Source organism: Acidovorax sp. ACV01, assembly GCF_014851495.1.
GTDB lineage: Bacteria > Pseudomonadota > Gammaproteobacteria > Burkholderiales > Burkholderiaceae_C > Acidovorax > Acidovorax radicis.
Genome location: NZ_JACUZT010000014.1, coordinates 1 through 56960 on the forward strand (window position 1 = coordinate 1; position 56960 = coordinate 56960).

The window sequence follows — 56960 nt, forward strand, 5'->3', positions numbered from 1 at the left end:
CGTAGTAGTCGCAGCTGGCCCATTCGAAGGTGTGGCATTCGAGTTCGAAGCCAAAGCGTGCTGCGGCGGCCTGTACCGCGCGCAGGCCTTCGGGCATCACTTCCTTGCCTATGCCGTCTCCGGCGATCAGGGCAATCTGGTACTTTTTCTGCTGCTGGGTCACTGGGTAGGTCCTTCCGGGAGGGGTGGGCTGAAAAGGGTTTTCGGCCTCAATGGTGTGATTGTTTCAAACGCCAGCAAAAACTACAATCTGGCAACCGTGGCTTCATTCTTCACTAATTGTGCATAAACATCCCGCCGCTGAGGACCTGCGCGTTTTTACGGCGGTGGTGCGCAAGTCCAGCTTTGGGGGTGCCGCCACCGAGCTGGGCACATCCCCCGCCTACGTGAGCAAGCGCATCCGCCTGCTGGAGCTGGATCTGCAGGTCAAGCTGCTGCACCGCACCACGCGGCGGGTGGCGGTGACGGAGGAGGGTGAGCGTGTTTTCCATTGGGCACAGCGCATCCTCGACGACATGGAACAGCTGCTGCAGGAGGTGGCCGTCACGCGCAGTGAGCCGCGCGGGCTGCTGCGCGTGAGCAGCAGCTTTGGTTTTGGGCGGCAGATCGTGGCGCCTGCGGTGTCGCGCCTGGTGGAGCGGCATCCGGGCCTGCAGGTGCGGCTCGAAGTGTTCGACCGGCTGGTGGACGTGGCGGGCGAAGGGTTTGACCTGGACGTGCGTGTGGGCGACGAGATTGCCCCACACCTGATCGCACGCCGCCTGGCCGACAACCACCGTGTGTTGTGTGCGGCGCCCGCCTACCTGGCGCGCAAAGGCATGCCCCGTGTGGTGGCCGATCTGGCCGCACACGACTGCCTGGTGATCAAGGAGCGCGACCACCCGTTTGGCGTGTGGCGCCTGCGCAGCGGCGCGCAGGAAGAGTCGGTGAAAGTGCGTGGCCCGCTGTCGGCCAACAACGGCGAGATGGCCGTGCAGTGGGCGGTGGATGGGCGCGGCGTGGTGCTGCGCTCGCTGTGGGATGTGGGTGCGCACCTGCAGGCCGGGCGCCTGGTGCAGGTGCTGCCGCAGTGGCAGCAGGAGGCCAATGTGTGGGCCGTGTACCCCACACGGCTGGAGCGGTCGGCGAAGGTGCGCGTCTGCGTGGAGTTTCTGCAGGAGCACTTTAGCGCCGGGGGGATGGCTCCGGCGGCGGGAAGTGACGGCGCTAGTGAAAACGGTGCGGTTTGAAGTAAAAATAGCCGCCAGCGCTTATCTGGTAAGCGCAAGCAGCTATCAAAATGATATTGACCGCCACGCAGGCCGCCGTGTGGCGTTATCGAGGTTCTGGCCGTCGGTGGATCAGCCTGCCAGCGTGGCCTTCACCGCTGCCGACACCTGGCCCATGTCGGCCTTGCCCGCCAGGCGGGTCTTGACCACGCCCATGACCTTGCCCATGTCGCCAGGGCCAGCGGCGCCCAGTTCGGCCACGATGGCTTTCACGGCGGCCAGGGTTTCTTCGGCGGACATGCGCTCGGGCAGGTAGGCCTGCAGCACCACGAGTTCCGACTTCTCCTTGTCGGCCAGGTCCTGGCGCGCTGCCTGCTCGAAGGCCGCGATGGAGTCCTTGCGCTGCTTGATCAGCTTGTCCACGATGGCGACCACGGCCACATCGTCCAGGACCACGCGCTCATCCACTTCTTTTTGCTTGAGTGCAGCCAGCAGCAGGCGGATGGTACCCAGGCGCTCGCTGTCCTTGGCGCGCATGGCGGTCTTCATGTCTTCGGTGATCTGGTCCTTGAGGCTCATGAGGGCTTCCTTTTTATGGTCAGGCTGAGACAAAGGGTCTGCCAAAAGGCTTTCTGGCTAGGCGTCAACGCCGCAGGCAGTAGTGTTGCTACGACAAGGCGTTGCAACGACGCCAGAAAGCCTTTTGGCAGACCCGAAAAAACAAAAACCCGCGCTTGGCGTCCCTAGCGCGGGTTTTGGGACCCAAGCGAACAAGGCTTGGGGCCGAAGATCAGTACATCTTCTTGGGCAGTTGCATGCTGCGAACGCGCTTGTAGTGGCGCTTCACGGCGGCTGCCTTCTTGCGCTTGCGCTCGGCGGTGGGCTTTTCGTAGAACTCACGGGCGCGCAGGTCGGTCAGCAGGCCGAGCTTTTCAATGGTGCGCTTGAAGCGGCGCAGTGCAACGTCAAAGGGTTCGTTTTCTTTTACGCGGATCGTAGTCATTAGCTAATGGTTTTCCAAAATGTTGCTCGCAGAGGGGCTTGGGGAGATCGGGCCTCAAGTCCGTACAAAGCGGTTTCCCCGTCTGTAACTAGTATTTGGCCGACGGGGCATTGCCAGCAAAGCCGGAGATTATAGCCTTTGTGGCGTGAATGGGAAGCACCCCCGGTGCAGCTTCGCGGCTTCTCCTTCTCTCGCTGCGCGGGAGGAGGACGCCGCCGGCGGCCTGGCAAAGGCAGTTCCACGGTGGCACTGGCCAGGGGCTTGCCAGTCTTACCGGGTGTCGGCAGTCTCAATGACTGCGCATCCCTGCATCCGTGGCTGGGAAGTCAGTAAATGGCGTGGAAATTGCTTCACGTTGTAACAATCATTTTCCACCATCGGTGGGCTGCCCAGGTCATCCGCCCGGGCAGGCCTTCGCCGCAGACACCATGGCATTCATGCACCGCGTATCGGGTTGGCTGGGCCGCCTCAGTGTGGGCCGCAAGCTCATGCTCATCTATCTGCTGGACCTGTCGGCGGTGATCTATGTGTCCAGCATCCTGATCCACGAAAAGTACGTGGCCATCGATTTCACGCGCAAGGAAATCGTCGGCACCACGTATGCGGCGGTGCTGCGCGACGGGCTCATGGGGCAGTTTCTGGATGCGTCCCAGCAGCCGCCGCTGGCGGCCGAAGTGATTGCACGGCTGACGGAGGTGCGCAAGGCCCATGACGAGCAGTTGCGCACGCAGGAAGTGGGCGAACGCTTCAGCACCGTGCTGGAGCAGCTGGCCTCCCAGCCGCCGTCTGCAACGGATGCGCAGGTTCTGACCGGCATGCGCAGCCAGCTGCTGCGCGAGGGCCGTGAGTTGCTCACCACGGTGGGCAACCAGTCCAACCTGATCCTGGACCCGGACCTGGACAGCTACTACGGCATGTCGCTGGTGGTGCTGCGTTTTCCGGAGTTGCTCCAGGCGGTGCACGACACGGTGGTGTTTTTGAACGCGGCGCAGACCGGGCGCGGGCCGCAGTGGTCCTTTGATTTGCTCACGCTCGTGGGGCGGCTGGACGCGGTGATGCAGGGTATCGAGTCGGACTACAACCAGGCGTTCATCGCGGGCTCGCCCGAGATGCGGGCGGCCCTGGGGGGGCAGCGCGAAGCGCTGAAGGCCTCGCTGGAGGGGTTTCAGGCCTTGCTGCAGGGTGTGGCAGCCGGGGAGTCGCGCCTGACGCTGGCCCAGGTGGGCGCGCAGCAGGCGCAGGTGCTGGGCGCCCTGCGCGATGCCTGGGGCGTGGGCATCACCGACCTGGAGCGGCTGCTGAACCGCCGCGTGGACGGGCTTTATGCCCGCATGTGGCTGCACCTGGGCACCGCGCTGGTGCTGCTGGGCTGCATCCTTTCTCTGGTGACGTTGGTGGCCCGGCAGATCGCCAAGCCGCTGCAGCAGCTGGCGCGGGTGGCCGACCAGGTGCGCCAAAGCGGCGACCACACCCTGCGCGCGCACTGGTCGAGCCGCGACGAGATCGGCCGCCTGGTCACGGCTTTCAACGAGATGCTGTCTCAGCTCGACCGCGACCGCCTGCTGCAGCAGGAGCTGGCCGCCAGCGCCCGCGCCGCGGAGGCGCAGCGCGAGCTGGTGGAGGCGTTCCCGATCCCGATGGTCGTCACCTCGGTGCCCGAGCACGAGGTGCTGCATTCCAACGCCCCGGCGGCCCACTGGCTGGGTGGCCGCAAGACCGACCCCTGGGCCGTGGGGCTGGAGCCTGGCGTGCGGGCGCGCTTCTTCCAGCGCCTGGCGGACCAGGGCTCGGTGGATGAATTCGAGGTGCGCTGGAAGGGCAGCACCGAGCCTTCGTGGGCCGTGCTGTCGGCGCGGCGGCTGCAGTTCCAGGGGCGCGACGCGGTGCTCACGGCGTTCACGCCGATCAACGTGCTCAAGGTCATGGAGCAGCGGCTGGAGCTGTGGGCCAAGGTGTTCGAGGCTTCGTCCGAGGGCATCATCATCATGAACGCCGAGCAGCAGATCATCAGCGTGAACAAGGCCTTTTGCCGCAGCACGCACTACGACTTCTACGAGGTCATCGGCGAGGACCTGGGCTTCTTGCTGGAAGAGGCGGGCGGCGAGCCGCTGTCGGCGCAGATCAGCCGCACCATGCTCGACAAGGAGTCCTGGCAGGGCGAGGTGCGTTTTCGCCGCCGCTCGCGCGAGACCTACCCGGCCTGGCTCATGGTGTCTGCGGTGCGCGAGACCAAGGGTGGCGCGGTGGCCAACCACATCGGCATCGCCATCGACATCACCGACCGCAAGCGCAGCGAAGAGCGCATCCAGTTCCTGGCGCACCATGACGTGCTGACCGAGCTGCCCAACCGCTCGCTGTGTGTGCAGCGCCTGCAAATGGCGCTGGCGCAGGCGCCGATCACCGGTGAAAAGGTGGCCGTTCTGTTTATCGACCTGGACCGCTTCAAGGCCATCAACGACACGCTGGGCCACCACATCGGCGACGGCCTGCTGCGCTCGGTGGCCGGGCGCCTCACGCAGGCCGTGCGCAGCCGCGACACCGTCAGCCGCCTGGGCGGCGACGAGTTCGTGGTGGTCATGCGCGATGTGGCAGGGCGCGAGGACGTGCAGCAGCTGGTGGAGCGGCGGCTGATCCCGCTCATCCGCCAGAGCCACCCGGTGGAAGGGCACGAGCTGAACGTGTCGTGCAGCGTCGGCATCGCCGTCTACCCCGAGGACGGCAGCGACATCGACGAGCTCATGCGCCGCGCCGACGCAGCCATGTACGAGGCCAAGACCACGGGCCGCGACATGGCGCTGTTCTATTCGGCCGAGACCGACCAGCGCGCGCTGGCGCGCCAGACCCTGGAGCAGCAGCTGCGCCGCGCACTGGAGCGCCAGGAACTGAGCCTGCACTACCAGCCGCGCCTGGCCGCCAAGGGCGGCAGCCTGCTGGGCGTGGAGGCCCTGCTGCGCTGGAGCAGCCCCACCCTGGGCAACGTACCGCCCAGCGAATTCATCCCCATTGCCGAGGAGACCGGCATGATCCGCGCGATCGGCGGCTGGGTGCTGCAGCAGGCCTGTGAGCAATGGGCGCGCTGGCAGGCGCCGCTGGCGGGCCATCCAGCACGTGCGCTGGCCCATCCGCTGGCGAATGTCTCCATCTCGGTCAACCTCTCGGCCGCGCAGCTGGCCGACCCGGTGCTGGTGACGGACATCGAGGCGCTGCTGGCGCGCACCGGCATGCCGGCCCACCGGCTGGAGCTGGAAATCACCGAATCGCAGCTGATGGACAACGCCCACGCGGCCGAGCAGCAACTGGCCGCGCTCAAGTCGCTGGGTGTGCAGCTGTCCATCGACGACTTTGGCACCGGGTATTCGAGCCTGGCCTACCTCAAGCGTTTTGACATCGACCGGCTCAAGGTGGACAAGTCCTTCGTACACGACATGCTGAGCAACCCCGCCGACATGGCGATCACGCGCGCCATCATCGCCCTGGGCCACACGCTGGGCCTCAAGATCGTGGCCGAGGGCGTGGAAGACCTGGCCACGGCGCAGGTGCTGAGCGCGCTGGATTGCGAGGAACTGCAGGGCTACCACTTCAGCCGCCCGCTGCCGCCCGAGGCGCTGCACGCCTGGGCCCTGGAGCACGGCGTGCTCCAGCGTGCGTCGGGGCGTGGAGCGGGCTCTGGCACCACCCAGCCAGCGCCGCTGTGGGGCTGAAGCCTGTCTGGCGGGGGCGTTGTCAGTGGCCTGCGGCCTGCGGCAGCGCCTGTGCGCAGGCATGGGCGCTGGCCCAGGCCCACTGAAAGTTGTAGCCCCCCAGCCAGCCCGTCACATCGACCACTTCGCCAATGAAATACAGGCCTGGCTGCGTCTTGCACTCCATGGTCTGCTGCGACAGCACCCGCGTGTCCACACCGCCCAGCGTGACCTCGGCCTTCTTGTAGCCCTCGGTGCCGGTGGGCGTCAGCTCCCAGCGCGCCAGCTGTTCGGCCAGCCGCGCCAGGGCCTTGTCGCTGGCCTCGTTGATGGGGCGCTGCCAGTCGGGCTCGCGCTGGGCCCAGGCATCGGCCAGGCGGCTCGGGACCAGGGTGGCCAGCTCGTTGGCAATCAGCTTGCGCGAGCGGGCTTTGCCCTGCGCCAGCGCAGCCGGTAGATCGACGGTGGGCGCGAGGTCGATGGCCAGCGGCGTACCTTCCTGCCAGTAGCTGGAGATCTGCAGCACTGCGGGGCCCGAGAGGCCGCGGTGGGTGAACAGCAGATCCTCGTCGAAGACCATGCGGTTCTTCTTGGAGCCGGTGCTGATCTGCACCGGCACTGCCAGCCCGGCCAACTGCGCATACGGCGCCCAGAGAGCGCCATCAAAGGTCATCGGCACGAGGCCGGGGCGGCGCTCGATGAGTGGGATGTTGAACTGCTGCGCCAGGCGGTAGCCAAAGTCGGTCGCACCGATCTTGGGAATGGACAACCCACCCGTGGCGACGACCAGCGAGCGCGCCCGCACCGGGCCTCGGTCAGTATCAATTTGATAGCTGCAAGCGCCTGATGGATCAGCGCCAGGGGCTGAAAACGCTATGTTTTTGACCGCACAAGGCTGCCAATGCGTCACCTGGCCCGCCGCGCACTCGGCCAGCAGCATGGCAATGATGTCCTCGGCCGAGCGGTCGGCAAACAGCTGGCCCTTGTGTTTTTCGTGGAACGCAATGCCGTGTTTTTGTACCAGCGCAACGAAGTCGGCGGGTGTGTAGCGCGACAGCGCCGAGCGGCAGAACTGCGGGTTCTGCCCCACAAAATGTTTGTGGGGCGCGGCAGGGTCCAGGTCGCGGTTGGTGAAGTTGCAGCGCCCGCCGCCCGAGATGCGGATCTTCTCGGCCACCTTCTCGGCATGGTCGATCAGCAATACCTTCAGGCCCCGCTGGCCCGCCTGGGCGGCGCAGAACAGGCCGGCGGCACCGGCGCCGATGATGACGGCGTCAAAAACAGAGGGGGTGTGGGGCACAGTAATGAACAGGCAGCGGTGGCGGGGCCGCCATTGTCGCCGCAGCGTTCATCGGGGCGATCACGCCGTCATTGCCGGTACACCCCGCCGGAGCCCACCACCGCAATGTCCACAAAATTCGAGCCGTGGTGGTTCTGTGCGCTGAACTGGTAGCTGTAGCCGCCCAGGTCGAGGTTGCCCAGGCCTTCCATGGCCTGGACCAGGCTGGCCCGGGTGACGCCGGGCCCTGCCGCGCGCAGGCCTTCAATGAGCACGCGCGCATCCATGTAGCCGGTATAGCGGTCGTAGTCCACGGGCTTGTCGTGGCGCTTCATGGATGCCTGGAATTCGCGCGTGAGTGCAATCGTGGGCTTGCTCGGCGATGGGCCGGTGCGCGCTACGGCCAGGCCGCGCGCATCGTCGCCCAGCGCCTTGAGCACCGCCGTGCCCGCGCCCAGAGACAGGGTGTAGACCGGCACGCCCAGGTTCGCACGGTTGGCGCGTACATAGGCCACCACGGGCGGGCCCGCCGCCACCAGCAGCACGGCTTGTGGTTTCTGGGCGGCCAGGGCCTTGGCGGCTTCGTTGGCGTCTTCCCCGGTCGGGGCGAGGGCATGCGAGCCGGCCAGCGTCGCGCCCTCGGCGGCAAGGGTCTTTTCGACCAGTGGCAAAAGCAGCTTGCCAAAGTCATTGTTCTCGTAGGCCACGGCGATGCGTGCACTTTGCACGGCCACCAGGTTGCGCACAATTTTCACCAGCTCATCGGCGTAGCTGGCCCGGGTGGTGAACAGATAGGGGTGCTGCTGTGCCCGGATGGCGGGGCTGCCGGTGTACACCGAGATCAGCGGCAGCCTGGCTTGCGCCAGGTAGGGCAGCAGCGCCATCACCTGAGACGTGCCGGACACGCCAAACAGGGCCAGCACACCCTCTTTTTCGCTCAGCTGCTTGGCGTTCTCCAGCGTGCGGCGTGGATCGAACCCATCGTCCAGCGACACCAGCCGGACCTTGCGCCCGCCGATGCCGCCCTTGGCGTTGGCGTCTTCCACCGCGGCATCCTGTCCTTCATGGATGGGCGCGAGAAAAGGGGCCATGCCACCCGACAACGCGGTAGACCGGCCAATGAGAATGTCGCCCTTGCCTGGAGCGGGTTGTGCTCTGGCGGACAGGCTGGCGAGGGCCGCACCGCCTGCCAGCGCCAGCACGAGACTGCGGCGGCGCGCCAGGGAAAGCAGCTGGCTAGTGGGCAGGGCAACGTGGGTCTTCATCAAACAGCTCCTCCTGGTGTCGGCCACCGTGGCCACAAGGTGCGGCGATGGTAGGAGGGCGGTGGCTGCGCACCCACCGGGTTTTTACCGGGGCTGCGTCAAGTTAGGGACAGGCGCCTATCCCTATCCCTTGCGCAGGAGCGGAAACCTGGACGGCTGTCCAAAGCCATGGGGCACGCAGCCGCTTCGCACGCCGTGCTTCGTGGGCCAGGGCCCGGTGTGATCGCGGAGGCGGCGGGCAGGTTGTGCGCGGCGCGTTAGCATGTGGCATCCACCCGCCAAGGACTGCTCCATGAAACCGATCCACTGTGCCGCCTGCGCCCTGGCGCTGGGCTTTCTGGCCCCGGCGTGGGCCATCAACAAATGTACGGACGCCAATGGCAAGGTGTCGTTCCAGGACGAGCCCTGCGCGGGCCAGGGCGAGAAGATCGAGGTACGGCCTGCCATGCAGGGCGCCAGTCCCGTTCAGCCCGGCCCCTCCACCGCAAAGGAAGGCGCCTTCGGCGCAACCTGGCAGCGCAAGCACTATCTGCAGAACCAGGGCGTGCCCCAGGCGCGCGCGGCCGTCGAGCGCAACCAGCAGGAATGCGCTGCAATGGCACCGGATACCGCAGTGGCCCATGCGGGCCCGCTGCGGCGCAGCACCCTGGCGTCAGGCTCCCAGTTCGCGCAGGAGCGTGCGGCCGGGGCCGACAAGGACAAGGCCGCGTGTGAGGCGCGAACCAACGAGCTGCGCAACCAGCTGAAGTCGCTCGAAGCCGAACTCGGCAAGCTGTAATGCTTCGGGCGGGCCTACCTCAGCCCTTCCAGGTGAACGGAAACTTGAACTGCTTCACAAACCCGTTGGGCACATAGTCGCCCAGCACGCCGTAGTGTTCGGGCCAGAGCTTGGTGCTTTTCACGGCGGTGCCAAAGAGGTAGTCAAGGAAGGCAAAGTGCGCGGCGTAGTTCTTGTCCAGCGCCTCCTGGTCCTGGCTGTGGTGCCAGTGGTGGAAGTTGGGCGTGACCAGCACGTAGCGCAGCGGGCCCAGGCGCACGCTCACGTTGGCGTGGTTGAACACGGCCTGGAAGCCGACGATGACGATGTAGGCGTCGATCACTTCCTTGGAAAAACCCAGCACGTAGATGGGGGCCAGCACCAGCGTGCGCGTGATGATCAGCTCCAGGATGTGCTGGCGCGATCCCGCCATCCAGTCCATGCTCTTGACGCTGTGGTGCACGGCGTGCAGGCGCCACAACACCGGTACCTCGTGGTAGGCACGGTGGGTCCAGTACTGCACCAGGTCGGCCACCAGCACGATGAGGAACAGCGCCACCCAGAAGTTCAGGCCCTGCACCCAGCCGCGAATACCGTCGTTGGCCGCCCAGCCAAAAAACCGGTGCACGATGAGGTTGGTGGCCAGCAGCACGAAGCCCACCACCATGTGGTTCACGATGAAATGGTGGAAGTCCGTCTGCCACTCGGCGCGGAAGATGGGCTGGTCCTTGCGCAGCGCGAACAGCTTCTCGATGAAGATGAAGATCAGGGAGCTGCCCAGCAGGTCGAGGATGAACCAGTCCAGGCCGATGTACGGGGTGTTGTCGGGGAAGTTCGGGTCCACCTCGACTTTGTGGCCGCCCAGGAACGCCGCCAGCGCCACCATGGCAAAGGCAAACGTGGCCAGCCAGCGCGAGCGGTTGAAGAGGATGTTGACGAGGGAGATGCCCCCTGCGATGGCCATGGCGGTCAGCATGATGTAGCGGATCACCGTTACGTCGTAGCTCTTGCGCAGTTGTGGCGTGGTCAGGTATTCGGGGAAGTGGAAGGCCAGCACGCCCAGAAAACACAGGATGGCCAGCGTGAGCGCAATCACGCCGGACACGAGGCCCCGCCCGCGCCGCAGCGCGCCATGGCTTTCGGTGAATTCATTGAGTTTGTCGATTTCGAGCATGCTTTCCCCTCTGGCCTCCCGGCCTGCTTGGCTTTTTGATGGGCCGTGATCTGGCTTGTGTGGCGCGAGTGTAGCGGCCTGCGGCGTTGTGCCTGCAACACGGTGGAGCCCTAAAATCGTGGCATGAACATCCCTTCACACCAACTCAGCATGACGGTGCTGATGTCTCCCGACATGGCCAATTTCTCCGGCAATGTGCACGGCGGGGCCATTCTCAAGCTGCTGGACCAGGTGGCCTATTCGTGCGCAAGCCGCTATTCGGCCTGCTATGTGGTGACACTGAGCGTAGACCAGGTGATGTTCCTGCAGCCCATCCATGTGGGGGAGCTGGTGACCTTCCTGGCCAGCGTGAACTACACCGGTTCCTCGTCGATGGAGGTCGGCATCAAGGTGGTGGCCGAAGACATCCGCTCGCAGGTGGTGCGGCATGTGAACAGCTGCTTCTTCACGATGGTGGCCGTGGACGAGGCGCGCAAGCCGGTGCAGGTGCCGCCGCTGTCGCCTTCCACGCCCGACGAACGCCGCCGCTGGGATGCGGCACTGCTGCGCAAGTCCTTGCGCAAGGAGCTGGCGGAGCGTTTCAGGCAGGTGCGCGAGACCGCTGGCGGGTAGGCCGGGAACCCGGAACAAAAAAGGGCCCCTGCATGGCAGGAGCCCTTGTTCAATGGGGGAAAAAGTTGCTTAGCGCGCGGCGCAGAAACCGAATTCGGCCGCTGCCCCGGGGGCGAGGGTCTTGTTCCAGTCCACACCGGACGCGTTCAGGTTGCTGCCCGCCTGCGACCAGGTGGCATTCCACAGGTTGTTGACGGTGCCGCTCACGGGGATGGTGATGGCCCAGTTGCCCGCGGCATTGCCCTGGTTGGTGACCCGAACCCGCTGGCAATAGCCTGAGTTCCAGACGCTGTCCATCATCTCCTGCACCGAGAAACCGCCGGCAGGCGTTGGCGTGGTGGGCGTGGTTGGGGTCGTGGGAGTGGTTGGTGTTGTCGGGGTGGTGGGCGTCGTGCCATCGCCCCAGAGCCGCTGCAGCAGCTGGACCTTGTCGGTGCGCACGGTGGTCCAGTCGTCATCCAGAATGCCGCCGGTGTCGCCACTGTTGGGGTTCCACGACCAGTAGAAGCCGCTGCGCATGCCCTTGCCGACCATGTAGTCCACCAGCGCGTTCTGCCACAACACGTCGCGCGCATCGCCACGGCCAAACTTGCCGCCGAACTCGCCCAGCATCACGGCATAGCCCGCCTGCACGAACTGGCCGAAATGCTGGTCCCAGATCGCCGGCATGTTGCTCGGGAAGTTGGAGGCGTTGAAGTAGGGCTGTACATAGACATCGGGCCCATAGGTGTGCGGCGCCAGCAGCAGGCGGTTGGCCGGAATGTTCAGGGGCGTGCAGGCCAGGGGTTCCAGGTTGCCACCCCAGAAGTGCGCGTTGCCGCCCGAGCAGCTGGGGTTCTCGCCGATGCCTTCCACGGCGATCAGCCACTGAGGCGCCACTTGCAGCACGGCCGCTGCGGCGCGCTCGGCCGCGCGGTTCCAGTCCGTGGCGTTGTTGCCGGTGCCCCAGGTGGCCGCGCCGTGGGGTTCGTTCTTGATGTCCAGGCCGATCACGCCGGGTACGCCTGCGTAGCGCTGCGCCACAAAGGTCAGGTCGCTGATCCACTGCTGCTCGCTGTAGCCGGGGGTGTACCAGAGTTCACTGATGGTCTGGCAATCGGGGGTGTGGTGGTCCAGCAGCACATACATGCCACGGTTGCTCAGCTCGCTGACGACCTTGTCCATCACCTGGATGGCTGACAGGCCCTGCAGGTCGGTATTGCGGCTGTAGTCGATGCTGTCGGGCGGGGCCGAGCCGTGCAGGGTGGCGGGGCAAAACGGCAGGCGCACGGCATTGAAGCCCTGGGCCTGCATCTGCGTGATCATGTCGGTCCAGTTGCGTGCCCACAGGCCATGCACCACGTGGTTGTTGGTCTCAAAGCCAAACCAGTTCACGCCGCGCAGCTGGATGGCCTTGCCTGCACCGTCCAGCACCTTGCCTGCATTGATTTCGTAGCTCCAGGCCATGCTGGTGCTTGCCAGCAGGCAACCGGCCAACGCCAGGCTCTTGCACAGGGTGGTGATCTTCATGGCTTACGCGTCTCCCGAAAGTGTTGTGTGTCTGGCGTGAAAAAGGGGCGGGTCCGCTGCAGCCGGGCCACCGCCTGTCCGTGGTCGGAGTGTGGGCGCTCTGCCCATCCGCCACCGTTTCCAATGGCTGTCAATTGTAAGTGCCTGTTGCACCCTTTTCAGGCTGCGCCACGGCTGCGTCCGGCCAGCGACACCGCCTGCAGCGAAAGTCCGTCGATTTCGTTGGTGATGCCGGAAAGTACGTTCGCCACCACGGCGAATTCCCGCCCGTGCTGGCCTGCGCGGGCCGCCATGACCTGGGCATTGAAGCTGACCACCTTGGCCTCGCGGGCCACCGTCTGGATCGACGCCACAATGCCTGCCAGCTCCTTCATGAGGGTTTCGGACTTCGCCTTGCCCACCTGGTCGAACACCGTGGTGGCGGTATTGAGCGCCTCCAGCACACTGTCGGTGGTTTGTACGAGCTGGTCCAGCACTTCCTCGACGCGTGGGCTGCGGCGTTCCGTGAAGTCCAGCGCGGTGCCTACCTGTTGTGCAAAGGCGTCGATGGTGGCGCCCACGCCGCTGGGGCCTTGGTACACCTTGCGGATGCGGTCGGCATCGGCGGTATCAAGGTGGCGCGGCGTATCTACCAACGTGGCCTGGCTGGTGGTGAACAGTGCCAGCGTGCTGCGTGCTGCTTTCAGATGCAGGTCGCTGCCGCCCGCTGCCAGCACGGTCTGCAGCACCATGCGTTGGGACAGCATGCGCTGGCGCGCTGCGAGGTTGACCAGCGACATCTCGTTGTCGCGGGGTGCCGATGACGGGGCCACGGAGGGGGTGAAGGGCGCTGGAGCGGTGCCGGTGCGTGGGGAAAGGGAATAGGCTGCCATGGGGGTCCTTTCGCGCATTGCATTCAGATACATGTTTCAAGCAATACCCGGGCCAATGTGCTGGATGCGTGTTGCAAAAAAGGGAGTTTTCTGTGCTTGCCGCGCGTCTCTGTGGCGGCGCTAGGCGGGGCAGTACAAGTGCCTCGTCGCAAAGGGGCAAGCAAGGCCTGCTCCGGCCAACAAGCGTGGGAAGCGGGCCAGGGTGCACCGGCATGGCGCGCACCCCGTGCACCAGAGTTGCCGGTACGTCGGGAGGCCCTGCCTTGCGGGGTTCTACACGGCGCGCCGCGCCAGCGGGGCGTCAGCGGCGGCATCCTGCGATGTCAGGGCCACGCCGCGCACCACATCGCCCACCACGATCACCGACGGGCTGGCCAGCCCGTCGCGCGTGATGGTGGCGTGCAGCGCACCCAGGGTGGTGACCGCATGCCGCTGGTGTGGCAGGCTGGCGTGCTGGATGATGGCCACGGGTGTGCTGGCGGGCAGGCCGGTGAGCAGTTCCTGCTCGATGGTGGCAGCGCCACTCACGCCCATGTAGATCACCAGCGTGAGCTTGGCGTCGCGGGCCGTGGCGGCCAGCTGGCGCCAGTCGGTGCCCGCGTCGCCGGGCTTGGCGTGGCCGGTGACAAACACCACGCCGTGGGCATGCTCACGGTGGGTGAGCGGTGCGCCCAGCGAGGTCAGGCCCGCCAGGCCCGCCGTGATGCCGTTGACCACAGTGACGGGCACACCGGCGGCGCGCAGGTGCTCCACTTCTTCACCACCACGGCCAAAGATGAACGGATCGCCACCCTTGAGGCGTACTACGTTCTCGCCTTCGTTCACCGCCATCAGCATCAGCTTTTCAATGAAGGCCTGGGGGGTGCTCTTGCAGCCGCCACGCTTGCCCACGTAGATGATGCGGGCCGTGGGGGATGCGTGTGCCACGATGGCATCGCTCACCAGGTCATCCACCAGCAGCACGGTGGCCGCCTGGATGGCCTTGAGCGCCTTGATAGTCAGCAGCTCTGGGTCGCCCGGGCCTGCGCCGACCAGCGTGCAGCTGCCGCCGGTGCCCAGGTGGGGTGTGGAGGGGGGCAGGGTGGTGGTGGGCGTGGGGCGGCTCATGGGGATGTCTCCGAAACTGTTTGATCGGCAAGTCGCAAGATATGTTCCACCTGCCGTTTGATGGCCGGCGGGATCGGCAACTCGCCGGCCATCACGCGGCGCGTGTAGGCCGCCGTGGTGGCTACATCGATCTCTGCAGGCAGGCCGGGCACCTCGCTGGCCGTGCCAGGCTGCTGGGATTCCAGCACCTGGTGCACGCCGCGCACAAAACCGTCGTAGCGGGGCGTGCGGCGGGGGTCGGTGGCGACCTCGCCTTCCAGGCCGCGCGAGAGCAGTGCTGTCATGCCCAGCGTGCCGAACGTGGTTTGCAGCATCTCGAAGTATTCGGGATGGGTGTAGGCAGTGACCACGACCGAGGGCCCTGCGCACGGGCTCATCAGCTTGACCACGCTGTGCCCCGGGTTGCGCAGGCCTACCACCTCGCGCACCGACAGCAGGCGCGCCAGGCCCGCGTGCAGGTGTTGGGTGTGGATGTGGCGCACTGTGCCATTTGCTATCTTTTCAGGAGCTGTTAGCGCAGGTATATCCAGCGCTAGCAGCACATCCGATGCCAAAATGCGGCGCGCCTCGGTGCGCATGCCGTGCAGCAGCACGGGCAGGCCCTCACGTGCCAGCAGCAGGGCCAGCAGCGGCGTCAGCACCGGCAGCTTGCGCGCACCGTTGTAGCTGGGCAGCACGATGAGCGGGCGGTCGGTGGCGGGCAGCAGGGCCAGGCGCTGGTGCGTGGCATCGAGAAAGCCGCACATCTCCTCCGAGGTCTCGCCCTTGATGCGCATGGCCAGGCAAAAGGCGCCGATCTCCAGGTCGCTCACCTGACCATCCAGCACCTGGCCGAACAGATCCGTGGCCTGCTCACGCGTGAGCGGCTTGGCGCCGCGTGCGCCACGGCCGATCTCTTTGATGTACTGGCTAATGCCCATGGTCTTTTTTTGGCGGGATCGGTGAAACAGGGCTCCAGCGTCGTTATCTCGGCTTGCCGTACGCAAGTACTGTCTGCGCCGAGATGCCTAGCTGGAGCCCTGTTGCACCAATCCTGGTGTCTTGGGGGATATGCTCGCTATTTTCCTGCAACCTAGAGAACTTTTCGTTATATGGCGGCCTGCGCCAGGGGTTTGGACGCCAATGGACCGGTGGCGCGCACCATGCGCTTGAGTTCGGGCAGGCACGAGCCGCAGTTGGTGCCGCAGCGCAGCTTGCCCTGCAGCTGGGCCAGGCGGTCGTCGTCGGTGCCGTGGCAGCGCGCCAGCTCGGCGGTGATGGCGGTGTCCGTCACGTTGAAGCAGGTGCACACCGATTTGCCGCGCGACTGCACGGCCACGGGTGCCTTGGCGCCGGGCACCAGCAGCAGGCGGCCATAAGTTTGCGCGGGCAGCTCTTCCTGCAGCAGGGTCTTGAGCCAGCCCTCGGCGCTGGTGTCGCCTGCCAGCACGATGCCTTCGAGAGTGGTGGTGTCACCGTGGCGTGCCAGCCGTGCGGCGCGGCGCTGGCCGCGTTTTTTGTCGGCGTAGCGCAGCGTGTCGGTGGTGGCCAGTCCCATCAGGGCTTCGATGCGTTCCACCGTGGCGTCCGGCGGGGCTTCGTGCGCGGCGGCGCGCAGCAGCACACCCACGCGCTCGCGCCCGGGTTCGCCCAGCGGCGTATTGTTGCTGAAGGGCACACAACTGGCAAACGGAAACTGCGCCATCAGTGCGGACAGCGCTTCGCGCGTGGCCTGGGCGCTGCTGGAGGGCAGCCAGGCCATGGCCAGCAGCGTCCAGGGCAGCTCGGCCTTGAGGACCTTGATGGCCGCGTGCTTGAGCTCGGGCTGCTTGGACGTGGGGCAGTAGGCCGAGGTGGTGAGCGCGTTCACGCCTGCCAAGCGCTCGCCGGTGGACGAGCAGCCGCTCAAGAACTCGCTGCCCCAGTGCATGGCCATGAACGCCTGCGACAGGCCCACGGTGGTGTCGGCCTGCGCGGGCACCACGATGGTGCCGCGCTTGCTCGTCACGTAGACCAGGTCGCCGTTCTTCAGGCCGCGCCGCTCCATGTCCTGCGGGTGCAGCTGCACGCTGGGCTCGGCCACATGGCCAAACAGGCGGCCCAGGGTGCCGGTGCGCGTCATGCCGTGCCACTGGTCGCGCAGGCGGCCCGTGGTCAGGCTGAAGGGGTAGCGCGATTCGCGTTGTTCGGCCGTAGGCAACCAGGCGTGTGCTGCAAAACGTGCGCGGCCATCGGCGGTGGGGAAGATGCCGTCTTCGTACAGGCGGGCCTTGCCGGTGGTGGTGCCTTCAGGCAGCGGCCACTGCTGGGGGCCTGCAGATTCGAGCATGTCCCACGACAGACCGGTGATGTCCAGGTCGCGTCCGCGGGTGCTCTCGCGGTGCTCGTTCCATACGGTTTCGGCGCCCGCATCGGCGGCGTCCGTGGTGTAGGGGAACAGCGTGGGTTGGCCGGGCCGCAGGCGGGCCTCCAGCTGGTGCGCAAACTGCACCGCAATGGCCCAGTCGTGGCGCGCCTCGCCGGGGGCGGGCACTGCAGAGCGCACGCGCGAGATGCGGCGTTCGCTGTTGGTCACCGTGCCAGTCTTCTCGCCCCAGGTGGTGGCAGGTAGCAGCAGGTCGGCATAGGCACAGGTGGCGGCGGTGGCAAAGGCCTCCTGCACCACCACGAACTCGGCGCGCTGCAGTGCGCGGCGCACGGTGGCCTGGTCTGGCATGCTCTGCGCGGGGTTGGTGCAGGCAATCCACAGGGCCTTGATCTCGCCGTCGGCAGCGGCCTGGAACATCTCCACCGCTGTCTTTCCGGGCTTGCTGGGCACATCGGCCACGCCCCACAGCGCGGCCACTTCGGCGCGGTGCTGCGGGTTGGTCAGGTCGCGGTGGGCGGTCAGCAAATTGGCCAGGCCCCCCACTTCGCGGCCGCCCATGGCGTTGGGCTGGCCCGTCAGGCTGAACGGGCCTGCGCCGGGCTTGCCGATCTGCGCGGTGGCCAGGTGCAGGTTGATGAGCGCTGCGTTCTTGGCCGTGCCGCTGCTGCTCTGGTTGAGGCCCTGGCAGTACAGGCTCAACGTAGCCTTGGACGTGGCAAACCACTTGGCGGCGGTGGTCAGGTCGGCCACCGAAATGCCACACACCTGGGCCACACGGTCGGGCGTGGCTTCGCGCACCAGGGCCTTGAGTTCGTCAAAGCCCGTGGTGTGCGCGCCGATGTAGGCGGCGTCGATCCAGCCTTCCCACAGCATGATGTGCAGCATGCCGTTGAACAGCATCACGTCGCTGCCCGGCTGGATAGGCAGGAACAGGTCAGCCATGCCGGCCGTGTCGGTGCGGCGCGGGTCGGCCACGATGACCTTCATGCCGGGGTTGGCGGCGCGTGCGTCTTCGATGCGGCGGAACAAGATGGGGTGCGCCCAGGCTGCATTGCTGCCCACGATGAACAGGCACTGCGCGTGTTTCACGTCGTCGTAGCAGGCGGGGGGCGCGTCGGCGCCCAGCGTCTGCTTGTAGCCCGCCACGGCGCTGCTCATGCACAGGCGCGAGTTGGTGTCGATGTTGTTGGTGCCGATCAGGCCCTTGGCGAGCTTGTTGAAGACGTAGTAGTCCTCGGTCAGCAACTGGCCGCTCACGTAAAAGCCCACGGCGTCGGGGCCGTGCTGCTGGATGGTGTGGGCAAACTTCTCGGTGGCCAGGCCCAGGGCCGCGTCCCATGAGATGGCGCGTGGAGCATCGCTGCGTTGCAGACGTTGCTGCGGCTGCAGCAGCCGGGTCTGCAGCGTGATGGGGCTGCTGGCGGTGAGGTGCAGGGTCGAGCCCTTGGTGCACAGGCGGCCAAAGTTGGCGGGGTGGTTTGGGTCGCCCCGCACCCCAGTGATCTGGGGGCCGTCGCTTTCGATGATCACGCCGCAGCCTACGCCACAGTAGGGGCAGGTGGATTTGGTTTCTTGCATGGCGTGGATTCCAGATATTTTTGGACTCCAGCGCTTGTTGATAAAGCGCTGGCAGCTATTTATTTGATAGCGTTGGTGGTCGATGGGCCTTTGGACCTGCGGACAGAGGGCGCGGGGCGGGTGTTCAGGCCGCCAGGCCGCGCCGCACCGGCCCTGCCAGGGGCCGTGCCAGATCGAGCGCATGCGAATCCAGCTCCAGTGCATCCAGGTACACCGCGCCATCTTCCACCTTCACGGCGAACTTGGGCGTGCAGCCTTCGTCGGGCGCGGACGCCTGCCCGTCGCACAGGCCGATGGTCCAGTTGTGCAGCGGGCAGGCTACGTGGGTGCCAAACACGATGCCCTGCGACAGCGGGCCGCCCTTGTGCGGGCAGCGGTCCAGCAGCGCGAACACGCCCCCGGCGTCGTTGCGGAACACGGCCACATCCAGGCCCTGGGGGCGCGCCACGCGGCGCGAGCCCAGCTCGGGGATGTCCTCCACGCGGCAGATCAGCTTCCATTGCGGGGTGTGGGTCGTGGTCATCGCGGTTCCTTCGGTGTCTTGGGATGTTGTGGGGGAGCCTGCCAGGGTTTTCGTGGAGCGGCTCGTTATTTGTTGGGGCTTGTGGCAGCTTCTCAGGCCGCGAGCGCCGCGTACATGCCAGTCACGCGGTCCATGCTGGAGAGCAGGTTCTCGCTGGCCACGAACACCTCGGCCACTTGGCGGTTCACGTTGCCACCACCCTGCATGCGCTGCAGCGCGGCGTCAAAAAACACCCACTGCCCGTCGGCCAGCTGCAGTTCCTGGCGGATGCGGTTGGTGGCCTGGGGGGCGTTGCGCAGCAGCTCGGTGGCTGCGATGAATTCGCCGCGGGCCTTGGCGATCTCGGTGGTGGCGGTGGCCGCGTCCACGGGCAGCATGGCGGCCAGGTAGAACTTGGCCATGCGCTGGCTCAGCATGCGCTGGCGGCCCGCAACATTGACCAGCTGGCCCACGGGCTTGCCCAGGGCAGCTTCGTACTGCGTGGTGCCCTGATGGGCCAGGGCCAGCACCTTGGCATCGGCCTGCAGCATGGCACTGGCGTTGTCGGTGGACGAGGTTTCGGCCGCCAGCGTGACCTTGTGGGCGGCCCACGCGGTCTCCAGCTTCAGATAGGTCTCGCGGATGGCGGGCGAAGGCGCAAAGGCCTTGAGCTCTGCCAGCTGGCGCTCGAACAGTGCCATGGACTGGTCCAGTACCTGGCGCGCCGTGGGCGTGTCGGCCTTGTGGGACAGGGCCAGCCAGGCCTTGCCCACACGCTGGCTCAGCATGCGCTGGCGCCCGGCCTTGTTGATGGCGTCGTTGAGGTCGCTGATCTGGGCGTGGGCGTTGCCCAGCGGGGCCAGGGCGCTGCACGCGGCGGTGCAGCTGGCGGCGGTCAGGAGGGTTCTGCGGTGCATGGTGGGGTTCTTTAGGGGCTCGGACGATCAGGTGCCCATCAGGCGCCCAAGGGGGCAAACTGGCGCGTGTCCACGGCCGCCTTGTCAAATTCAAACCAGGGATCGGGCTCGCCGTCCAGCGCAAACTGCAGCTGCTCCCACAGCGCCTTGCGGCCTTCGTGGTCGTCGAGGATGCGCTTTTTCACGTAGTCCAGCCCCACGCGGTCCACGTAGTGCACGGTGCGCTCCAGGTACCAGCCTTCCTGGCGGTACAGCTCGCAGAAAGCGCCGGTGTACTCCAGCACTTCTTCCGACGTCTTGAGCTTGGTGAAGAAGTGCGCCACCTCGGTCTTGATGCCGCCGTTGCCGGCCACGTACATCTCCCAGCCCGAGTCCACGCCGATGATGCCCACGTCCTTGATGCCGGCCTCGGCGCAATTGCGCGGGCAGCCCGACACCGCGAACTTCACCTTGTGCGGCGCGTACATGCGCCACATGGCGCGCTCCAGGTCCTTGCCCATCTGCGTGCTGTCCTGGGTGCCCATGCGGCACCACTCGCTGCCCACGCAGGTCTTCACGGTGCGCAGGGCCTTGGCGTAGGCGTGGCCGCTGGGCATGCCGATGTCCTTCCACACGTTGACCAGGTCTTCCTTCTTCACGCCCAGCAAATCGATGCGCTGGCCGCCCGTGACCTTGACGGTAGGGATCTTGTATTTGTCTACCGCATCGGCAATGCGGCGCAGTTCGTCGGCTGTGGTCTCCCCGCCCCACATGCGCGGGATGACGCTGTAGGTGCCGTCTTTCTGGATGTTGGCATGGCTGCGTTCGTTGATGAAGCGGCTTTGCGGGTCGTCCTTGGCCTCTTTGGGCCAGGTGCTGATGAGGTAGTAGTTGACCGCAGGGCGGCAGCTGGCGCAGCCGTTGGGCGTCTTCCATTCCATGAACTTGAACACATCGGCGATGGTCACCAGCTTGCTGCTGCGGATCGCGTCGCGCACGGCCTGGTGGCCGTGGTCGGTGCAGCCGCACATGGCCTTGGTCTTGGGCGTGGCGCTGTAGTCGCCGCCCGCTGTGAACATGATGATCTGCTCCACCAGCCCGGTGCACGAGCCGCAGGAGGCGCTGGCCTTGGTGTGCTTGCGCACTTCATCCAGCGTGAACAGGCCTTTTTCCTTGATGGCCTTGCAGATGGCACCCTTGGTCACGCCGTTGCAGCCGCAGACCTCGTCGCTGTCTTGCATGGCGGCGGCCTTGCTCTGGCCCTGGTGGCCCGTGTCGCCCAAGTGCGATTCGCCGAACATGAGCTTGTCGCGCAGGTCGGTCACGCTGCGACCGTCGCGCAGCAGCTTGAAGTACCAGCTGCCGTCCACCGTGTCGCCATACAGGCAGGCGCCCACCAGCTTGTCGTCCTTGATGACGAGCTTCTTGTACACGCCGCCAAAGGGGTCGCTCATCACGATTTCCTCGGTGCCTTCACCGCCCTGGAAGTCGCCGGCCGAGAACAAGTCGATACCGGTGACCTTGAGCTTGGTGGAGGTCAGCGAGCCCTGGTAGCGGCCGATGCCGAACTCGGCCAGGTGGTTGGCCAGCACCTTGCCCTGCTCGAACAGCGGGGCCACCAGGCCATAGGCGATGCCCCGGTGCGCGGCGCATTCGCCCACGGCGTAGATGCGTGCGTCGGTAGTGGTCTGCAGCGTGTCGCTCACCACAATGCCGCGGTTCACGTGCAGGCGCATCTTTTCAGCCAGCGCTGTGTTGGGACGGATGCCCACGGCCATCACCACGAGGTCGGCGGGCACCTCGGTGCCATCCTTGAACTTGATGCCCGCCACGCGCCCGTCGGCGTTGCCCACGAGTTCCTGCGTTTGCGCACCGATCAAAAACTGCATGCCGCGCTGCTGCAGCGAGTCCTGCAGCATCTTGCCCGCCACATCGTCCAGCTGACGTTCCATGAGCCACGGCGCCACGTGCACCACGGTGACCTGCATGCCGCGTTTCATGAGGCCGTTGGCAGCCTCCAGGCCCAAGAGGCCGCCGCCGATGACCACGGCATGTTTGTAGGTAGCTGCGGCGTCGATCATCGCCTGGGTGTCGGCAATGTCGCGGTAGGCCAGCACACCCTTCAAGTCCTTGCCCGGCACGGGCAGGATGAAGGGGTTGGAGCCAGTGGCCATGATCAGGCGGTCGTATTCGGCGGTGATCACGTCGCCTGCGGCACTGGTCGCGCTGACCACGCGGCGCACACGGTCCACGTCGGTCACCGTAAAACCGGTGTGCAGCGTGATGTGGTTGTCGGCATACCAGGACCAATCGTTCAGAATGATCTCGTCGATGGTCTGCTCGCCGGCCAGCACGGGCGAGAGCAGGATGCGGTTGTAGTTGGGGTGCGGCTCGGCACCGAACACCGTGATGTCGTACAGATCGGGGGCAATCTTGAGCAGCTCTTCCAGCGTGCGCACACCGGCCATGCCGTTTCCTACCATCACCAGCTTGAGCTTTTTCATCGTGACTCCGTCGGTTCTATCGCCTGGGCGATTCGAAAAACAAAAAAGGCGTCCACACGATGCTGCTTCGACTTTCATTCGAAACCGCATGTGCGGACGCCTTCGTCCGTACAACCCATCAGTGCGCCATTGCACGGGTGAATTGCGTGACCTCGTGAGGTCGTTGCTGGGGTTAAGCAATGCTTGTGCCAGTCGGTTTGCACTGATGTGGGGCGGCTTTTGGGGGGTGAAGGGGGCTGTGTGCGGGTGGGCGGTGCAGGGCTGCCCCGGCGCCGCGCAGCGGCCGTGGGTGTGCGCCCTGGCCTGGCGCGGCGCGCACCACCTTGGGCACGGAACCTGCATGGAGCTGGTGCATGAGTTTTGAACTGGATTTCGGCCACGCCTCGCAGGCTGGGCGCAACGAGCTGAACGAGGACTTCGCCGCGCTGGTGCAGGGCCAGGGACGCGACCGCGAGCGCGGCGCGATTGCCGCCATTGCCGATGGCGTGAGCACCGGAGGCAATGGCCGCGAGGCTGCGCAGACCTCGGTGAACACGCTGGTGAACGACTACTTCGCCACGCCCGACACCTGGGACACCACGGTGGCGCTGGACCGCATCCTGTCCGCCCACAACGGCTGGCTTGCCTCCATGAACCGGCGGCGCCAGCCTGCGGTGGGGCTGACCACGCTGACCGCGCTGGTGCTGTGCGGCCAGTCGTACACGCTGGCCCACGTGGGCGACACGCGGGCCTACCTGGTGCGCGACGGCCGCCTGCAGCAACTGACCACCGACCACGTCATGTCGCAGCGCGACTTTGCCCACCAGCTCACCCGCGCCATGGGCCTGGATGACCATGTGGTGGTGGACTACAGCCAGGGCGAACTGCGCAGCGGCGACCTGTTTGTGCTGCTGTCGGACGGCGTGCACGGCAGCCTGCCCGAGCGCGAACTGCGCCAGCTGCTGCGCCAGGACGTGGCGGCCCAGGCGCTCTGTGACGAGCTGGCGCAGGCCGCGCTGCGCCGTGGCAGCAGCGACAACGTGACTGCGCTGGTGGTGCGGGTGCAGGGCGCGCTGGAGGCCACACTGCAGGACGAATCCCGCCGCGCGCAGGATCTGCCCGTGCTGCCCCTGCTCAAGGTGGGCGACACCGTGGATGGCCTCACGGTGACGGCCCTGGTGGCCGACAGTGGCATCCACCGCATCTACCAGGTGCGCGACGGGGCCACGCAGCGGCTGTATGCGCTCAAGACCCTGCTGCCCGCGCGTGCCCACGACGTGGAAGAGCGCGCCACGCTGGCGCACGAGGCCTGGGTGGCGCGGCGCATGCAGTCGGGCCAGGCCGCAGCCCATCTGGCGCGGCTCAACGACTGGCCATTGGGCGCCACTGGCACGGGCGATGGCGCGGGGGCCAGCGCGTTTTACCTGCTGTACGACTGGCATTCCGGCGACACGCTGGGGCAGCGCCTGCGCCACCGCCAGCACCTGGCCGTGGGGCAGGCCGTGACGGTGACCGTGCAGGCCGCGCGCGTGCTGGGCTGGCTGCACCGCCAGGGCGTGGTGCACCGCGACATCAAGCCCGACAACCTGCACCTGGGCGACGACGGTGTGCTACGCGTGCTGGACCTGGGTGTGGCCCTCTCCGGCCGCGAACCCGAGGCCACCCGCCGCCTGCACGCGGGCACCCCCAGCTACATGAACCCCGAGCAGTGGCCGGGCTACGAACGCAACGGAGACCCGTCCGGCCAGTTGCCCGATGCGGGCAGCGACCTGTTTGCGCTGGGTGTCACGCTGTACCAGCTGCTCAGCCAGGGGCGCCTGCCTTATGGCGAAGTGGTGCAGTACCAGCTGGGCCGCTACCACCGCGACCCCGTGGCCCCCAGCCGCCACAACCCGGGCGTTCCCATCTGGCTCGACCAGATCGCCTTGAAGGCCGTGGCCCGCAACCGCACGCAGCGCTTCGAAACGGCGGAGGAGCTGCTGCTGGCCCTGGAGCGTGGCGCTTCGCGCCCCTTGTCGGCCTCCGGCCCGCAGCCGCTGATGCAGCGCGACGCCACCGCCTTGTGGAAGATCGCGCTTGCGGTGAGCGTGCTGGTGAATCTGCTGCTGATCTACTGGTTGCTGTTCCTGCCCCGGTAAGGGCCGGTGGTGGTGATTTGCTACTGAAAATATAGCTGATAGCGCTTATGGGATAAGCGCTGGGTCCTGTTTTTGCTTGATTTCAGAGTGCCGAGGTGGTGCGCGGTCTCTGAAACCGGCGCGGCCCCCGCCGGGATGCCGGGCGGGGGCCGTTCGCGCGGTCCATGCCCCCACGCCAGAGGGGCAGGCAGGAAGCCGCAACGCCTCAGGAAGAAGTCCTGGCCCGTCCGCCGCGTTCGGCCCAGGTCCGCGTCCAGCGGATCTGCATCACGCGCAGCAGCAGCAGCATGGCCAGTGCACACACTGCGATGCCCACAAAGCCCCACAGGTACGTGCCGGTGTACTGGCGCGAAATGCCCATGCCGTTGGGGATAAGGCCACCGCCCAGCGCGCCGATCTCGCCGATCATCGAGCCCGCCACCGCCGTGGTCAGTGGCCAGCGCAACGGCACCAGCTGGAACAGTGCGCCGTTGCCAGCGCCCAGCGCTGCAAAACACACCAGGAACAGCAGCATGGTGATGGGCAGTGAGTTCTCTGCCAGGCCGCACAGCACCATGCTCACGGCCGTGATGGCGAGCACACCCGTCAGTGTGTTGACGCCGCCCCAGTGGTCCGACAGCCAGCCGCCAAACACGCGCAAGGCCGCGCCCAGAAAGGCCGCCATCATCGTGAGCTGGCCTGCCTGCACCTTGCTCACGCTGAACTGGTCGTAGAAATAGCTGGGCAAAAAGGCGGTGAGGCCGATGAAGCCGCCAAACGTCACGGCGTAGATCAGGCTGAAGGCCCAGCCGTCCTTTTCGAACAGGCAGGCAATGTGTTCACGAAAGCTGCTGTGGGCCGCAAGGTCTGGAGGCTCTTTGGCGTAGATGGCCATCACCAGCGCGGGGATGGCCACGCTCACGGCGGCAAAACCATACACGGCCTGCCAACCGAACTTTTGCGCCAGCGCGGGCGCCAGCAGGGCGGCCACCGCCGTACCCACGTTGCCGGCACCCACGATGCCCATGGCCAGGCCCTTGTAGCGCGGCGGAAACGAGCCCGAGCCCAGCGACAGCGCCACACCAAAGCTGGCTCCCGCCACGCCCAGCAGAATGCCCATGGCCAGCAGGTCGTTGTAGGTGTGCACGAACAGGAAACCGTAGCCCATGGCCAGGAAGATGCCCGCCATCTCGACCAGCGTGGCGTTCTTGCGGCCGATGTACTGCGCCAGGATGCCCAGCGGAAAACGCATGAGCGCACCCGCAAAGATGGGGATGGACAGCATCATGCCCATCTGCGTCGGCGTGAGCTGGAAGGCCTCGCGGATGAAAGGTGCCATCGCGCCGTTGATCACCCAGATTGCGCACGAGAAGCCGAAATAGAGGAACGACGACCACAGCGTGGGGGCGTGGCCTGACTTGAGAAATTCTCGAAATTGAAGCATGGCGATCTTGCGCAAAGAGGCTGCTGTGCTGTTGCCAGCACACCCGCAGCCGGGCAGAAAACAAAAAGACGCCAACACGGGCTCTGCGGGCTTGGTTGTTTGCCAGCCCCAGCACACCCCATGAAGACGCCAACGTCTTGTTCGCCCAATCCGCCGTTGCACCGGGCTGTCACGCAGCCTGCGTTGGCTGCGCAGGTGATCAAGCAATGGTTATGCCAGCGCCTGTGGGTATGGATTTTGGAAAGGAAACGGGCCCTTGCGCTTATCTGTTATCGATTATTTGCTATACAAATCATAGTAATTGGCGGACAAGCCCCTGGAATGGTGCGTGGCTGCGTGGAGGATGGGCATGGTATTGGTGCGGTGCACCATGTTGGTGATGTGTGGCGGGCGCGTCCGCCATGCGCATTCAGTGTTTCCCTATTGCCAATCCTGGGCCTAGCATGGCAACGGCTTTTTTAGTTGAATGGCCGCGTGCTCCGGGCGAGCGCAAGGCACCTCCACGAAAGGGTTCTCCATGCGCGTCAATCTTCCGGTCAGCACGCAGGAATATGCGTTTCCCAAAGGCCAGACCCTGGTGTCCACCACCGATCTCAAGGGCCGCATCCTGTACTGCAACCCGATGTTCATCGAGGTCAGCAGGTACGAAAAACAGGAGCTTCTGGGGCAACCCCACAACATGATCCGCCACCCCGACATGCCCGAAGAAGCGTTCCGGGACATGTGGGAAACCATTGCCAGCGGCAACCCCTGGTCGGCCCCCGTCAAGAACCGGCGCAAGGATGGAAGCTTTTATTGGGTGATGGCCAACGTCACGCCGCTCATGCAGGGAGACCAGCCCACGGGTTTCATGTCGGTGCGCACCGAAGCCACCCGCGAGCAGGTCCAGGCCGCTGAGCAGCTCTACCGCCAGATGCAGGCTGAAAAATAGGCCGGAACCCTGGTGCACACCCTGCGCGAAGGGCAGGTGATCACCCGCAGCCTGCCGGGCCGCATCGCCCGGGCGCTGCAACCGGGGCCCCTGGGCAAGATCATGCTGTGCACACTGCTGCTGGTGGTCGCGTCCTGGTGCGCAGCGCTGCTGGGCGGGCACACGATGACCCTGGCGGGCGGGGCTGCCTGGCTGGGTGTGGTGCTGCTGGCCCTGGGCATGGCCGTGTACCTGCACCGCGCCACCGTGGCGCCGCTGCTGCAGATGCTGCGCTGGGCCAACCGCATGGCGGCGGGTGACCTCACCCAGAAGATCGCGGCGTCCCGCAACGACACCGTGGGCCAGCTGCAAAAAGCGCTGGCCCAGCTCAACGTGAACCTGTTGTCCATCGTGCGGGACGCGCGCCAGGAGAGTGAGCACATGCAGGTCTCCACGCGCGAGATCGCGCAAGGCAACCAGGACCTCTCATCGCGCACGGAGGCGCAGGCCAGCAACCTGGAGCAGACCGCGGCGTCGATGGAGCAAATCACTGGCACCGTCAAGCAGACAGCTGAATCGGCGCGCCAGGCCACGGTGCTGGCCACCCAGGCCACCCAGGTGGCCGAGCGCAGCAGCGAGGCCGTGGACGGCGTGGCCAGCACCATGAAGCAGATCCAGGCCGCGTCCGGGCGCATCAGCGAGATCACGCAGCTCATCGACTCCATCGCGTTCCAGACCAACATCCTCGCGCTCAACGCTGCGGTGGAGGCCGCGCGCGCCGGCGAGCAGGGCCGGGGTTTTGCGGTGGTGGCGTCTGAAGTGCGCAGCCTGTCGCACCGCACGTTGTCGGCCGCCAAGGAAATCCGCCAGCTCATCGACGACTCGGCCGCCAAGGTGAGCGAAGGGCACCAAAAGACCGACGCGGCCCAAAAGACCATGACCGAGTCACTGGAGCTGGTGCGCCGCGTGAACACGCTGATCGGCGAGATCCACAGTGCGTCCGACGAACAGCTCAGCGGTATCTCGCAGGTCAACGCCGCCGTGGCGCAACTGGACACCATCACCCAGCAGAACGCCGCGCTGGTGGAGGAAAACGCAGCGTCTGCGATGGAGCTGAACGGCCAAGCCCAGACGATGACCGAGACCGTGAAGGTGTTCCGCGTCGATGCCTCGGCGCCTGCGCAGGTGCGGGATGCGGTGGCGCTGCGCAAGGAGATGAAGGCAGTGTCGTCGGAGCGGGCGCTGGCAGCGGTGTAGTGTGAAGAACTTGTGGAGTGGTTTGGGCCTCCAGCGCTTTTGCAGAAAGCGCTACCCGCTATGGTTTTTGCTGTGGTTGTGGGGCGGGGTGGTTGGTTCTTCGTGACGCTGGGCCGGTTCTCCAGTTCAGTCGGTGATTGTTTTGCTCGCTCCCCTGAACTGGCTCGGGTTGGCACCCGTCACCTTGCGCACCATCCGCCTGAGTGCTGTCGCGTCCTCGTACCCTACGGATGCGGCAATCTGGTCCATGGTCATGCGGCTGCTCTCAATCAGCAGGCGCGCCTGTTGAAGCCGCGCGTTCTGCACCAGTGCCAACGGGCCATGCCCTGTGTACGCGCGTACGCGGCGCGCCAGCGTGCGCTCGGACATGGCAAATTCCCCGGCCAGCTCCGAGATTTTGGGTGGTTGCGGTAGGGAGGATTCGATCCGCCGCATCAGCCGGCCGATCAACTCATGCCCGTTGGCCAGCATCGACGGCACCACAAACGGCGCTTGGGCTTGGCGCCCTTCGATCAAAAGCAACTTGCCAACCGCCTGCGCAAGGCTTGATCCAAAACGCAGTCCCAGCAAATGCAAAATCAGGTCCGAATGCCCAAATGCGGCACCAGCCGTGATCACCTGGCCGTCACTGACGATCATGCGATCCGCATTGACCGAGCATTTTGGTGCCATGCGCTGTAGTTCTGTGGCCAGCCACCAGGAGGTCGTAGCGCGGCGCCCTTGCAGCAGGCCCGCGTGCTCAAGCAGGAAGGCCGCTGAGCAGGACGCGGCCACGATACCCCCAGCGGCAGAGTGCTGCCTCAACAAGCTAGCTGCCCGCTGAGCATCTGCTTGTGCCAAGCGCGGCACAACAGCTTCGATGCTGTCGAGGCCCAGGCCAGGCACGACCCAGATGGACGTGTCCCGGCCAGCCCGAAGCGGCGCACGGCGCGTTTCAATGCACAGGCCACCGCTGAGTGCAGTGGAGCCGCCATCCGGGGAGACCACCTTCCACGCTGGTTTGCGATCGCCCATGCGGGGTGCCAATACCGAAGCCGCGTGCAGCATGTCTTGCGTTGCGGCGACGCTGGCTGCGTAGGCCCCTGGAAGCACCAGGATGGTGAAATCGAGCATGGCTGATTTAGCGTGAAAAATGTCAAAAAAGACACTTTAAGCGCATTCAGAAATTCGGTTCAATGGTTGTCTTCTACAACCCCGCGTGATCCCGCGACCCACCATGCCAACCATCCTGATCCATGTGCCAGAAGGCTCTTTTTCCGGCGATGCCCGAGTCTCCTTGATTCGCCGCGTCAACGAAGCCGCAGCCCATGCCGAGCAAATTCCTGACGAGCCGCGCAAACGCGCACTGTGCTGGGTGTTGATCCGCGAAGTCGCCGTCAGCAGCTGGACGTGCGGTGGCACTGATGTGGGTTCTCAGATGTTGCCTTGCATGGCGACGATTTACCTGCCTGTGGGTGTGCTCGACAAGGTGTCGCGAGCCTACTACGTGCGCTTGATGCACGAAGCGTTCAGGCAATCGATGCCGCTGGATGAAACGCGCCATCTCGCCACTTCCGTCGTCCTGCACGAAGTCGACGATGGCTCCTGGGGGGTCAATGGCGCCGTCTGGACGTTGCCAAGCTTTGCCCGGGCTGCGGGGTTCGCACATTTGCAGCATCTGGTCACACCGCTGTGAAAGCGGGCGCTGGCGCCCTCGCAAGATAATCCAGCAGAATTCTTCGGCCCCGCTATCTCAAAGGGGGCGGACGATGGCCGGGGGATGATGCTTTTGTCATCACCCAAGCATGGGCGGTGTTGCAGATCCCTCTTGGCCCGCGGCGCGGCGCGAGCTGCGCCAGATGGGATGGGTAGCTGAAAGCAAAGCACAGTTCGACTTCGAAAATTTCATTCACCCTCTATGCGATTGTTCTTACGTCATGTCCCGATCACGGCGCTGTGCCTCCTGCTTGCAGGATGCTATGAGACATTCACTCCGATTGCCTCGGCACGTGTGACCCATTGGCAGGGTGGCGCACCCCAAACTGACGCCCAAGTACTCTCGGCGGAACAAGTCGCGCAATGGTCCGCATGGCTGCAGAGTCATCGTTGGGGGTGGCATCCCATCACCGCCACTTACCGTCCTGGGGTCGTGATTTTGCTGACGCATTCCGACGGCACCACGTCCACCGTCAACCTCATGCAAAAGGTGTTGGTCGCTGGGATGCACCAGCGTGAGCTCTCCAAGGGGGAGTGCCAAGAGCTGCATTCGCTGATGGGGGTGAAAAATGCTTGCTAGAACCTGCAAGCCATACCGGGGCTTGTTCCATCCACCTTGGGTGCTGGTGTCGCGGCGGTTTGCGGTGTCTGCGGCTTTGTCAGTGCTGGCCGCTTGTGGTGGATCTTCGGTGTCTGACCATATCGGCGCCCAAGCGCGCAGCACGGGTGTGGTGGACATGACCCAAGCCGCGGACTTTGCGTGGACACAATTGCGCATCTACACGCCTTACACTACCCGGAAGGCTGTGTGCAACGACTTGGGCGGATTGGCGCCGGGCTGTCTCAAGGACGCTCCGCCATCGGTTCCTGAAGGCAAATATCTCCTGGTATTCATCAACGAGGGCAAAGAGGCTCAGTACGTGTTTCATTCCCGCCGCAATGGAAATTTTCAAACCAGCACAGGCGTGCTGGTTCTGCAGCGCGATGCTGCCGTGTTCGAGGTGCTCCCCCCCAAGTCGCCACACCAAGGGGACGCCATTTACCTGCAGGTCCGCGCGCAAGCGCGGCCCTGACGATAAACGGGGGGCAAGCTTCTTGAGCGCCGGAGCCAGAGTGCATCCAGAAATTTCCAGGCGGTCGGGTGACAGCCCGATACCCCCTAAGAGCCTGTTTACGATCTCCCAGGGGTCGCGTTGGAGCGCAATCGGGATGAGTGGATGCCTCGGATGCGCTGCATGGGCTCGTGCCCATGCAAGCAGCCGGGGCGTCCAATCGCCCGATTTCGCTCCAACCCTTCGGGCAGCGGTCTTGGCGGGCAGTCTGCGGCGTTGCGGCGCTTGTTGATAGCCGAGCTATCCACTGCGCACCGCGCCTTGCATCCCCTCCCGCCAAGACCGCTGCGCGACCCCTGGGAGATCGTAAACAGGCTCTAAGAACCTGTTCAAAATCTTTTCGGGGGTCGCGTTGGAGTGCAATCGGGATGAGTGGATTCGTGCCCATGCAAGCAGCCGGGGCGTCTAATCGCACGATTTCACCCCAACCCTTCGGGCAAGTGCCTTGCCGGGCGGTCTGCGGCGTTGCGGCGCTTGCCGATAGCACGGGCTATCCACAGCGCACCGCGCCTTGCACCCCCTCCCGGCAAGGCGCTTGCGCGACCCCGAAAAGATCTTGAACAGGTTCTTACGTACTCCCCCGCACCGTCAATTCAAACCCCAGATCCACCGAATTGCGCTCCGGCACCTCACCGCGCATCAGCGCCAGCAGCATCCCTGCGCTGGCCTCGCCGACGGCGGAGCGGGGCGTGCGCACGGTGGTCAGGGGCGGCAGCATCTGGTCGCTTCCCGCCAGGTCGTTGAAGCCTGCAATCGCCACCTGACTGGGCACCGACAGGCCCAGCCGTTGCGCGGCCAGCAGGCCGCCCTGGGCCAAATCGTCGTTGCAGAAGAACACGGCGTCCACGCCGGGGCGGGTGCGCAGCAGCTCGTCCAGAAGTTCACCGCCCAGGCGCATGGATGAGGGCTGGGGGCTGAGAAGCTCCAGCTTGGGGTCGTACAGGCCTGCTTCCCTGAGGCAGCGGCGGTAGCCTTCGGCGCGCTGCATGGTGCGCGGGTCGAGCTGGGCGGCCACAAACGCGATGTGCCGGTGGCCCCGGTCCAGCAGGTGGGCCGTCATGCTGTGGCCCGCCTCCTGCTGCGAAAAGCCGACGCAGTACACGCCGGTGGCCGAGGTCATTTCCATCAGGTGCACGCAGGGCACGCCGCTGGCGGCAATCATCTGGCGCGCGGCCTCGGTGCGGTCAAAGCCGGTGACCAGCAGGCCCGCCGGGCGGTGGGCCAGGTAGGTGCGCAGCAGCTGTTCCTCTTCCTGGGGGTCGTAGTGGGTCACGCCGATGAGCGCCTGGTAGCCAAGGGGGAACAGCGTGCGGTGCACGGCCTCCAGCACATCCACGAACAACGCGTTGGACAGCAGGGGCACCAGCACCGGCACTTGCACGCTGCGCTGCGATGCCAGTGCGCGGGCGGCAGGGTCGGGCACGTAGCCCAGTTGCTGGGCGGCGTCCTTCACGCGTTGCACCAGGTCCTGGGCCACGCCGCGCTCGCCGCGCAGGGCGCGGGATGCGGTGATGGGGCTCACATCGGCGGCCTTGGCCACGTCGCTCAGCGTGATGCGGCCGCTGGAACGGCGTTTTGTCTCGGGTTTGCTCAAGGGTTAACCCTCGTTGATGTAGGAGTGGATTTGGTTAGGATAGCGCTGTCCAGGCAATGGAGCAACGCAATGCGTGCCATTTTGGACGAAGTTGCATCAATTGCCACAGTTTTGGCGGCATCCGGATCGGATGCCTTTTTTACGGGTTGTTTGGATAGCGCTACCAATATGAGTGTTTTGCCGTCAACGGTTTATCTGGTGGTCATGGGGGTGGCAGGCTGCGGCAAATCCAGCCTGGGTTCCGCCCTGGCCCAGGCCGAGGGCCTGGCCCTGATCGAAGGGGACGACCACCACAGTCCCGCCAGCCGCGAAAAGATGCGCCAAGGCGTCGCGCTGACCGATGCCGACCGCGAGGGCTGGCTCGCCACGCTGGGCCAGCTGCTGCAGGCGCACCCGCAGGGCGTGGTGTTGACCTGTTCGGCGCTCAAGAAGGCGTACCGCGACCGCCTGCGCAATGCCTGCCCCGGGCTGCGCTTCGTGTTCCTGGAGATCGACCGCGCCAATGCCGGCCAGCGCGTCGCGGCGCGGGCGGGCACCCACTTCTTTTCCACCGCTCTGGTCGACAGCCAGTTCGCCACGCTGGAGTCGCCCGTGGGCGAGCCCAGCGTGCTGCGGCTCGATGCCACGGTGGACCTGGCAACCCTTCAACGCCAGGCGTCTGCCTGGATTGCGGCCACGGAGGCAGCATGAGCAACACACCACTCCCGCCCGATTCCCCCACACCCCGGCTGGCTGGCCGCTTCACCCGGACGGCTGAGGCCGTGATGGCCGCTTGCCTGGGCGTGATGGCCGTGGCGGTCTTCGTCAACGTGGTGCTGCGCTATGGCTTTGGCAGCGGCGTGGTGGCCAGCGAAGAGCTGTCGCGCCTGCTGTTCGTGTGGATGGTGTTCATCGGCGCGGCGGCGGCCTACCCTGCGGGTGAACACATGGCCTTCACCAGCCTGGCCGGGTTACTGGCCCGGCGGCCGCTGGCTTTTGCACTGCTCAGCGCCCTGATCCGGCTGCTGGTGATCGCTGCCTGCGCCATGCTGGCCTGGGGAGCGTGGCAGCAGGTGGTGGTGGGTCTGGGCAGCCACTCGGTGGTGCTCGGCTACTCGGCCGCGCTGCTGCCGCTACCGGCCTTCCTTTGCGCGATGGCCATCGGTGTGATGGCCTTCATCGAACTGATTCAACGCAAACCGCTGGACCTGGGTCACGGCGCAGAAGTGGAGTGATGCACATGGGTCCCGAAGCTCAGGCTTTCATCGTCTTTTCGCTGGGCATGCTGGTGTTCATGGGCACCGGCATGAACATGGGCCTGGCCCTGGTGCTCACCGGCGCCGGCATGGCCTGGGTGCTCGACTTCTTCGACACCCAGCTGCTGGCCCAGAACCTCGTGGCCGGGGTCGACAGCTTCCCGCTGCTGGCCGTGCCCTTCTTCATCCTGGCCGGCGAGCTGATGAATTCCGGCGGCATCAGCCGGCGCATCATCGACATGGCGCAGGCCTGGGTGGGCCACATCCGCGGCGGGCTGGGCTACGTGGCCATCGGCGCGGCGGTGCTCATGGCCAGCATGAGCGGATCGGCCCTGGCCGACACGGCGGCGCTGGCCACCATCCTGCTGCCCATGATGCGCCAGCAGGGCTACCCCATGAACACCTCGGCCGGGCTGATCGCCTCGGGTGGCATCATCGCGCCCATCATTCCGCCGTCCATGCCCTTCGTGATCTACGGCGTGACCACCAACACCTCGATCTCGGCGCTGTTCGTCTCGGGCATCGTGCCGGGCCTCATGATGGGTGTGGGCCTGATCTTCGCGTGGCGCTGGGTGCTGCGCGGAATCGACCTGCCACCGAGCCGCGCGCCGCTGCCCCTGCGCGAGCGTCTGCGTGCCACGGTCAAGGCCTTCTGGGCCATGCTGATGCCCCTCATCATCATTGGCGGCATGAAGTCGGGCGTGTTCACGCCCACCGAAGCCGCCGTGGTGGCTGCCTTCTATGCACTGGCCGTGGCCCTGTTCGTGCACCGCGAGATGAAGGTGCCCGAGATCTATGGCGTGCTGGTGCGCGCCGCCAAGACCACGGCCATCGTGATGTTCCTGTGCGCCGGAGCCCAGGTGGCAAGCTACATGATCACGCTGGCCGACCTGCCCACGGTGCTAACGGGCTGGCTGGGTCCCCTGGTGGACAACCCGCGCATCCTGATGGCCGTGATGATGGTGGTGCTGGTGCTCATCGGCACGGCGCTGGATCTCACGCCCACCATCCTGATCTTCGCGCCCGTGATGCTGCCGATCGCCGTCAAGGCGGGGATCGACCCGGTGTACTTCGGCCTGATGTTTGTGCTCAACGGCGCCATCGGCCTCATCACCCCGCCCGTGGGCACCGTGCTCAACGTGGTGGCCGGCGTGGGCCGTATCTCGATGCACAGCGTCATCAAGGGCGTCAATCCCTTCCTGTTCACCTACGTGCTGATCCTGGCGCTGCTGGTGGCATTCCCGCAGATCGTGACCGCGCCCGTCCTCTGGATGCGGTGATGCCGGTGAGCCCCCGTTTTTCCGTGCCTTTCTTTCCCTTGCCAATGGAGACAACCATGAAGACTTTCCGCCGTACCCTGCTGGCCGCCCTGTCGGTGGCCGCCCTTGCTGCCTCGTTCCAGGCCGCCGCCCAGGACTTCAAGCCGCGCATCATCCGCTTCGGCTATGGCCTCAACGAGGTGTCCAACCAGGGGCGCGCCACCAAGTTGTTCGCAGAAGAAGTCGAAAAAGCCTCGGGCGGCAAGATGAAGGTGCGCGCCATCGGCGCCGCGGCGCTGGGCTCGGACGTGCAGATGCAGCAGGCGCTGATCGGCGGCGCGCAGGAGATGATGGTCGGCTCCACCGCCACGCTGGTGGGCATCACCAAGGAAATGGCGATCTGGGACACGCCCTTCCTGTTCAACAACGCCAAGGAAGCCGACGTGGTGCTCGACGGCCCGGTGGGCCAGAAGGTCATGGACAAGCTGCAAGAAAAGGGCCTGGTGGGCCTGGTGTACTGGGAGAACGGTTTTCGCAACCTGACCAACAGCAAGCGCCCCGTGACCAAGCTTGAGGACATGAACGGCATCAAGTTGCGGGTGATGCAAAACAACGTATTCCTCGACAGCTTCAAGACCCTGGGAGCCAACGCCGTGCCGCTGCCGTTCTCGGAGCTGTTCACGGCCCTGGAAACCAACACGGTCGACGGCCAGGAGAACCCGTACAACACCATCCTGTCGAGCAAGTTCTATGAAGTGCAAAAGTACCTGACGGTGACCAACCACGTCTACAGCCCCTGGATCGTGCTGGTCAGCAAGAAGTACTGGGACGGCCTCTCGAAGGCTGAGCAGAAGGTGCTGCTCGATGCCGCCAAGAAAAGCCGCGACTTCGAGCGCCAGGACACGCGCGCCGAGGCCGACAAGGCGCTGGCGGACCTGAAGGCCAAGGGCATGCAGGTCAATGAGTTGCCTGCCACCGAGGCCAATCGCATGCGCGAGAAGCTGGGTGCCGTGAACGCCAGCATTGCCACCAATGTGGGGGAAGCGCTGTGGAAGGACGTGCAGGGTGCTGTGGCCCAGGCACGCGCTGGTAAATAAACCGGTGTGGTGACGGGGGGGCTGCAGGGCAGTGATGCCCGCGTGCATCCCTTAGCCCCTCAGCACGAAAGCAAAAAAAGGCCGGGGCTCCCAAAGGAGCCCCGGCCTTTTCCATGGGCAATTGTCCACCTGCACCTCGGTGCAGGGCGGCAAATTACAGGGAGCCGATTTCGCCGGAAGAGATCTTGCCGGTGCGCAGGGCATCGACAGCCTGGGCGCTCACTGCGGCGCGGTCAGCCGTGGAGGTGAAAGACAAGACACGCGAGCCCACGGGGATGGTGCTGCTGGTCAGTGCCACCGTCGAGGCTTCAGCAGCCACTTCAGCACGGGTGCGGTTCGTGTCGAACTTGGTGGCAAATTGCGAAGCATCGGCTTCGTCAGCCTGGGCTCCGAAAGAAGCGAAAGCGGCAACGGCGGCGATAGAGAGGAAACGTGCGGTGTTGTTCATGGTGAAACTCCAGTGAAATTCAGAAAATGGGGTGAGGTACTTGGAATACGCAAAGGGAAAAGCCGTGGATTCAGAAAGAATCAACCGCCTTCAGCGGGGCCAACCCGGCCCGTGCGCATGGCTTGTGCAGCCGCTTCGGCACGCACTGCAGCGCGGTCGGCCGTGGACTTGTAGGTCACCACGCGGGAGCCAGCAGGCTCCTGGCTGCGCATCTGGACGGAGGATGCGGCTTCGGCAACCACTTCAGCACGGGTGCGGCTGGTGTCGAACTTGGTAGCGAACTGCGAAGCATCGGCTTCGTCGGCCTGGGCACCAAAAGAGGCGAAAGCGGCCACTGCGGCCAGGGAGAGGAAACGTGCGGTCTTGTTCATGATGAAAATCCTTGAAGTTAAAAAAGCGTCTCAAAAAAACCGGAGCAAAGAACAAAAATGAAAGCTGCTTCAAACCGGGTTCGGTGAGTCGCCTTGCGGGTTCGGCTCATCGATGGGATGAACTGTACGCCGCAGGGGGGTAAAGAAAAACCAGCTGGTCGCAAACTAACTGTTCCAGTTTTGGAAACAATCCAGGCGCCTGTTTCCTGCCTGTGGCCAAAGGCCCGCAGCCGGTCGCAAGCGATCGATCCGAGGCAAGAAGGGTGGGCGTTGATTCCTTTGAAAATGCGTTGGACATGGGCTGTATCGTGCCCGGCCGCCGCCCCGGCGTCGTCTCGTCGCGGTTTCGGTTCTTTTCAGTTTGTTTCGCGTCCGGCCGAATGCAACAGAGCCGAAACATATGCATCGCCATTGCCACACCCGGCCCAAAAGCGTGACAAATCGGGCTTGCGCGGGTTGCGCCCGTTGGGCTTATGGGCTGAAATCTCTCTACGCCTGTTTCAGGTATACAGAGGGAGGTTCCCATGACCATCGTCGCCAAGATTCTTCAGTCCAAACCGGACGCCATCGTCCACACCATTGCCCCCGGCGCCTCGGTGTTTGAGGCGCTCAAGCTCATGGCCGACAAGGGCATCGGCGCGTTGCTGGCGGTGGAGGGCGAGTCCATCGCCGGCATCTTTACCGAGCGCGACTACGCGCGAAAGATTGCCCTCATGGGGCGTACCTCCGCCGTCACGCAGGTCCGTGACGTGATGACCACCTCCGTGCTGTTTGTACGGCCCGACCAGACCAGCGAGCAGTGCATGCAGATCATGAGCAACAACCGCCTGCGCCACCTGCCGGTGGTCGAGGGTGGCAAGCTCGTGGGCATGATCTCCATTGGCGATCTGGTCAAGGACATCATTTCCGAGCAGAAATTCATCATCGAGCAGCTGGAGCACTACATCACTGGAACTCACTAAGGACAATCCCCTGAGGCGCTGCGCGCCTTCCCCCTTCTCTCGCGCTGCGCGCGGGAAGGGGGACACCCCCAGCGCGGCGGGGCGGCCCTTGCGCGGGGACACTGGCTTGGGTTGTGCGCGTTCTGCGGGCGGTTTTCTTTGGCGCAACGCTGAAAAAAAAGGCTCTGACCGATCTGGTCAGAGCCCTTTTGTTCTGGGTGTCCGGGTCGCGGCCGACCCGGCCGCTCAAGCGGCTTTTTCGACGTGTCCCTGGCGGGTGTAGAGGAAGTCGATCACTGCCTTGCGGTAGTGCACGTACTGCGGGTCTTCGGCCAGTTCCACACGGCGGCGGGGGCGGGCCAGGTTGACGGCCAGCACCTCGCCAATCGTGGCAGCGGGGCCGTTGGTCATCATCACGATCTTGTCGGACAGCAGCACGGCCTCGTCCACGTCGTGCGTCACCATCACCACGGTGCTCTGGGTGCGTGCCACGATCTCCAGCAGTTCATCTTGCAGCTTGGCGCGGGTCAATGCATCCAGTGCACCAAAGGGCTCGTCCATCAGCAACACCTGGGGCTCCATGCTCAGCGCACGGGCAATGCCCACGCGCTGCTTCATGCCGCCCGAGATCTCGCCGGGGCGCTTTTGCCCAGCCGGCGTGAGGCCCACCAGCGCCAGCGCGGCATCGGTGCGGGCCTTGAGCTGGGCCTTGGTTTCCTTGCCGCCAAAAACGCGCTCCACGGCCAGGTAGATGTTGTCGAAGCAGGTGAGCCAGGGCAGCAGCGAGTGGTTCTGGAACACCACGGCGCGCTCCGGTCCCGGGCCCTTGATCTCCTTGTTGGCGCACAGCAGTGCACCGTTGGTGGGCGTGGTCAGGCCCGCGATCAGGTTCAGCAGGGTGGACTTGCCGCAGCCCGAGTGGCCAATCAGCGCCACGAATTCGCCCTTGGCAATCGTCAGGTTGATGTCGCGCAGCGCAGGGAACAGGCCCTTTGCCGTCTTGAAGGTCTGCTCGACGCCATGGATCTCGATGAACTTGGTGGTCATGGAGGGATGTGTGGATGCTGCGGTGGGGTTCATGCTTTCACCTCTTCAAACGTAAATGCAGTGGCCAGCTTGATGAGTGCAAACTCCAGCACCAGCCCGACGATGCCGATCACGAAGATCGCGATGATGATGTTCTTGACGTTCAGGTTGTTCCACTCGTCCCACACCCAAAAGCCAATGCCCACGCCGCCAGTCAGCATTTCGGCGGCCACGATCACGAGCCATGCCGTGCCCACGGCCAGGCGCACGCCGGTCAGCATGTAGGGCAGCACGGCGGGGAACAGGATCTTGGTGGCAATCTTCCACTCCGACAGGTTGAGCACGCGGGCCACGTTCATGTAGTCCTGCGGCACACGCTGCACGCCCACCGCGGTGTTGATGATCATGGGCCAGATGGAGCAGATGAAGATGGTCCAGATGGCGGCCGGGTTGGCACCTTTGAAGACCAGCAGGCCAATGGGCAGCCAAGCCAGGGGCGACACGGGGCGCAGCAGGCTGATCAGCGGGTTGAACATGCGCGACAGGAAGTTGAAGCGCCCGATCACGAAGCCGGCCGGAATGCCCACCAGCGCCGCCATGCCAAAGCCCACGGCCACGCGTTCGAGCGACATCAGCACGTTCCAGCCCACGCCCTGGTCGTTGGGGCCGTTGCGGTAGAACGGGTTGCTGAAGATTTCCAGCGCCTGCTTCCAGGTTTCCACCGGGCCGGGAATGCTGTTGCCCGTGGTGGCTGACACCACGGCCCACAGACCCACCAGCAAGCCCAGGCCACACAGCGGCGGCAGCACCGCCATCCAGAAGCTGCGCGACAGCGCCGCCCAGTCGCGGCCGGCTGGGGCCGCGGCAGCAGCCACCGCTGGTGCGGGGGGCGCCAGCGGTGCAGGTTTTGGCTGTTTTTGGCTTCTGGCGCTTGCAGGTGAAGCGCTGGTGGCTACATTATTCATAGCATTCTGTGCAACCACGGGGGCTGCATCCAACGGGGAGTGAAAGACGGCACTGACCATGGTGTTCTCCTGTGCTGGGTGGACGGGGCAGGGCGCTTACGCCTTGATCTTGAAGCTGTCGGCGTACTTGGCGGGGTCTTTGCCGTCCCACACCACGCCGTCCATGAACTTGCTGCTGCGCATCTCGGTCTTGGGCAACGGCGTCTTGGAGGCCGTGGCGGCCTGCTTGTAGACGTCGATGCGGTTCACGGCCTTGGCGACACCCAGGTAGTCGGGGTGGTCCTTCATCAGGCCCCAGCGCTTGTGCTGCGTGAGGAACCACATGCCGTCCGTGAGGTACGGGAAGTTCACCGTGCCTTCGTTGAAGAATTTCATGTGGTTGGGGTCGTCCCAGGTCTTGCCCATGCCGTCCTGGTAGCGGCCCAGGATGCGCTGGTTGATGGCATCGACACCCGTGTTCACGTAGGCCTTGCCGGCAATGGTCTCGGCCATCTTGTTCTTGTTGGCCAGGCCTTCGTCGATCCACTTGCTGGCCTCCAGGATGGCGGCTGTCACGGCGCGCGCCGTGTTGGGGTACTTCTGCACGAATTCGGACGTGGTGCCCAGCACCTTTTCGGGGTGGTCCTTCCAGATGTCTTGCGTGGTGGTGGCGGTCACTCCGATGCCGTCCATGATGGCGCGGTGGTTCCAGGGCTCGCCCACGCAGAAACCGTCCATGTTGCCCACGCGCATGTTGGCCACCATCTGTGGCGGCGGCACGGTGATGACCTTGGCGTCTTTCATCGGGTCGATGCCATGGGCTGCCAGCCAGTAGTACAGCCACATGGCGTGTGTGCCGGTGGGGAAGGTCTGCGCAAAGGTGTATTCGCGCTTCTCGCTGGCCATCAGCTTGGCCAGGCCCGCTCCGTTGACGGCGCCCTTGTCGGCGAGCTTTTTGGACAGCGTGATGGCCTGGCCGTTCTGGTTCAGGTTCATCAGCACGGCCATGTCCTTCTTGGGGCCAGCCAGGCCCAGGTGCACACCGTAGACCAGGCCGTACAACACGTGGGCAAAGTCGAGCTCGCCATTCACCAGCTTGTCGCGCACACCGGCCCACGAGGCTTCCTTGGTGGGGATGATGGTCACGCCATATTTCTTGTCGATGCCCAGCACCGAGGCCATCACCACGCTGGCGCAATCGGTCAGTGGGATGAAGCCGATCTTGACCTCCTTTTTCTCGGGGGCGTCCGAGCCCTGGGCGTGGACCAGTGCACGCAGGGCGGGGCTCACGCCCACGGCGCCAACGGTAGCGGCCTGCAGCACGGTGCGGCGGTTGAGACTGGTTTTCAACAGATCGGTCATGGGGCATTTCCTCGCGTCGTTACAAAGCAAAAAAGGCGTCCTCCCCTGGGCTGGTTGCATTTGCAAACCGGCCGCGGAGAGGGACGCCTTTGTCCATGGCAAAGCCCATTGGGGGGCTTTGAGCCAGCACCGGCCCGCCATTGGGTCAGTGCTGTCAGTGGTGGGACCGTCATTGGTCTCGCCATGGGTTATGCAAGCAGCGTGCCAGCATGGATTGCGCCATCACGGGGCGCAAAATGCTATGGATTAAATAGCTGAATATGCTTTATGAATAAGCGCTGGCGGTCTATTGTTCGTCAGAACTGCCGCCATGCACGTTGGTGAACAAGTTGCACTGCCTTTGTGCGGCGCACCATCCGGGCCGGGTGCAGCCGGGTGAAACAGGAGGGCGTGAAGGCGAGCGTGGGCGCGGGGCCTTGGAGGCTGCTGGGCAGTGCCGCACGGGCGGCAATGTGTGACAAACCGGCCTCCGGCAGTCCCGGCTTGCATCCTGCGCCCGGGGTCTTGACCCCTGCAGGGCATCCGCAGCATTCGCCATCTACCGATGGTGCACCAACGCGGTTCCTTGGGAAATCGTGAACAGGTGCTCAGCCCAGCAAGTCCATCACATCGAGCATGCGCTGGGCCACGTCCACCAGCTTGAGGCCCTTGTCCATGGCGGTCTTGCGCAGCTTTTCGTAGGCGGCCTGTTCGCTGAGGCCCTGGCGCTGCATGAGCAGGCCCTTGGCGCGGTCGATGGTCTTGCGGTCCTTGAGCTCGGTCTTGGCATCGGCCAGCTCGGCGCGCAGGGCTTGTTCATGCTGAAAGCGCGCCATGGCCACGTCCAGGATGGGGCGGATGCGCTGGGGGGCCAGGCCCGCCACGATGTAGGCCGACACGCCCGCCGCCACCGCATCCTTGACATGCGAGGTGTCTTCATCGTTGGTGAACATCACGATGGGGCGGCGTTCATTGCGCGTGGCCATCACGACGTGTTCGAGGGCGTCGCGGGCTTCGCTTTCGGCGTCCACGATGATGAGGTCGGGCTGCAACTGGGCGATGCGCTCGCTCAGAAAAACGTCAGCGGGCAGCGTGGCCACCAGGTTGAAATTGTTTTCCAGCAGCCCGATGCGCAGCGCCCGCGACCGATCCGCCTGCAGCACGGCATGCTCGTCGGCGGGGTCGGCGACCGCCAGATCCGGGGCAACCACCACGATGCGCAAAGACTCGTTCATACCCTGGAGCATAAGCAATTTTTACGCCATAAATTGGTGCATCGAAGCGGTGCATGCCAAGGGTTCTTCGCCCAGGGCAGGCTTTTTCACCTTGCGGGGCCTGAAACTTGCTAATAGTTTGGCGATGGGCAGGGCATACCCGATAGCACCTCCCCGGCTGCGTCGCATATACATCTGCTCACATTGACCTATTCAAGAGGATTTGCATGAACAAGCACATTGACCGGCGGCATATCTCTGCCGGCTTGGCCCTGACCACCGTGGCGGTATCCGCGCTGCTGGTGTTGACAGGTTGCAGCAAGGTGCCCGACACCATCAAGATCGGTGTGGCCCAGCCGTTGAGCGGCCCGCTGGGCGCGCTGGGGCAGGATTTGCTCAACGGGGTGAACCTGGCCGTGGCAGAGCTCAACAAGGGCGGCTACAGCGTGGACGGCAAACGCGTGACGCTGGAGGTGGTGTCGGTGGATGACAAGGCCGATGCCGCCACCGGCAAGACCGTGGCACAGCAGCTGGTGGACTCGGGCGTGGTGGCCGTGATTGGGCATCTGAATTCAGGGGTGAGCATCGAGACCGCGCCGATCTATGCGGCCAAGGACATCCCCCAGATCGCCATCTCGACCAATCCCAAGTTCACCCAGCTGGGTTTTCCCACCACGTTCCGCATGGTAGCCAACGACACCCTGCAGGCACGCGCCATCGGCTCGTTTGCTGCGACGCAGCTGGGCGCCGCCCGCTACGCCGCGCTGGACGATGGCACGCCCTATGGCAAGGGTCTGGCCGACGGGGCCGCTGCGCAGCTCAAGGCCGAGAAGAAAGAGGTGGTGGTGCGCAAGTCGTTTGACGACAAGACCACGGCATTCGACGAACTCGCGGGCGAACTGAAGGCCGCCAAGGTGGAGGTGATCGTCTCCACCCTCAACGACTTCCAGGCCCTGGCACTGCTGGAGTCGCTGCGCAAGGTGGGCCACACCAAGGTCAGCCTGCTGGGCGGCGACACCATCAAGACCACCGACATGGCCAAGGGCGCCGGCATTGTCGAGGGGCTGTATGCAACGTCGCCCGTGCTCGAAGCCAAAGAGTTCACCACCGGCAAGCCCTTCCTTGAAAAGTACATCGAGGCCTACAAGAAGCCGCCCGCCTATGGCGGCCACTACAGCTACGACAGCACCTACGTGCTGACCGCAGCCATCCAAAAGGCCAAGTCTGCCGACCCCAAAGAGATCACCAAGGCCATGCACGGCATCAACGGCTATGCCCCCGTGATCGGCACCATGAGCTGGGACGAAAAGGGCGAACAGCGTTACGGCGCCGTGGGCGTGTACGAACTGCGTAGCGGCAGCTGGGAGCTGCGCATGCGTTCGGACCGCTGGTAGCCGGCCGGTTCTTCAGGCGGCATGGCTTTGAACAACCCCTGCTGGCCAGCGCCAGCAGGGGTTTTTGCATCAGGCCCTGCGCGAGGCCGGGTTTTACACTCGGGGCATGAGCTTGCTGATACTCGGTATTGAATCTTCGTGCGACGAAACGGGCGTGGCACTGGTCCGTTCGACGGGCCATGCCGTGCCCACATTGCTGGCGCATGCGTTGCACAGCCAGATCGAGATGCACCAGGCCTACGGTGGCGTGGTGCCCGAGCTGGCCAGCCGCGACCACATCCGCCGGGTGCTGCCGCTGGCCACGCAGGTGCTCACCGAGTCCGGCCAGACGCTGGCGGATGTGGATGTCGTGGCCTACACGCGTGGCCCAGGCCTGGCTGGTGCACTCCTGGTGGGCGCGGGGGTGGCCTGCGCGCTGGGGGCGGCGCTGGACAAGCCGGTGCTGGGCGTGCACCACCTTGAGGGGCATTTGCTGTCGCCCTTCCTGAGCGCCGACCCGCCCGAGTTCCCCTTCGTGGCCCTGCTGGTCTCTGGCGGGCACACCCAGTTGATGCGGGTGGATGGCGTGGGCCGCTACGAGATCCTGGGCGAAACCATCGACGATGCCGCCGGTGAAGCGTTTGACAAGTCCGCCAAGCTCATGGGCCTGGGCTACCCCGGCGGGCCAGCGCTCTCACGCCTGGCCGAACAGGGCGACCCGGCGGCCTTCAAGCTGCCGCGCCCGCTGCTGCACAGCGGCAACCTAGATTTCTCTTTTGCCGGGCTGAAGACGGCGGTGCTGACGCAGGCCAAAAAGCTGGGTGACGAGCTGCAAGTGCGCAAGGCCGACCTGGCCGCCAGCACCGAGGCGGCGATTGTGGATGTGCTGGTGAAGAAGACGCTGACGGCGTTGAAGCAGACGGGCTTGAAGCGGGTGGTGGTGGCGGGTGGCGTGGGGGCCAATCGGCACTTGCGGGCGCAGCTGAATGCCGCCTGTGCCGCCGCCAAGGTGCGGGTGCATTACCCGGAGCTGCACCTGTGCACGGACAACGGCGCGATGATTGCCATGGCGGCGGCAATGCGGTTGCAGGCGGGGCAGCAGGAGGCCAGCAGCAACTATGCGTTTGATGTGAAGCCACGGTGGCCGTTGGATGCGATTACGGTTGCTGGGTGACTGGATTGTGATTAGAAATGGCCTCCAGCGCTTGATGAATAAGCGCCAGAGCCCAAAAGAACTACCAAAAAATCAGAACGGATAGTGCCGCGCCGTCGTCTGCACCGTAATCCATCGCAGCTCCGTAAACTCCCGCACCCCCGCCATCCCCCCAAACCGCCCGTACCCCGAACTCTTCACCCCCCCGAACGGCATCTGCCCCTCGTCATGCACCGTCGGCCCGTTGACGTGACAGATCCCCGACTCAATGCGCGCCGCCACATTCCACGCCTTGGCCACATCACGGCTGAACACAGCGGATGACAGCCCGAACTCGTTGTCGTTGGCGCAGGCAATCGCATCCTCCACGCCGTTCACCCGCACCACGGGCTTGACCGGGCCAAACGACTCCTCGCGGTAGATGTCCATCTCGGCCGTCACGTGGTCGAGGATGGTGGCGGCCATCAGCGTGTTCTCGCTCTTGCCGCCGCACACCAGCGTGGCGCCCTTGGCCAGCGCATCGTCGATGAGCGCATTGCAGCGGTGCACCGTGGCCATGTCCACCACCGACCCCAGCACCACCGGGCCCTTGCGCGGGTCGCCCAGGGGCAGTGCCTTGGCGCGCTCGCCGAGCTTGGTCACGAACTCGTCGGCCACGGCGCTGTCCACGATGATGCGTTCGGTTGACATGCAGATCTGCCCCGAGTTGGCGAACGATCCGAACACGGTGCCCGCCACGGCGGCATCCAAGTCCGCATCGTCCAGCACCAGCAGCGGGGCCTTGCCGCCCAGCTCCAGCACCACGGGCTTGAGGTACTTGGCACACGTCTGCGCGATGATGCGGCCGACCTTGGTGGAGCCCGTGAAGTTCACGCGGCGCACGGCCGGGTGGGCCACGATGGCCTCGACGACCGCACCGGCGTCGGCCGGCGCATTGGTCACGAAATTCACCACGCCAGGCGGCAGGCCGGCCTCCTGCAGCGCCTCGATGATCAGGCCGTGCGTGGCGGGGCTCAGTTCCGATCCCTTGAGGATCACCGTGTTGCCGCAGGCCAGCGGCGTGGCGATGGCGCGCACTCCGAGGATGATGGGCGCGTTCCACGGTGCGATGCCCAGCACCACGCCCGCGGCCTGGCGCACGCCCATGGCCAGGCTGCCGGGCACGTCGGACGGGATCACCTCGCCGGCGATCTGCGTGGTCAGGGCGGCGGCCTCCTGCAGCAGGCCGGCGGCCAGGTGCACGTTGAAGCCGGCCCACAGGCCCGAGGCACCGGTCTCGGCGGCCATGGCGGTGGCAAAGGCCTCGCCCTTGGCTTCGAGCGCATGCGCGGCCTTGAGCAGCAGCGCACGGCGCGCATTGGGCCCCAGGGCCGACCAGGCCGGGAAGGCCTTGGCGGCGGCGTCGGCGGCGGCCTTGGCATCGGCCACCGTGGCGGCCGGGGCCGTGGTGGCCACGGACCCGTCGAGCGGGTTGCGGCGCTCGAAGGTGGCGCCGCCTGTGGCCTGCACGCGCTCGCCGTTGATCAGCATGGAAATGGCAGTCATGGAATGTCTCCTGGATGAATAGGAAGGAAAAGTCGGATGGGGATGGGGTGCGGGACGTTCAGGCAACGCCCAGGTAGGCCTGGCGCACGGCGTCGGACTGCAGCAGCGTGGCGGCATCGCCCGAGGCCACGATGCGCCCGCGCTCCAGCACATAGCCGCGCTGCGCCACCTGCAGCGCCTTGCGCACGTTCTGCTCGACCATGAGCACGGTGACGCCCTGGGCCGCGATGCGCTGCACGATGGCGAGCAGTTCGTCCACCATGCGCGGTGCCAGCCCCAGCGAGGGCTCGTCCAGCATCAACAGGCGCGGGCCGCTCATCATGGCGCGGGCCACGGCCACCATCTGCTGCTCGCCGCCGCTCATGGTGCCGGCCAGTTGCTGGGCGCGTTCCTTGAGGCGCGGGAAGTCCTCGAACGCCTGGGCCAGCCGCACCGCCCGCACGCGCGCAGGCACCAGCCAGCCGCCCAGCTCCAGGTTCTCGGTCACCGTCATCTGCGGGAACAGCTGGCGGCCCTCGGCCACCAGAGCCAGGCCGCGCTGCACGCAGGCCGTCGCATTCATCGCGGGCACGGCCAGGCCGTCGAGCAGCACCGTGCCCTGGCGCGGCAGCAGGCCGGCCAGCGCCTTGAGCAGCGTGGTCTTGCCGGCGCCGTTGGGGCCGACGATCACCGTGATGCCGGGCTGGGCTTCGAGCGACAGGTCCTGCAGCACCTGAAAGCCGTTGTAGCCCGTGGTCAGGCCCTGTACCGTGAGGTGTGCGCCGCTCATGCAGTGGCTCCTTCAGGTGTTGCCTGTGTGCCCATCTCATCGCCCAGGTAGGCCTCGATGACCTCCTTGTTGCGCACCACCTCGGCGGGCGTGCCGTCGGCGATCTTGCGGCCCTGGTGCAGCACCAGGACGCGCTCCACGTACTTGAGCAGGGTGGTCACCGCATGCTCGATCCACACCACGGTCAGCCCCCAGTCGTCGCGCAGGCGACGTATGCGCTGGGCCATGGCGTCCACCTCGGCCTCGGTCAGGCCGGCGGCCACCTCGTCGAGCAGCAACAGGCGCGGGCGCGTGCCCAAGGCCATGCCGATCTCCAGCAGGCGCTGCTGCGAAGGCGTTACGTCGGCGGCGGGCCTGTCGGCCAGGGCCGACAGGCCCAGCATGGTCAGGATCTCGTCCTCATTGCGCAGTCCCACGGGCCCCTGGCGGTGGCGCCCCGCGAACTGCATGCCGAAGCGCACGTTGTCGCGCACCGTCATGTCGGCAAACACGCGTGGCGTCTGAAAGGTGCGCGCAATGCCGTGGGCCGCATAGTGGTGCGGCCCCTTGCCGGTAAGGTCGTCGCCTCCGCAGTGCAACGTGCCCGAGGTGGGCGGCTGCACGCCCGAGATGGCGTTGAAGAAGGTGGTCTTGCCTGCGCCGTTGGGGCCGATGATGCCGATGAGTTCACCCGCCTGCAGCGTGGCGCTCACGCCGTCCACGGCGGTCAGGCCGCCAAAGCGCACCGTCACGGCGTCGATGGTCAGCAGGGTCTCAGCCATGGGCCGCCTCCTGCTGCGCTGTGGCAGTCCGCTTGCGCTGCCACAGCGTGGCCAGGCCATTGGGCAGGTACATCACGCACAAAATCAGCAGCAGGCCGAGAACCATCATGTAGCCATAGGGCAGCTGCAGACGCAGCGTTTCTGCCAGCAGGCTGAACACGATGGCCGCCAGCACCGGCCCGCCGATGCTGGCCGCACCGCCGATCAGCGCGATCAGCACCGTCTGGAAGCCGATGAAGGGGCTGAACACGGCGGCGGGCTCGATGTAGGTCCAGCGCACGGCCATGGCCGCGCCCACGGCCCCCGCGAACGCGGCGGTGATGCCGAAGCCCGCGATCTTGGCAAGGCGCGTGTCCACGCCCAGGGTCTGGGCGCGCTGCTCGTCGGCGCCAATGCCCGAGAGCGCCAGGCCGAAGCGGCTGCGCTTGACGGCAATCGCGGTGGCGATGGCGCCTGAGGCGATCAGCAGCACCGTGAGGTACACCGTCTCGTTGCTGGGCACCACCGTGAGCACGCGGCCCACGGTGCCCGAGACCTGCTTCTCGACAAAGGTCACCGCGTGGCGGATCAGCTCCGTCATGCCGAAGGTCAGCACCGCGAAGTAGGTGCCGCGCAGGTGCAGCACCGCCGCCCCCATGACCACGGCCACCGCAGCGGCGATCAGTGCTCCCGCCACGATCACCAGCGGCCAGGGCAGCGTGCCCAGCAGCGTGGCGCTGGCGTACGCGCCGATGCCGAAGAAGGCCGAGGTGGCCAGCGACAGGTAGCGCGTGGCGCCGCAGAACAGCGACCAGCTGGTGGCCAGCGCGATGTACATCAGGCAGCTGAGCAGCACCGAGGCCGCGAATTCGGATACCAGCCAGGGCAGGGTGCCGACCACGGCCGTGCCCGCCGCGAGCGCGAGCCAAGGCTTGTTGGAATGGAAGGATTTCATTTCTTGGAAAAGAGGCCGTTGGGGCGCCAGATCAGCACGCCGATAAACACCGCATAGCTCAGCAGCATCTTGAGAGACGGGCTGCTGAAGTGCATGCCCAGGGCTTCGACCACACCCAGCAGCAGGCCCCCAGCCAGGCTGCCCGCCAGGCTGCCGAAGCCGCCCAGCGTGATCACGATCAGCGCCGTCACGGTGTACGGCTCGCCCATCGACGGCGAGATCTCGTAGGTCATCGACAGCAGCGCCCCTGCCACGCCCGACAGCCCCAGGCCAATGCCGAACATCATCGGGTGCAGCCGCCGGGTGTTGATGCCCACCAGTTGCGCCCCCGTGGGCGACTGCATCAGCGCCCGCACGGCCTTGCCCAGCAGCGTGAGCTTGAGCAGCGCGATCAGCGCGGCCGACAGCGCCAGCGCCACGCCGAACAGCACCAGCTTGTTCTCGGTGAAGCGCATGCCCGCCACCTGCACCGGGTCGGCCAGGTACTCGTAGCCGCGCAGGTCGCCACCCCAGATCAAGAGCGCGGTGTTCTGCACCAGGAACATCAGGCCAAAGCCCACCATCAGGCTGCGCGCCTCGAACACGTCCACGTTGGGTGCGCGCGCCGCCAGGCGCTTGAAGCACAGCGCATGCACCGCCACGCCTAGCACGAACAGCGCGATGAAGGCGATGGGCATCAGCAGCAACGGCGACCAGCCCCAGGCAGTGTGCGCCCACCAGGTGAGGAAGGCGCCGAGCATCAGAAACTCGCCATGCGAGATGTTCATGATGCGCATCAGCCCGTACTGCAGATTCAGGCCCATGGCCACCAGCGCATAGATGCCGCCGGTAATGAGGCCACTGGCGACCAGTTCGGCCCAGGAGGTCAAAGACACTGTGTTATTTCCAGGCTGGTTTTGCGGTGTTCAGCTGCGCCGTGGCACGGTCCTTGGGCCACACCACTTCGAAGTCGCTGCCCTGCCACTGGCTCACGGTGCCCGGGATGGAGGCGTTCTCGCTGCCTGCAAAGCGGATGCCGCCCAGGATGGTCTTGAACTCGTTCTTGGCGATGTGCTCGCGCAGCGCCTTGCGGTCCAACCCCACCTTCTCCACGGCCTGTTGCAATATCTGCAGGCCCGCCCATGCATGGCCACTGGCCCAGCGGTCGGGCTCCTTGTTGAACTTCTTCACGTGGGCGTCGAAGTAGGCCTTGGCCTCGGGGCTGGTCTTCACGCTCCACGAACCCATGCCGATCACGCCCTCGGTGTTGGCCTGCATCACGTTCTTGTACAGCTGAAAGGCTGTGCCCACCGAAGCGTAGAAGAACTTGGGGTTCAGCCCCACCTCGCGCGCCTGGCGGCTGGCCAGGATGGTGTCGGGCGGGTAGGTGATGCCGATGAAGGCGTCGGGGTTCAGGTCCTTGATGCCGCGCAGCACGGGCGCCAGGTCTTTCACGCCCAGGGGGTAGCTCTTGCGCTCCACCACCTGGATGCTGGTCTTCTTGAGCGCGCTGTTCAGCGCGGCAAAGTTTTCCAGGCCGAACAGGTCGTCCATGTAGACGATGGCCACCGATTTCACCCCGTTGGCCACCAGCATGTCCACCAGCGCACCCATCATCTTGTCGGGCTGCTGCAGCAGCGAGAAGAAGTAGGGCAGGTTCATGTCGATCAGCTTGCGCGACAGCGCTGTGGGCGCCAGCAGCGGGTAGCCGAAGCGGTTGGCCAGCGGCGCAATGGCGAAGTTGGCGCCCGAGCCCCAGGGCGGCAGGATCAGGTCCACCTTGTCGCTGCCCATGAGCTTTTCGAAGGTGCGCACGCAGGTCTCGGTCTCGCTGCGGTCGTCGTAGCCGATGAGTTCGATGGGGCGCTTCGCGCCCTTGATGTTGAGGCCGCCCGCCGCGTTCACCTGCTCGGCCCAGAGCAGGTAGTTGGGCTCCTGGCTGACCTGTGCGCCCGCGGCCCAGGGGCCTGTGCGGGCGATGGCGTAACCGATGCGCACGGGGCCGGACTGCGCCAGCAACTGCGGCGCTACGGCCAGCGCGCCCACAGTGGCGGCGGCCCCCTTGATCCACTGGCGTTTGGAGGGTTGAAAAGGCTGGTGCGTTGTCATGGTGTGTCTCCTCGGATGGGAGGCCCGCGCAGCGCAGGCCGTACCCGGATCGTAGGAAGACGCCGCCTGGCACGCTGCGCTGAGCGTGCACAAAAGCCTTGTCCCAGCGTGCACGGCGCAGGGGGTTTACCCGGATTTCCGCCCCCGCCGCAGGAATAGCGGCGCGGCCGATAATCCCGCTGAGACAGGCAGCACCGTCTGCATGACGACTGGAGACACCCATGGCCCACCCTCTGACCGAGGTATCGACCGACACCGTGCCACCGCGCGACCGCCTGCACCTGTGGGGCGACGCGGTATGGCGCCTCATTGGCGGGCTGGAATCCGATGCGTTTGGCGACGAAGCCTTCGCGGGCCACATCACGTCGGGCCAGGTGGGCTACGTCAACCTGTGCCAGCTCGACGTGAGCCGCCACCGCGTGGTGCGCACCCCCAGCCTCATCCGCAGCAGCGACCGGGCCTACATCAAGGTGGTGGCGCAGCTCGAAGGGCGCGCCTGCTTCGAGCAGAACGGCCGCCAGGTGTGGCTGTCGCCCGGCGAATGGAGCGTGTACGACACCACGCGCGCCTACGCCGTGAGCAACCCCGAGGCCGTGCGCCAGATGGTGCTGATGATCCCCAAGGAGCAACTGCCCGAGCGCAAGCTCAAGCTCGATGACCTGATGGTGCAGCGGTTTTCCGGCACCACGGGCGTGTCGCGCCTGGCGTGGGACACCATGCGCGCGGCGTTCATCGAACTGCCCAGCATGTCCGATGCCGCTGCCGACGGCGTGGCCGACGTGATCACGCACCTGGTGCAGCTGTCGCTGCTGGAGCGAAACGGCCAGCACAGCGCCGTGTCGCAGCGCGAGGCCCTGCGTGACCGCATCGGCCAGTTCATCGACCGGCACCTGGGCGACCCCGAACTCACCATCGACCGCATGGCACAGGCGCTCAACTGCAGCAAGCGGCACCTGTACAACGCAGTGGCCGACGACGAGGAAACGCTGGCCGCCATGATCCAGCGGCGGCGGCTGGAGGCCTGCCTGCGCGACCTGCGCAGCAGCGCGCAGGCGCAGCGGTCGGTGACGGACATTGCGCTGTCCTGGGGCTTTTCGAACAGCGCGCATTTCAGCCGCGTGTTCCGCACCCATGTGGGCTGCAGCCCCAGCGACTACCGTGTGCGGGCCCGGGTTCCGGCACTGCCACACTGAGCGCGTGCCCGGGCCGCTGCGCAGGCCTGTCGGCAGGTCGTTTCATAAGAAAAAACGCCCCTACCGCTTGCGGTAAGGGCGCTTCCAGCTATTGAATCAATAGCAGTCGTGCTGGCGGCTGGCTGCCCGCCCCTGAGCGGGCGGGCAACTGTGCAACAAGCTCAGCCGTTTACTGAATGCTCAGCGACGTGGCCCGGCTCACGGGCTCCAGGCGGGCCAGCGTCAGGGTCAGCACGCCGTTTTCGAGCTTGGCAGAGCTGTTGGCTGCGTCAATGTCGGTAGCCAGCTCCCAGGCGCGTTGCACTTGGCGGGGCGCGCCTTCTACGCTTTGCAGGCGAACCTGGTTGCCTTCGATGCTGATGGACAGCTGCTCGCGGGCGAGGCCGGGTACATCCAGCTGCAAGGTGGTGGTCTTTTCGTCCTGGGTCACGGTGCAGCCGGCAGAGGTGGCAGCAGCAGGTGCGGCCAGTGCGCCCATCAGAAAACGCTGCAGCGCGAGGTCTGCAGAACGGGGGGATTGGGCGTAAGCGGCACGGCGGATCACGGGGGCGAAGATCATGGGTAACTCCTATAAACTGCGCGGCTCTCGACGTGGTCGCCGCATGCCAAGGAGTTGTGTACGGCCGGGTTGCTTTTCAAGGGAAAAATGGCATGAATAAATTGCGTTCCGTGGGCTTGAAAACAGCCACAGCGGCATTACGTCAACCGGTTTTGGCGGCCGCCACAGCGCTGGTGTGCGCTCTGATGCCTTTGTCTGCCAGCCATGCCCAGGGCGCGCCAGGCGTCGCTGCAGGCACAGCTCAGACGCAGGCCAAACCGGTCAAGGTGGCCCTCATCGAAAGCCTGTCGGGGGCCTTTGCCAACACGGGCGAGGCTGTGTATCGCAACGTCTACTGGGCCATGGAACGCGTGAACGCGCGTGGCGGCGTGCAGCTGCCGGCCAGCGCGGGTGGGCCTCGCTTGCTGAGCCTGGAGCGCTACGACAGCAAGGGCCAGAACGAAGAAGCCTTGTCGGCATTGCGGGCGGCCATCGACGATGGCGCGCAGGTCATCCTGCAGGGCAATTCGTCGGCCACTGCGGCGGTGCTGATCGAAGCCATCAACAAGCACAACGAGCGCGAGCCGAACAAGCGCGTGATCTTCCTCAACTACTCGGCGGTGGACCCGATCCTCACCAACGAAAAGTGCAGTTTCTGGCACTTTCGCTTTGACGCCCATGCCGACATGCGCATGGCCGCGCTCATGGAAGTGATGCGCGAAGACAAGGCCATCAAGAGCGTGTACCTCATCGGCCAGGACTACAGCTTCGGCCAGGCCGTGCTGCGCGAGGCGAAGAAGCAGCTGGCCGCCCAGCGCCCCGATGTGGCCGTGGTGGGCGACGAGCTGCACCCCATCGGCCGCGTGAAGGACTTCGCGCCCTATGCGGTGAAGATCAAGACCAGCGGCGCGCAGGCTGTGGTCACCGGCAACTGGGGCAACGACCTCACGCTGCTGGTCAAGGCCGCGCGCGAGGTGGGCTACGAAGGCAGCTTCTACACCTTCTACGGAAACGCGCTGGGTGCGCCTGCCGCCATCGGCGACGCGGGCATCGGCAAGGTGGTGGCTGTGGCCGACTGGCTGCCCAACGTGCCGGGCGCGCAGAGCGAGGCGTTCTACCAGTCGTTCCGCACGCGCTTTCCCAAGCCGCAGGATGACTATGTGCACATGCGCATGCAGCTCATGGTCGAGGCGCTGGCCCAGTCCATCGAACGCGCGGGCAGCACCGACGCCGTGGCCGTGGCGCGGCAGATGGAGAGCGCCAACGTGCAGCTCTCGGGCCAGGGCGGCAGCATGCGCGCGGCGGACCACCAGTTCCAGCAGGCGCTGGTGGTGGGCGTGATGGACAAGAAGGGCGCACCGGGCGTGAAGTTCGACGTGGAAGGCTCGGGCTACGGCTTTCGCGTGGTGCGGCAGATCTCCGCCGCCAAGGCGCAGCAGCCGCACAGCTGCACCATGACGAGGTTCTAAACCCCCCTGAGTCGCCTTCGGCGCCTTCCCCCGCAGGGGGACGCCATCCGTGGCCTGGCAAAGCCAGTTCCACGGTGGCTCTGGCGGGGCGCGTGCTCATGCGCGGAGCGCGCGTCAGAGGGAGGTGCAGAGCCTTGCGAGTGTGTGCGGTGCTGCCTCGCGCAGCGCGCGCCGCATATCGATATGAAAAGTTAGCGCAACCGGTGGAGGCCGTCGGGCCACAGAATTTGTCGCATTGATCACCCATGCGCGAATCGCTGCCTCCACCGTGTCCTACGCCCTCTCCCTGCTCGACAAAAGTCCCATCCCCGAAGGGGCCACGGCGGCCGAGGCGCTGCAGCGCACCGTAGCGCTGGCCCAGCGCGCCGAGCAGTTGGGCTACCGCCGCTTTTGGGTGGCCGAGCACCATGGCAACCCGGGCCTGGCCGGCTCGGCGCCCGAAGTGCTGGTGGCCCACCTGCTGGCGCGTACCTCGCGCATTCGCATCGGCTCTGGCGGCGTGATGCTGCAGCACTACAGCCCGTTCAAGGTGGCCGAGGCGTTCAAGGTGCTCGCATCCCTGGCCCCAGGCCGCGTGGACCTGGGCGTAGGCAAGGCGCCCGGCGGCCTGCCGCTGTCCACCCGGGCGCTGCAGGCGCTGCACGACAAATCCAGGCCATCCGACTTCAGCGCGCGCTTTGCGGAGCTGGACGCCTTCCTGCACGGAACGCTGGACCCGGACCACGCGCTGGCGGGCGCTGTGGCCTACCCCGCGCCGCCCAGCCTGCCCGAGCGCCATCTGCTCGGCGGCAGCCCCGACAGCGCGGCGCTGGCGGCGCGGCATGGCTGGCACTTCACATACGCAGGCCATTTCAATGGCGACCCCGTCAACATCGAACGCACGGTGCGCGTGTACCGCGAAGCCGCTGGCCGGGCCCCTTCGCTGGCGCTCTATGCGTTAGTGGCCCCTACGCAAGCGCAGGCCGACAGCCTGGTGGGCGCATTGCGCGTCTTCAAGCTGCATTTGTCCACCGGGCAGAGCGTGAACCTGCCCAGCGCCCAGGCCGCTGCGGAGTTTGCGCGCCAGGCCGGCGTGGCGGACTACCGGCTTGAAGAAACCCGGCCCCACGTGATCTCCGGCTCGCCCGAGCATGTGCGCGAGCAGCTCGATGCGCTCAGCGAGCGCTACGGCATCGAAGAGTTCGTGGTCGACACACCCGTCACAGGCTTTGCCGAGCGCCTGGCCTCGGTCGAGCTGCTGGCCGGCGCCTACGCCACCACCGAGGCCTGACCCGCTGGCCGCCCCCTTTTCCCAGGAACAGAAACTATGAGCAACAACCCACAACCCATCCGATTCGGCGTCATGCTGCATGGCGCAGGCGGCCACATGAATTCGTGGAAGCACCCCGCAGGCCCCGCGGACGCGAGCGTCAACCTCGAGTTCTACATCGAGACCACGCGGAAGGCCGAGGCCAACGGCATCGCCTTCGCCTTTGTGGCCGACGGGCTGTTCATCAATGCGAAGTCCATCCCGCACTTTCTGAACCGGTTCGAGCCCATCTCCATCTTGTCGGCGTTGGCCGTGGCGACGTCGAAGATCGGTCTGGCGGGCACCATCTCCACCTCGTACAGCGAGCCATTCACGGTGGCGCGGCAGTTCGCGTCGCTGGACCTCATCAGCAAGGGCCGCGCCGGCTGGAACGTGGTGACCACACCGCTGGAGGGCACGGCCAGCAACTACAGCCGCAACCACCCCGACCATGCGCTGCGCTATGAGATCGCCGACGAATACCTGCAGGTGACGCAAGGCCTGTGGGACAGCTGGGATGAAGACGCCGTGGTGCGCAACCGCGCCACGGGCCAGTTCTTCGACCCCGCCAAGCTGCACACGCTGGACCACAAGGGCCGCTTCTTCCAGGTGGCGGGTCCGCTCAACATCGGCCGGTCGCCGCAGGGGCAGCCGGTGATCTTTCAGGCGGGTTCATCGGACGCGGGCATTGGCCTGGCGGGCAAGTACGCCGATGCGGTGTTCACCCACTCGCCGTCGGTGGAAGAGACGCGCAGCTTTCTGCGCAAGGTCAAGGCCAGCGCCGTGGTGCATGGCCGCCAGGCCGACGATGTGAAGATCTTCCCCGGCATCGGGCCCGTCGTGGGCGCCACGCAGGAAGAGGCGGACGCCAAGTACCAGGCCATCCGCGAGCTGCTCACCGTCGATGAAGCGCTGGCCTACCTGGGCCGCTACTTCGACCACCACGACTTCAGCCAGTACCCGCTCGATGAGCCCTTCCCGGAGCTGGGCGAGATCGGCCGCAACAGCTTTCGCTCCACCACCGACCGCATCAAGGCCGATGCCAAGGCGCGCGGCCTGACGCTGCGCCAGGTGGCGCTGGAGGCCGCCACGCCGCGCTCGCAGTTCGTCGGCACCGGCGAGCGTGTGGCCGACGAGATCATCCGCTGGGTGGACGAGGGCGCGGCCGATGGCTTCATCCTGGGCTTCCCCGTGCTGTCGCAGGGGCTTGATGACTTCATCGCCCATGTGATCCCGGCGCTGGAGGCGCGCGGCCGCTACCAGCGCACGTTGCCGGGCCACACCCTGCGCGACCACCTGGGACTGCCGCGCAAGGCCAGCCGGTATGCGCAGGCCGATGTGGATGCCGCCACGGCGCCAGAGAAGAAGGTGGCGTGATGGGCGCAGCATTGCCGGCCGCAGCTTCCGCACACGACGTGCAGCGGGTGAAAAGTGTGGAAGAGGGCATTGCCGCTTTCATCCACGAGTTCCAGGCATTGCGCCGGGACCTGCACCAGCACCCCGAGCTGTCGTTCCAGGAGCACCGCACCTCGGCCATTGTGGCCGAGCGCCTCGCGTCCTGGGGCTACGAAG

At 65.6% G+C, this 56960-nt stretch carries 48 protein-coding genes and 2 pseudogenes (1 of these 50 running past the window's edge); 20 read left to right on the forward strand and 30 right to left on the reverse strand.

Annotated elements, in window-relative coordinates; translation table 11 throughout:
* Positions 1-163, reverse strand: a pseudogene (locus IB243_RS26085) (tartrate dehydrogenase); the annotation flags it as partial.
* 118 nt (positions 164-281) lie between these two features.
* On the opposite strand from IB243_RS26085, the gene IB243_RS26090 reads away from it, so the two are divergent.
* The gene (locus IB243_RS26090) at positions 282-1229 is read left to right on the forward strand and encodes a LysR substrate-binding domain-containing protein (protein ID WP_192430002.1); all 948 of its coding nucleotides are present in this window, start codon (positions 282-284) and stop codon (positions 1227-1229) included.
* Between the two features lie 111 nt (positions 1230-1340).
* Here IB243_RS26090 and IB243_RS26095 read toward each other — a convergent pair whose 3' ends face one another.
* Positions 1341-1787, reverse strand: a complete 447-nt coding sequence (locus IB243_RS26095; protein ID WP_192430003.1) for a GatB/YqeY domain-containing protein — start codon at positions 1785-1787, stop codon at positions 1341-1343.
* Between the two features lie 211 nt (positions 1788-1998).
* Positions 1999-2211 (reverse strand): 30S ribosomal protein S21, encoded by a 213-nt coding sequence (rpsU, locus tag IB243_RS26100; protein ID WP_005799779.1) that lies wholly within the window; start codon positions 2209-2211, stop codon positions 1999-2001.
* Positions 2212-2639: 428 nt separating this feature from the next.
* On the opposite strand from rpsU, the gene IB243_RS26105 reads away from it, so the two are divergent.
* A complete protein-coding gene (locus tag IB243_RS26105; RefSeq protein WP_192430004.1) occupies positions 2640-5912 on the forward strand; it encodes an EAL domain-containing protein in 3273 nt (1090 codons plus the stop codon).
* A gap of 22 nt (positions 5913-5934) precedes the next feature.
* Here IB243_RS26105 and IB243_RS26110 read toward each other — a convergent pair whose 3' ends face one another.
* Positions 5935-7191: an NAD(P)/FAD-dependent oxidoreductase gene (locus tag IB243_RS26110; RefSeq protein WP_192430005.1), complete on the reverse strand. Its 1257-nt coding sequence runs from the start codon at positions 7189-7191 to the stop codon at positions 5935-5937.
* Between the two features lie 68 nt (positions 7192-7259).
* Positions 7260-8435 carry an ABC transporter substrate-binding protein gene (locus IB243_RS26115; RefSeq protein ID WP_192430006.1) on the reverse strand — a complete coding sequence of 392 codons (1176 nt, stop codon included), beginning with the start codon at positions 8433-8435 and terminating at the stop codon, positions 7260-7262.
* Positions 8436-8727: 292 nt separating this feature from the next.
* Here IB243_RS26115 and IB243_RS26120 point away from each other — a divergent pair, with 292 nt between their 5' ends.
* Positions 8728-9213 (forward strand): DUF4124 domain-containing protein, encoded by a 486-nt coding sequence (locus IB243_RS26120; protein WP_010459982.1) that lies wholly within the window; start codon positions 8728-8730, stop codon positions 9211-9213.
* A 19-nt stretch (positions 9214-9232) separates the two neighbouring features.
* Here the strand turns inward: IB243_RS26120 and IB243_RS26125 are convergent, their stop codons facing one another.
* Entirely contained in the window at positions 9233-10366 is a 1134-nt protein-coding gene (locus IB243_RS26125) for a sterol desaturase family protein (protein WP_010459984.1), read from the reverse strand.
* 123 nt (positions 10367-10489) lie between these two features.
* Between IB243_RS26125 and IB243_RS26130 the strand changes: the two genes are divergently transcribed.
* Positions 10490-10978 carry an acyl-CoA thioesterase gene (locus IB243_RS26130; RefSeq protein WP_010459986.1) on the forward strand — a complete coding sequence of 163 codons (489 nt, stop codon included), beginning with the start codon at positions 10490-10492 and terminating at the stop codon, positions 10976-10978.
* Between the two features lie 69 nt (positions 10979-11047).
* On the opposite strand, the gene IB243_RS26135 is transcribed toward IB243_RS26130, so the two are convergent.
* The 8 genes from IB243_RS26135 to nirB all read right to left on the reverse strand — a co-directional run bounded on the left by IB243_RS26135 (position 11048) and on the right by nirB (position 22293).
* A complete protein-coding gene (locus IB243_RS26135) occupies positions 11048-12487 on the reverse strand; it encodes a cellulase family glycosylhydrolase (RefSeq protein WP_192430007.1) in 1440 nt (479 codons plus the stop codon).
* A 158-nt stretch (positions 12488-12645) separates the two neighbouring features.
* Positions 12646-13359, reverse strand: coding sequence for a type IV pili methyl-accepting chemotaxis transducer N-terminal domain-containing protein (locus IB243_RS26140; protein ID WP_192430008.1), 714 nt, complete (start codon positions 13357-13359; stop codon positions 12646-12648).
* 273 nt (positions 13360-13632) lie between these two features.
* Positions 13633-14466 (reverse strand): uroporphyrinogen-III C-methyltransferase, encoded by an 834-nt coding sequence (gene cobA, locus IB243_RS26145; protein WP_192430009.1) that lies wholly within the window; start codon positions 14464-14466, stop codon positions 13633-13635.
* The gene (gene ybiB / locus IB243_RS26150; RefSeq protein WP_057270766.1) at positions 14463-15386 is read right to left on the reverse strand and encodes a DNA-binding protein YbiB; all 924 of its coding nucleotides are present in this window, start codon (positions 15384-15386) and stop codon (positions 14463-14465) included. Before ybiB ends, cobA begins: the two co-directional genes overlap by 4 nt.
* Before the next feature lie 167 nt (positions 15387-15553).
* A complete protein-coding gene (locus tag IB243_RS26155) occupies positions 15554-18391 on the reverse strand; it encodes a nitrate reductase (RefSeq protein ID WP_192430010.1) in 2838 nt (945 codons plus the stop codon).
* A 124-nt stretch (positions 18392-18515) separates the two neighbouring features.
* Positions 18516-18914, reverse strand: coding sequence for a nitrite reductase small subunit NirD (gene nirD / locus IB243_RS26160; protein ID WP_010459998.1), 399 nt, complete (start codon positions 18912-18914; stop codon positions 18516-18518).
* 92 nt (positions 18915-19006) lie between these two features.
* Complete coding sequence (locus tag IB243_RS26165) at positions 19007-19810, reverse strand: type IV pili methyl-accepting chemotaxis transducer N-terminal domain-containing protein (protein WP_192430011.1); 804 nt, start codon at positions 19808-19810, stop codon at positions 19007-19009.
* A 38-nt stretch (positions 19811-19848) separates the two neighbouring features.
* Positions 19849-22293, reverse strand: coding sequence for a nitrite reductase large subunit NirB (gene nirB, locus IB243_RS26170; RefSeq protein WP_192430012.1), 2445 nt, complete (start codon positions 22291-22293; stop codon positions 19849-19851).
* Between the two features lie 353 nt (positions 22294-22646).
* On the opposite strand from nirB, the gene IB243_RS26175 reads away from it, so the two are divergent.
* A complete protein-coding gene (locus tag IB243_RS26175; RefSeq protein WP_192430013.1) occupies positions 22647-24410 on the forward strand; it encodes a bifunctional protein-serine/threonine kinase/phosphatase in 1764 nt (587 codons plus the stop codon).
* 205 nt (positions 24411-24615) lie between these two features.
* Here IB243_RS26175 and IB243_RS26180 read toward each other — a convergent pair whose 3' ends face one another.
* Positions 24616-25833: a nitrate/nitrite transporter gene (locus IB243_RS26180; protein ID WP_029413424.1), complete on the reverse strand. Its 1218-nt coding sequence runs from the start codon at positions 25831-25833 to the stop codon at positions 24616-24618.
* 517 nt (positions 25834-26350) lie between these two features.
* On the opposite strand from IB243_RS26180, the pseudogene IB243_RS26185 reads away from it, so the two are divergent.
* A pseudogene (locus IB243_RS26185) lies at positions 26351-28000 on the forward strand (methyl-accepting chemotaxis protein).
* Between the two features lie 126 nt (positions 28001-28126).
* On the opposite strand, the gene IB243_RS26190 reads toward IB243_RS26185, so the two are convergent.
* Positions 28127-29113, reverse strand: a complete 987-nt coding sequence (locus IB243_RS26190; protein WP_192430014.1) for a GlxA family transcriptional regulator — start codon at positions 29111-29113, stop codon at positions 28127-28129.
* Between the two features lie 103 nt (positions 29114-29216).
* Between IB243_RS26190 and IB243_RS26195 the strand changes: the two genes are divergently transcribed.
* Both IB243_RS26195 and IB243_RS26200 read left to right on the forward strand, forming a co-directional pair.
* A complete protein-coding gene (locus IB243_RS26195; RefSeq protein ID WP_192430015.1) occupies positions 29217-29675 on the forward strand; it encodes a tautomerase in 459 nt (152 codons plus the stop codon).
* A 751-nt stretch (positions 29676-30426) separates the two neighbouring features.
* Positions 30427-30768, forward strand: a complete 342-nt coding sequence (locus IB243_RS26200; RefSeq protein WP_225585380.1) for a hypothetical protein — start codon at positions 30427-30429, stop codon at positions 30766-30768.
* A 607-nt stretch (positions 30769-31375) separates the two neighbouring features.
* On the opposite strand, the gene IB243_RS26205 is transcribed toward IB243_RS26200, so the two are convergent.
* The gene (locus IB243_RS26205) at positions 31376-32401 is read right to left on the reverse strand and encodes a LacI family DNA-binding transcriptional regulator (protein ID WP_057222921.1); all 1026 of its coding nucleotides are present in this window, start codon (positions 32399-32401) and stop codon (positions 31376-31378) included.
* Positions 32402-32605: 204 nt separating this feature from the next.
* On the opposite strand from IB243_RS26205, the gene IB243_RS26210 reads away from it, so the two are divergent.
* Genes IB243_RS26210 through IB243_RS26225 form a run of 4 tightly spaced genes read left to right on the forward strand, consistent with a single transcriptional unit; the run spans position 32606 to position 35992 of the window.
* Complete coding sequence (locus tag IB243_RS26210) at positions 32606-33091, forward strand: gluconokinase (protein WP_192430039.1); 486 nt, start codon at positions 32606-32608, stop codon at positions 33089-33091.
* On the forward strand, positions 33088-33615 hold the full coding sequence (locus IB243_RS26215) for a TRAP transporter small permease (protein WP_192430017.1): 528 nt from the start codon (positions 33088-33090) through the stop codon (positions 33613-33615). The genes IB243_RS26210 and IB243_RS26215 overlap by 4 nt, the downstream gene beginning before the upstream one ends.
* A 5-nt stretch (positions 33616-33620) precedes the next feature.
* Positions 33621-34916, forward strand: coding sequence for a TRAP transporter large permease (locus tag IB243_RS26220; RefSeq protein WP_029413435.1), 1296 nt, complete (start codon positions 33621-33623; stop codon positions 34914-34916).
* Between the two features lie 56 nt (positions 34917-34972).
* Positions 34973-35992, forward strand: coding sequence for a TRAP transporter substrate-binding protein (locus IB243_RS26225; protein WP_010460030.1), 1020 nt, complete (start codon positions 34973-34975; stop codon positions 35990-35992).
* A 154-nt stretch (positions 35993-36146) separates the two neighbouring features.
* On the opposite strand, the gene IB243_RS26230 is transcribed toward IB243_RS26225, so the two are convergent.
* On the reverse strand, positions 36147-36440 hold the full coding sequence (locus tag IB243_RS26230; protein WP_029413438.1) for a hypothetical protein: 294 nt from the start codon (positions 36438-36440) through the stop codon (positions 36147-36149).
* Positions 36441-36520: 80 nt separating this feature from the next.
* A complete protein-coding gene (locus IB243_RS26235) occupies positions 36521-36811 on the reverse strand; it encodes a DUF4148 domain-containing protein (protein WP_057222925.1) in 291 nt (96 codons plus the stop codon).
* A 524-nt stretch (positions 36812-37335) separates the two neighbouring features.
* On the opposite strand from IB243_RS26235, the gene IB243_RS26240 reads away from it, so the two are divergent.
* Positions 37336-37773 (forward strand): CBS domain-containing protein, encoded by a 438-nt coding sequence (locus tag IB243_RS26240; protein ID WP_010460036.1) that lies wholly within the window; start codon positions 37336-37338, stop codon positions 37771-37773.
* A gap of 225 nt (positions 37774-37998) precedes the next feature.
* Here the strand turns inward: IB243_RS26240 and IB243_RS26245 are convergent, their stop codons facing one another.
* The 4 genes from IB243_RS26245 to IB243_RS26260 all read right to left on the reverse strand — a co-directional run bounded on the left by IB243_RS26245 (position 37999) and on the right by IB243_RS26260 (position 42298).
* On the reverse strand, positions 37999-38832 hold the full coding sequence (locus IB243_RS26245) for an ABC transporter ATP-binding protein (protein WP_192430018.1): 834 nt from the start codon (positions 38830-38832) through the stop codon (positions 37999-38001).
* Positions 38829-39803: a nitrate ABC transporter permease gene (gene ntrB, locus IB243_RS26250; protein ID WP_192430019.1), complete on the reverse strand. Its 975-nt coding sequence runs from the start codon at positions 39801-39803 to the stop codon at positions 38829-38831. The genes IB243_RS26245 and ntrB overlap by 4 nt, the downstream gene beginning before the upstream one ends.
* Before the next feature lie 36 nt (positions 39804-39839).
* Positions 39840-41084: a CmpA/NrtA family ABC transporter substrate-binding protein gene (locus IB243_RS26255; RefSeq protein ID WP_010460041.1), complete on the reverse strand. Its 1245-nt coding sequence runs from the start codon at positions 41082-41084 to the stop codon at positions 39840-39842.
* 587 nt (positions 41085-41671) lie between these two features.
* Complete coding sequence (locus tag IB243_RS26260) at positions 41672-42298, reverse strand: ANTAR domain-containing response regulator (protein WP_029413446.1); 627 nt, start codon at positions 42296-42298, stop codon at positions 41672-41674.
* A 206-nt stretch (positions 42299-42504) separates the two neighbouring features.
* Here IB243_RS26260 and IB243_RS26265 point away from each other — a divergent pair, with 206 nt between their 5' ends.
* Entirely contained in the window at positions 42505-43671 is a 1167-nt protein-coding gene (locus IB243_RS26265; RefSeq protein ID WP_192430020.1) for a branched-chain amino acid ABC transporter substrate-binding protein, read from the forward strand.
* 106 nt (positions 43672-43777) lie between these two features.
* Positions 43778-44824: a tRNA (adenosine(37)-N6)-threonylcarbamoyltransferase complex transferase subunit TsaD gene (gene tsaD / locus IB243_RS26270; protein WP_010460046.1), complete on the forward strand. Its 1047-nt coding sequence runs from the start codon at positions 43778-43780 to the stop codon at positions 44822-44824.
* A gap of 72 nt (positions 44825-44896) precedes the next feature.
* Here tsaD and IB243_RS26275 read toward each other — a convergent pair whose 3' ends face one another.
* From IB243_RS26275 to IB243_RS26300, 6 genes are read right to left on the reverse strand one after another with little or no spacing between them, the layout of a single operon-like run.
* The gene (locus tag IB243_RS26275) at positions 44897-46348 is read right to left on the reverse strand and encodes an aldehyde dehydrogenase (protein ID WP_192430021.1); all 1452 of its coding nucleotides are present in this window, start codon (positions 46346-46348) and stop codon (positions 44897-44899) included.
* 58 nt (positions 46349-46406) lie between these two features.
* Positions 46407-47117, reverse strand: coding sequence for an ABC transporter ATP-binding protein (locus IB243_RS26280; protein WP_192430022.1), 711 nt, complete (start codon positions 47115-47117; stop codon positions 46407-46409).
* Complete coding sequence (locus tag IB243_RS26285; RefSeq protein WP_192430023.1) at positions 47114-47878, reverse strand: ABC transporter ATP-binding protein; 765 nt, start codon at positions 47876-47878, stop codon at positions 47114-47116. Before IB243_RS26285 ends, IB243_RS26280 begins: the two co-directional genes overlap by 4 nt.
* Entirely contained in the window at positions 47871-48812 is a 942-nt protein-coding gene (locus IB243_RS26290; RefSeq protein ID WP_192430024.1) for a branched-chain amino acid ABC transporter permease, read from the reverse strand. Before IB243_RS26290 ends, IB243_RS26285 begins: the two co-directional genes overlap by 8 nt.
* Positions 48809-49687, reverse strand: a complete 879-nt coding sequence (locus IB243_RS26295; RefSeq protein WP_057270748.1) for a branched-chain amino acid ABC transporter permease — start codon at positions 49685-49687, stop codon at positions 48809-48811. Before IB243_RS26295 ends, IB243_RS26290 begins: the two co-directional genes overlap by 4 nt.
* A 4-nt stretch (positions 49688-49691) precedes the next feature.
* Positions 49692-50900: an amino acid ABC transporter substrate-binding protein gene (locus IB243_RS26300; RefSeq protein ID WP_192430025.1), complete on the reverse strand. Its 1209-nt coding sequence runs from the start codon at positions 50898-50900 to the stop codon at positions 49692-49694.
* Positions 50901-51121: 221 nt separating this feature from the next.
* Here IB243_RS26300 and IB243_RS26305 point away from each other — a divergent pair, with 221 nt between their 5' ends.
* Entirely contained in the window at positions 51122-52093 is a 972-nt protein-coding gene (locus IB243_RS26305) for a helix-turn-helix domain-containing protein (protein WP_192430026.1), read from the forward strand.
* A 169-nt stretch (positions 52094-52262) separates the two neighbouring features.
* Here IB243_RS26305 and IB243_RS26310 read toward each other — a convergent pair whose 3' ends face one another.
* Positions 52263-52652: an Hsp20/alpha crystallin family protein gene (locus IB243_RS26310; protein WP_010460066.1), complete on the reverse strand. Its 390-nt coding sequence runs from the start codon at positions 52650-52652 to the stop codon at positions 52263-52265.
* 92 nt (positions 52653-52744) lie between these two features.
* On the opposite strand from IB243_RS26310, the gene IB243_RS26315 reads away from it, so the two are divergent.
* The 4 genes from IB243_RS26315 to IB243_RS26330 form a co-directional block, all read left to right on the forward strand.
* Positions 52745-54100: a branched-chain amino acid ABC transporter substrate-binding protein gene (locus IB243_RS26315; RefSeq protein WP_192430027.1), complete on the forward strand. Its 1356-nt coding sequence runs from the start codon at positions 52745-52747 to the stop codon at positions 54098-54100.
* 268 nt (positions 54101-54368) lie between these two features.
* Positions 54369-55370, forward strand: a complete 1002-nt coding sequence (locus IB243_RS26320) for an LLM class flavin-dependent oxidoreductase (protein ID WP_192430028.1) — start codon at positions 54369-54371, stop codon at positions 55368-55370.
* A 36-nt stretch (positions 55371-55406) separates the two neighbouring features.
* Positions 55407-56765 carry an LLM class flavin-dependent oxidoreductase gene (locus IB243_RS26325; protein ID WP_192430029.1) on the forward strand — a complete coding sequence of 453 codons (1359 nt, stop codon included), beginning with the start codon at positions 55407-55409 and terminating at the stop codon, positions 56763-56765.
* A protein-coding gene (locus IB243_RS26330) for a M20 aminoacylase family protein (RefSeq protein ID WP_192430030.1) crosses the window boundary here: on the forward strand, positions 56765-56960 show its start. Its footprint extends 1010 nt past the window's final position; 196 of the gene's 1206 nt are visible here — the first part of the coding sequence; its start codon is at positions 56765-56767; the stop codon falls past the right edge of the window. The genes IB243_RS26325 and IB243_RS26330 overlap by 1 nt, the downstream gene beginning before the upstream one ends.

What these genes read in the sequence shown, in the direction of transcription:
- IB243_RS26165 (WP_192430011.1), bottom strand. Translation starts at nt 19,810, where the DNA reads ATGCACCGCAGAACCCTCCTGACCGCCGCCAGCTGCACCGCCGCGTGC.
- IB243_RS26305 (WP_192430026.1), top strand. Translation starts at nt 51,122, where the DNA reads ATGGCCCACCCTCTGACCGAGGTATCGACCGACACCGTGCCACCGCGC.
- IB243_RS26315 (WP_192430027.1), top strand. Translation starts at nt 52,745, where the DNA reads ATGAATAAATTGCGTTCCGTGGGCTTGAAAACAGCCACAGCGGCATTA.
- IB243_RS26230 (WP_029413438.1), bottom strand. Translation starts at nt 36,440, where the DNA reads ATGAACAACACCGCACGTTTCCTCTCTATCGCCGCCGTTGCCGCTTTC.
- IB243_RS26190 (WP_192430014.1), bottom strand. Translation starts at nt 29,113, where the DNA reads ATGCTCGATTTCACCATCCTGGTGCTTCCAGGGGCCTACGCAGCCAGC.
- IB243_RS26095 (WP_192430003.1), bottom strand. Translation starts at nt 1,787, where the DNA reads ATGAGCCTCAAGGACCAGATCACCGAAGACATGAAGACCGCCATGCGC.
- IB243_RS26140 (WP_192430008.1), bottom strand. Translation starts at nt 13,359, where the DNA reads ATGGCAGCCTATTCCCTTTCCCCACGCACCGGCACCGCTCCAGCGCCC.
- nirB (WP_192430012.1), bottom strand. Translation starts at nt 22,293, where the DNA reads ATGAAAAAGCTCAAGCTGGTGATGGTAGGAAACGGCATGGCCGGTGTG.
- IB243_RS26115 (WP_192430006.1), bottom strand. Translation starts at nt 8,435, where the DNA reads ATGAAGACCCACGTTGCCCTGCCCACTAGCCAGCTGCTTTCCCTGGCG.
- IB243_RS26325 (WP_192430029.1), top strand. Translation starts at nt 55,407, where the DNA reads ATGAGCAACAACCCACAACCCATCCGATTCGGCGTCATGCTGCATGGC.
- IB243_RS26275 (WP_192430021.1), bottom strand. Translation starts at nt 46,348, where the DNA reads ATGACTGCCATTTCCATGCTGATCAACGGCGAGCGCGTGCAGGCCACA.
- IB243_RS26265 (WP_192430020.1), top strand. Translation starts at nt 42,505, where the DNA reads ATGAACAAGCACATTGACCGGCGGCATATCTCTGCCGGCTTGGCCCTG.
- IB243_RS26215 (WP_192430017.1), top strand. Translation starts at nt 33,088, where the DNA reads ATGAGCAACACACCACTCCCGCCCGATTCCCCCACACCCCGGCTGGCT.
- IB243_RS26255 (WP_010460041.1), bottom strand. Translation starts at nt 41,084, where the DNA reads ATGACCGATCTGTTGAAAACCAGTCTCAACCGCCGCACCGTGCTGCAG.
- IB243_RS26260 (WP_029413446.1), bottom strand. Translation starts at nt 42,298, where the DNA reads ATGAACGAGTCTTTGCGCATCGTGGTGGTTGCCCCGGATCTGGCGGTC.
- IB243_RS26240 (WP_010460036.1), top strand. Translation starts at nt 37,336, where the DNA reads ATGACCATCGTCGCCAAGATTCTTCAGTCCAAACCGGACGCCATCGTC.
- IB243_RS26210 (WP_192430039.1), top strand. Translation starts at nt 32,606, where the DNA reads ATGGGGGTGGCAGGCTGCGGCAAATCCAGCCTGGGTTCCGCCCTGGCC.
- tsaD (WP_010460046.1), top strand. Translation starts at nt 43,778, where the DNA reads ATGAGCTTGCTGATACTCGGTATTGAATCTTCGTGCGACGAAACGGGC.
- IB243_RS26155 (WP_192430010.1), bottom strand. Translation starts at nt 18,391, where the DNA reads ATGCAAGAAACCAAATCCACCTGCCCCTACTGTGGCGTAGGCTGCGGC.
- IB243_RS26175 (WP_192430013.1), top strand. Translation starts at nt 22,647, where the DNA reads ATGAGTTTTGAACTGGATTTCGGCCACGCCTCGCAGGCTGGGCGCAAC.
- IB243_RS26130 (WP_010459986.1), top strand. Translation starts at nt 10,490, where the DNA reads ATGAACATCCCTTCACACCAACTCAGCATGACGGTGCTGATGTCTCCC.
- nirD (WP_010459998.1), bottom strand. Translation starts at nt 18,914, where the DNA reads ATGACCACGACCCACACCCCGCAATGGAAGCTGATCTGCCGCGTGGAG.
- cobA (WP_192430009.1), bottom strand. Translation starts at nt 14,466, where the DNA reads ATGAGCCGCCCCACGCCCACCACCACCCTGCCCCCCTCCACACCCCAC.
- IB243_RS26300 (WP_192430025.1), bottom strand. Translation starts at nt 50,900, where the DNA reads ATGACAACGCACCAGCCTTTTCAACCCTCCAAACGCCAGTGGATCAAG.
- IB243_RS26105 (WP_192430004.1), top strand. Translation starts at nt 2,640, where the DNA reads ATGGCATTCATGCACCGCGTATCGGGTTGGCTGGGCCGCCTCAGTGTG.
- IB243_RS26120 (WP_010459982.1), top strand. Translation starts at nt 8,728, where the DNA reads ATGAAACCGATCCACTGTGCCGCCTGCGCCCTGGCGCTGGGCTTTCTG.
- IB243_RS26280 (WP_192430022.1), bottom strand. Translation starts at nt 47,117, where the DNA reads ATGAGCGGCGCACACCTCACGGTACAGGGCCTGACCACGGGCTACAAC.
- IB243_RS26225 (WP_010460030.1), top strand. Translation starts at nt 34,973, where the DNA reads ATGAAGACTTTCCGCCGTACCCTGCTGGCCGCCCTGTCGGTGGCCGCC.
- IB243_RS26310 (WP_010460066.1), bottom strand. Translation starts at nt 52,652, where the DNA reads ATGATCTTCGCCCCCGTGATCCGCCGTGCCGCTTACGCCCAATCCCCC.
- IB243_RS26195 (WP_192430015.1), top strand. Translation starts at nt 29,217, where the DNA reads ATGCCAACCATCCTGATCCATGTGCCAGAAGGCTCTTTTTCCGGCGAT.
- IB243_RS26125 (WP_010459984.1), bottom strand. Translation starts at nt 10,366, where the DNA reads ATGCTCGAAATCGACAAACTCAATGAATTCACCGAAAGCCATGGCGCG.
- IB243_RS26220 (WP_029413435.1), top strand. Translation starts at nt 33,621, where the DNA reads ATGGGTCCCGAAGCTCAGGCTTTCATCGTCTTTTCGCTGGGCATGCTG.
- IB243_RS26235 (WP_057222925.1), bottom strand. Translation starts at nt 36,811, where the DNA reads ATGAACAAGACCGCACGTTTCCTCTCCCTGGCCGCAGTGGCCGCTTTC.
- ybiB (WP_057270766.1), bottom strand. Translation starts at nt 15,386, where the DNA reads ATGGGCATTAGCCAGTACATCAAAGAGATCGGCCGTGGCGCACGCGGC.
- IB243_RS26290 (WP_192430024.1), bottom strand. Translation starts at nt 48,812, where the DNA reads ATGAAATCCTTCCATTCCAACAAGCCTTGGCTCGCGCTCGCGGCGGGC.
- ntrB (WP_192430019.1), bottom strand. Translation starts at nt 39,803, where the DNA reads ATGGTCAGTGCCGTCTTTCACTCCCCGTTGGATGCAGCCCCCGTGGTT.
- IB243_RS26285 (WP_192430023.1), bottom strand. Translation starts at nt 47,878, where the DNA reads ATGGCTGAGACCCTGCTGACCATCGACGCCGTGACGGTGCGCTTTGGC.
- rpsU (WP_005799779.1), bottom strand. Translation starts at nt 2,211, where the DNA reads ATGACTACGATCCGCGTAAAAGAAAACGAACCCTTTGACGTTGCACTG.
- IB243_RS26245 (WP_192430018.1), bottom strand. Translation starts at nt 38,832, where the DNA reads ATGAACCCCACCGCAGCATCCACACATCCCTCCATGACCACCAAGTTC.
- IB243_RS26180 (WP_029413424.1), bottom strand. Translation starts at nt 25,833, where the DNA reads ATGCTTCAATTTCGAGAATTTCTCAAGTCAGGCCACGCCCCCACGCTG.
- IB243_RS26135 (WP_192430007.1), bottom strand. Translation starts at nt 12,487, where the DNA reads ATGAAGATCACCACCCTGTGCAAGAGCCTGGCGTTGGCCGGTTGCCTG.